Annotated in this window: 52 protein-coding genes (1 of these 52 running past the window's edge); 20 read left to right on the forward strand and 32 right to left on the reverse strand. The window is 67.2% G+C overall.

Annotated elements, in window-relative coordinates; all coding sequences use genetic code 11:
• Window positions 1-324: 324 nt before the first annotated feature.
• Both tyrS and AC4ELS_RS14325 read right to left on the reverse strand, forming a co-directional pair.
• The gene (gene tyrS, locus AC4ELS_RS14320; RefSeq protein ID WP_207549053.1) at window positions 325-1611 is read right to left on the reverse strand and encodes a tyrosine--tRNA ligase; all 1287 of its coding nucleotides are present in this window, start codon (window positions 1609-1611) and stop codon (window positions 325-327) included.
• A 27-nt stretch (window positions 1612-1638) separates the two neighbouring features.
• Window positions 1639-2250, reverse strand: coding sequence for a DNA-3-methyladenine glycosylase (locus AC4ELS_RS14325; protein ID WP_499047885.1), 612 nt, complete (start codon window positions 2248-2250; stop codon window positions 1639-1641).
• 80 nt (window positions 2251-2330) lie between these two features.
• Between AC4ELS_RS14325 and AC4ELS_RS14330 the strand changes: the two genes are divergently transcribed.
• The 3 genes from AC4ELS_RS14330 to AC4ELS_RS14340 are packed head-to-tail and all read left to right on the forward strand — an operon-like array spanning window position 2331 to window position 4501.
• Window positions 2331-3116, forward strand: coding sequence for an ABC transporter ATP-binding protein (locus tag AC4ELS_RS14330; protein WP_498887275.1), 786 nt, complete (start codon window positions 2331-2333; stop codon window positions 3114-3116).
• On the forward strand, window positions 3041-3868 hold the full coding sequence (locus AC4ELS_RS14335) for an ABC transporter permease (protein WP_082941613.1): 828 nt from the start codon (window positions 3041-3043) through the stop codon (window positions 3866-3868). Before AC4ELS_RS14330 ends, AC4ELS_RS14335 begins: the two co-directional genes overlap by 76 nt.
• A gap of 6 nt (window positions 3869-3874) precedes the next feature.
• Window positions 3875-4501 (forward strand): TetR/AcrR family transcriptional regulator, encoded by a 627-nt coding sequence (locus AC4ELS_RS14340; RefSeq protein ID WP_498887278.1) that lies wholly within the window; start codon window positions 3875-3877, stop codon window positions 4499-4501.
• On the opposite strand, the gene AC4ELS_RS14345 is transcribed toward AC4ELS_RS14340, so the two are convergent.
• The 3 genes from AC4ELS_RS14345 to AC4ELS_RS14355 form a co-directional block, all read right to left on the reverse strand.
• Window positions 4484-4702, reverse strand: coding sequence for a Trm112 family protein (locus AC4ELS_RS14345; protein ID WP_463795027.1), 219 nt, complete (start codon window positions 4700-4702; stop codon window positions 4484-4486). The genes AC4ELS_RS14340 and AC4ELS_RS14345 overlap by 18 nt on opposite strands.
• A 9-nt stretch (window positions 4703-4711) precedes the next feature.
• Entirely contained in the window at window positions 4712-5245 is a 534-nt protein-coding gene (locus tag AC4ELS_RS14350) for a hypothetical protein (protein WP_498887280.1), read from the reverse strand.
• A 76-nt stretch (window positions 5246-5321) separates the two neighbouring features.
• Window positions 5322-8333: an acyl-CoA synthetase gene (locus AC4ELS_RS14355; protein WP_448448952.1), complete on the reverse strand. Its 3012-nt coding sequence runs from the start codon at window positions 8331-8333 to the stop codon at window positions 5322-5324.
• Window positions 8334-8485: 152 nt separating this feature from the next.
• Here AC4ELS_RS14355 and AC4ELS_RS14360 point away from each other — a divergent pair, with 152 nt between their 5' ends.
• A complete protein-coding gene (locus AC4ELS_RS14360) occupies window positions 8486-10279 on the forward strand; it encodes an ABC-F family ATP-binding cassette domain-containing protein (protein ID WP_448448949.1) in 1794 nt (597 codons plus the stop codon).
• On the opposite strand, the gene argH is transcribed toward AC4ELS_RS14360, so the two are convergent.
• The 9 genes from argH to AC4ELS_RS14405 form a co-directional block, all read right to left on the reverse strand.
• Entirely contained in the window at window positions 10276-11703 is a 1428-nt protein-coding gene (argH, locus tag AC4ELS_RS14365; protein ID WP_463805021.1) for an argininosuccinate lyase, read from the reverse strand. The two genes, AC4ELS_RS14360 and argH, sit on opposite strands and share 4 nt — an antisense overlap.
• A gap of 75 nt (window positions 11704-11778) precedes the next feature.
• Complete coding sequence (locus AC4ELS_RS14370) at window positions 11779-12978, reverse strand: argininosuccinate synthase (protein WP_064881059.1); 1200 nt, start codon at window positions 12976-12978, stop codon at window positions 11779-11781.
• Window positions 12979-13001: 23 nt separating this feature from the next.
• The gene (locus AC4ELS_RS14375; protein ID WP_064881057.1) at window positions 13002-13478 is read right to left on the reverse strand and encodes an arginine repressor; all 477 of its coding nucleotides are present in this window, start codon (window positions 13476-13478) and stop codon (window positions 13002-13004) included.
• A gap of 4 nt (window positions 13479-13482) precedes the next feature.
• Window positions 13483-14418: an ornithine carbamoyltransferase gene (gene argF / locus AC4ELS_RS14380; protein ID WP_064881055.1), complete on the reverse strand. Its 936-nt coding sequence runs from the start codon at window positions 14416-14418 to the stop codon at window positions 13483-13485.
• Window positions 14415-15590: an acetylornithine transaminase gene (locus AC4ELS_RS14385; RefSeq protein ID WP_498887285.1), complete on the reverse strand. Its 1176-nt coding sequence runs from the start codon at window positions 15588-15590 to the stop codon at window positions 14415-14417. Before AC4ELS_RS14385 ends, argF begins: the two co-directional genes overlap by 4 nt.
• Complete coding sequence (gene argB, locus AC4ELS_RS14390) at window positions 15587-16465, reverse strand: acetylglutamate kinase (RefSeq protein WP_064881052.1); 879 nt, start codon at window positions 16463-16465, stop codon at window positions 15587-15589. The genes AC4ELS_RS14385 and argB overlap by 4 nt, the downstream gene beginning before the upstream one ends.
• Window positions 16462-17679 carry a bifunctional glutamate N-acetyltransferase/amino-acid acetyltransferase ArgJ gene (argJ, locus tag AC4ELS_RS14395; protein ID WP_110916792.1) on the reverse strand — a complete coding sequence of 406 codons (1218 nt, stop codon included), beginning with the start codon at window positions 17677-17679 and terminating at the stop codon, window positions 16462-16464. Before argJ ends, argB begins: the two co-directional genes overlap by 4 nt.
• A gap of 35 nt (window positions 17680-17714) precedes the next feature.
• On the reverse strand, window positions 17715-18749 hold the full coding sequence (argC, locus tag AC4ELS_RS14400) for an N-acetyl-gamma-glutamyl-phosphate reductase (protein WP_498887288.1): 1035 nt from the start codon (window positions 18747-18749) through the stop codon (window positions 17715-17717).
• Between the two features lie 48 nt (window positions 18750-18797).
• Window positions 18798-19655 carry a MerR family transcriptional regulator gene (locus AC4ELS_RS14405; RefSeq protein ID WP_498887290.1) on the reverse strand — a complete coding sequence of 286 codons (858 nt, stop codon included), beginning with the start codon at window positions 19653-19655 and terminating at the stop codon, window positions 18798-18800.
• A gap of 45 nt (window positions 19656-19700) precedes the next feature.
• Here AC4ELS_RS14405 and AC4ELS_RS14410 point away from each other — a divergent pair, with 45 nt between their 5' ends.
• The gene (locus AC4ELS_RS14410; protein WP_064881048.1) at window positions 19701-20330 is read left to right on the forward strand and encodes a maleylpyruvate isomerase family mycothiol-dependent enzyme; all 630 of its coding nucleotides are present in this window, start codon (window positions 19701-19703) and stop codon (window positions 20328-20330) included.
• Window positions 20331-20333: 3 nt separating this feature from the next.
• On the opposite strand, the gene pheT is transcribed toward AC4ELS_RS14410, so the two are convergent.
• Together pheT and pheS are read right to left on the reverse strand one after the other, a co-directional pair.
• Window positions 20334-22826 carry a phenylalanine--tRNA ligase subunit beta gene (gene pheT, locus AC4ELS_RS14415; protein WP_499047855.1) on the reverse strand — a complete coding sequence of 831 codons (2493 nt, stop codon included), beginning with the start codon at window positions 22824-22826 and terminating at the stop codon, window positions 20334-20336.
• On the reverse strand, window positions 22826-23869 hold the full coding sequence (pheS, locus tag AC4ELS_RS14420; protein WP_499047857.1) for a phenylalanine--tRNA ligase subunit alpha: 1044 nt from the start codon (window positions 23867-23869) through the stop codon (window positions 22826-22828). The genes pheT and pheS overlap by 1 nt, the downstream gene beginning before the upstream one ends.
• 347 nt (window positions 23870-24216) lie before the next feature.
• Between pheS and AC4ELS_RS14425 the strand changes: the two genes are divergently transcribed.
• The 3 genes from AC4ELS_RS14425 (at window position 24217) to AC4ELS_RS14435 (ending at window position 28624) form a co-directional block, all read left to right on the forward strand.
• Entirely contained in the window at window positions 24217-25194 is a 978-nt protein-coding gene (locus tag AC4ELS_RS14425) for a hypothetical protein (RefSeq protein ID WP_499047859.1), read from the forward strand.
• The gene (locus tag AC4ELS_RS14430) at window positions 25191-27740 is read left to right on the forward strand and encodes a hypothetical protein (protein WP_499047861.1); all 2550 of its coding nucleotides are present in this window, start codon (window positions 25191-25193) and stop codon (window positions 27738-27740) included. The genes AC4ELS_RS14425 and AC4ELS_RS14430 overlap by 4 nt, the downstream gene beginning before the upstream one ends.
• 263 nt (window positions 27741-28003) lie before the next feature.
• On the forward strand, window positions 28004-28624 hold the full coding sequence (locus AC4ELS_RS14435) for a hypothetical protein (RefSeq protein WP_499047863.1): 621 nt from the start codon (window positions 28004-28006) through the stop codon (window positions 28622-28624).
• Window positions 28625-28651: 27 nt separating this feature from the next.
• On the opposite strand, the gene AC4ELS_RS14440 is transcribed toward AC4ELS_RS14435, so the two are convergent.
• A complete protein-coding gene (locus AC4ELS_RS14440; protein ID WP_499047864.1) occupies window positions 28652-29569 on the reverse strand; it encodes an adenylate/guanylate cyclase domain-containing protein in 918 nt (305 codons plus the stop codon).
• Window positions 29570-29796: 227 nt separating this feature from the next.
• Here AC4ELS_RS14440 and AC4ELS_RS14445 point away from each other — a divergent pair, with 227 nt between their 5' ends.
• The 3 genes from AC4ELS_RS14445 (at window position 29797) to AC4ELS_RS14455 (ending at window position 32976) form a co-directional block, all read left to right on the forward strand.
• The gene (locus AC4ELS_RS14445) at window positions 29797-30816 is read left to right on the forward strand and encodes an oxygenase MpaB family protein (RefSeq protein WP_499047866.1); all 1020 of its coding nucleotides are present in this window, start codon (window positions 29797-29799) and stop codon (window positions 30814-30816) included.
• Window positions 30817-30843: 27 nt separating this feature from the next.
• On the forward strand, window positions 30844-32082 hold the full coding sequence (locus AC4ELS_RS14450) for an acyl-CoA dehydrogenase family protein (RefSeq protein WP_499047868.1): 1239 nt from the start codon (window positions 30844-30846) through the stop codon (window positions 32080-32082).
• Between the two features lie 114 nt (window positions 32083-32196).
• The gene (locus AC4ELS_RS14455; RefSeq protein ID WP_499047869.1) at window positions 32197-32976 is read left to right on the forward strand and encodes an alpha/beta hydrolase; all 780 of its coding nucleotides are present in this window, start codon (window positions 32197-32199) and stop codon (window positions 32974-32976) included.
• A 29-nt stretch (window positions 32977-33005) separates the two neighbouring features.
• Here AC4ELS_RS14455 and AC4ELS_RS14460 read toward each other — a convergent pair whose 3' ends face one another.
• Genes AC4ELS_RS14460 through AC4ELS_RS14470 form a run of 3 tightly spaced genes read right to left on the reverse strand, consistent with a single transcriptional unit; the run spans window position 33006 to window position 35253 of the window.
• Window positions 33006-33410: a RidA family protein gene (locus AC4ELS_RS14460; RefSeq protein ID WP_448448934.1), complete on the reverse strand. Its 405-nt coding sequence runs from the start codon at window positions 33408-33410 to the stop codon at window positions 33006-33008.
• Window positions 33411-33445: 35 nt separating this feature from the next.
• The gene (locus AC4ELS_RS14465) at window positions 33446-34195 is read right to left on the reverse strand and encodes an IclR family transcriptional regulator (protein ID WP_499047871.1); all 750 of its coding nucleotides are present in this window, start codon (window positions 34193-34195) and stop codon (window positions 33446-33448) included.
• Window positions 34192-35253 carry a sugar kinase gene (locus AC4ELS_RS14470; RefSeq protein WP_498887304.1) on the reverse strand — a complete coding sequence of 354 codons (1062 nt, stop codon included), beginning with the start codon at window positions 35251-35253 and terminating at the stop codon, window positions 34192-34194. The genes AC4ELS_RS14465 and AC4ELS_RS14470 overlap by 4 nt, the downstream gene beginning before the upstream one ends.
• A 162-nt stretch (window positions 35254-35415) precedes the next feature.
• Here AC4ELS_RS14470 and AC4ELS_RS14475 point away from each other — a divergent pair, with 162 nt between their 5' ends.
• Both AC4ELS_RS14475 and AC4ELS_RS14480 read left to right on the forward strand, forming a co-directional pair.
• Window positions 35416-36723 carry an amino acid deaminase gene (locus tag AC4ELS_RS14475; protein ID WP_498887307.1) on the forward strand — a complete coding sequence of 436 codons (1308 nt, stop codon included), beginning with the start codon at window positions 35416-35418 and terminating at the stop codon, window positions 36721-36723.
• A 98-nt stretch (window positions 36724-36821) separates the two neighbouring features.
• The gene (locus AC4ELS_RS14480; RefSeq protein WP_498887309.1) at window positions 36822-37451 is read left to right on the forward strand and encodes a bifunctional 4-hydroxy-2-oxoglutarate aldolase/2-dehydro-3-deoxy-phosphogluconate aldolase; all 630 of its coding nucleotides are present in this window, start codon (window positions 36822-36824) and stop codon (window positions 37449-37451) included.
• A gap of 36 nt (window positions 37452-37487) precedes the next feature.
• Here the strand turns inward: AC4ELS_RS14480 and AC4ELS_RS14485 are convergent, their stop codons facing one another.
• From AC4ELS_RS14485 to infC, 5 genes are all read right to left on the reverse strand, one after another.
• Window positions 37488-37928, reverse strand: a complete 441-nt coding sequence (locus AC4ELS_RS14485; protein ID WP_064957943.1) for a hemerythrin domain-containing protein — start codon at window positions 37926-37928, stop codon at window positions 37488-37490.
• A gap of 123 nt (window positions 37929-38051) precedes the next feature.
• Entirely contained in the window at window positions 38052-38795 is a 744-nt protein-coding gene (locus tag AC4ELS_RS14490) for a TrmH family RNA methyltransferase (RefSeq protein ID WP_448448931.1), read from the reverse strand.
• A gap of 23 nt (window positions 38796-38818) precedes the next feature.
• A complete protein-coding gene (gene rplT / locus AC4ELS_RS14495; RefSeq protein WP_003885175.1) occupies window positions 38819-39208 on the reverse strand; it encodes a 50S ribosomal protein L20 in 390 nt (129 codons plus the stop codon).
• Window positions 39209-39248: 40 nt separating this feature from the next.
• Window positions 39249-39443, reverse strand: a complete 195-nt coding sequence (gene rpmI, locus AC4ELS_RS14500) for a 50S ribosomal protein L35 (protein ID WP_036449598.1) — start codon at window positions 39441-39443, stop codon at window positions 39249-39251.
• 23 nt (window positions 39444-39466) lie between these two features.
• Window positions 39467-40066 (reverse strand): translation initiation factor IF-3, encoded by a 600-nt coding sequence (gene infC, locus AC4ELS_RS14505; RefSeq protein WP_171055167.1) that lies wholly within the window; start codon window positions 40064-40066, stop codon window positions 39467-39469.
• A gap of 263 nt (window positions 40067-40329) precedes the next feature.
• On the opposite strand from infC, the gene AC4ELS_RS14510 reads away from it, so the two are divergent.
• The 3 genes from AC4ELS_RS14510 to AC4ELS_RS14520 all read left to right on the forward strand — a co-directional run bounded on the left by AC4ELS_RS14510 (window position 40330) and on the right by AC4ELS_RS14520 (window position 45522).
• A complete protein-coding gene (locus tag AC4ELS_RS14510; RefSeq protein ID WP_499047874.1) occupies window positions 40330-40716 on the forward strand; it encodes a DUF1844 domain-containing protein in 387 nt (128 codons plus the stop codon).
• A 67-nt stretch (window positions 40717-40783) separates the two neighbouring features.
• Window positions 40784-44113, forward strand: a complete 3330-nt coding sequence (gene lysX, locus AC4ELS_RS14515) for a bifunctional lysylphosphatidylglycerol synthetase/lysine--tRNA ligase LysX (RefSeq protein ID WP_064881020.1) — start codon at window positions 40784-40786, stop codon at window positions 44111-44113.
• A gap of 47 nt (window positions 44114-44160) precedes the next feature.
• Window positions 44161-45522: an alpha/beta hydrolase gene (locus AC4ELS_RS14520; RefSeq protein WP_082941610.1), complete on the forward strand. Its 1362-nt coding sequence runs from the start codon at window positions 44161-44163 to the stop codon at window positions 45520-45522.
• 3 nt (window positions 45523-45525) lie between these two features.
• On the opposite strand, the gene AC4ELS_RS14525 is transcribed toward AC4ELS_RS14520, so the two are convergent.
• Together AC4ELS_RS14525 and AC4ELS_RS14530 are read right to left on the reverse strand one after the other, a co-directional pair.
• Window positions 45526-46617: a hypothetical protein gene (locus AC4ELS_RS14525; RefSeq protein WP_448448926.1), complete on the reverse strand. Its 1092-nt coding sequence runs from the start codon at window positions 46615-46617 to the stop codon at window positions 45526-45528.
• Entirely contained in the window at window positions 46614-47954 is a 1341-nt protein-coding gene (locus AC4ELS_RS14530) for a hypothetical protein (protein ID WP_498887318.1), read from the reverse strand. Before AC4ELS_RS14530 ends, AC4ELS_RS14525 begins: the two co-directional genes overlap by 4 nt.
• Before the next feature lie 63 nt (window positions 47955-48017).
• Here AC4ELS_RS14530 and AC4ELS_RS14535 point away from each other — a divergent pair, with 63 nt between their 5' ends.
• Window positions 48018-48461 carry a hypothetical protein gene (locus AC4ELS_RS14535; protein ID WP_064957938.1) on the forward strand — a complete coding sequence of 148 codons (444 nt, stop codon included), beginning with the start codon at window positions 48018-48020 and terminating at the stop codon, window positions 48459-48461.
• A 1-nt stretch (window position 48462) separates the two neighbouring features.
• Here AC4ELS_RS14535 and AC4ELS_RS14540 read toward each other — a convergent pair whose 3' ends face one another.
• The 3 genes from AC4ELS_RS14540 to AC4ELS_RS14550 form a co-directional block, all read right to left on the reverse strand.
• Window positions 48463-49659 carry a CHAT domain-containing protein gene (locus AC4ELS_RS14540; RefSeq protein ID WP_463805015.1) on the reverse strand — a complete coding sequence of 399 codons (1197 nt, stop codon included), beginning with the start codon at window positions 49657-49659 and terminating at the stop codon, window positions 48463-48465.
• Complete coding sequence (locus AC4ELS_RS14545; protein ID WP_499047876.1) at window positions 49656-51404, reverse strand: hypothetical protein; 1749 nt, start codon at window positions 51402-51404, stop codon at window positions 49656-49658. Before AC4ELS_RS14545 ends, AC4ELS_RS14540 begins: the two co-directional genes overlap by 4 nt.
• Before the next feature lie 71 nt (window positions 51405-51475).
• Window positions 51476-51970: a lipoprotein LpqH gene (locus AC4ELS_RS14550; RefSeq protein ID WP_499047887.1), complete on the reverse strand. Its 495-nt coding sequence runs from the start codon at window positions 51968-51970 to the stop codon at window positions 51476-51478.
• A gap of 93 nt (window positions 51971-52063) precedes the next feature.
• Here AC4ELS_RS14550 and AC4ELS_RS14555 point away from each other — a divergent pair, with 93 nt between their 5' ends.
• Genes AC4ELS_RS14555 through AC4ELS_RS14565 form a run of 3 tightly spaced genes read left to right on the forward strand, consistent with a single transcriptional unit; the run spans window position 52064 to window position 54162 of the window.
• Window positions 52064-52423, forward strand: a complete 360-nt coding sequence (locus AC4ELS_RS14555) for a hypothetical protein (RefSeq protein WP_367301460.1) — start codon at window positions 52064-52066, stop codon at window positions 52421-52423.
• Between the two features lie 3 nt (window positions 52424-52426).
• Window positions 52427-53590 carry a winged helix DNA-binding domain-containing protein gene (locus AC4ELS_RS14560; protein ID WP_448448918.1) on the forward strand — a complete coding sequence of 388 codons (1164 nt, stop codon included), beginning with the start codon at window positions 52427-52429 and terminating at the stop codon, window positions 53588-53590.
• Window positions 53587-54162, forward strand: a complete 576-nt coding sequence (locus AC4ELS_RS14565; protein WP_448448916.1) for a hypothetical protein — start codon at window positions 53587-53589, stop codon at window positions 54160-54162. Before AC4ELS_RS14560 ends, AC4ELS_RS14565 begins: the two co-directional genes overlap by 4 nt.
• Window positions 54163-54188: 26 nt before the next feature.
• On the opposite strand, the gene AC4ELS_RS14570 is transcribed toward AC4ELS_RS14565, so the two are convergent.
• Window positions 54189-55835 carry an ATP-binding cassette domain-containing protein gene (locus AC4ELS_RS14570; protein ID WP_499047879.1) on the reverse strand — a complete coding sequence of 549 codons (1647 nt, stop codon included), beginning with the start codon at window positions 55833-55835 and terminating at the stop codon, window positions 54189-54191.
• Window positions 55836-55899: 64 nt separating this feature from the next.
• Window positions 55900-57377, reverse strand: partial view of an excinuclease ABC subunit UvrA gene (uvrA, locus tag AC4ELS_RS14575; RefSeq protein ID WP_499047881.1) — the 3' portion only. The gene runs 1417 nt beyond the window's last position; only the last 1478 of its 2895 coding nucleotides appear in the window; its start codon lies beyond the right edge, outside the window; it ends in the stop codon at window positions 55900-55902.

The following is a 57377-nucleotide window of genomic DNA, read 5'->3' on the forward strand; positions in this document are numbered from 1 at the left end:
GGCATCAAAAAAACAAAGCCACACCCTAAACGGGAAAAAGAGCGTGGCCAAAAACAACAAACAAAAACCACCAAACACACTATTGAGTTCTCAAACAACACGCCCGAGTTTGTCGCGCAGAAATCCCGCGGCTAAAAGCCGCTGAGCTCCTGCGGGCAGTGAGAATACCCACCGTAATGGGTGTCTCTCTCGGATTTCGTCTTCGCTCTCCGGCGCTTGTCCGTGTCGCTCTGACCTGGAATAAGTTACGTGAGCGCTAACAGCGAGTCAAATCGCCAGGTCACTGCGACGTTTTCCCAGGTCAGAGCGTGACTACCGGACGCCCTAACCGCCGGTGCGCTCGACGCCGGCAATGTGCCGCTTGCCACGTCGCAACACGAGCCAACGCTCATGCAGAAAATCGGAATGCTGTGGTAGCCACTCGTCGCTTTCAATACGAATGTTGTTCACGTACACCCCGCCCTCGGCGACATTGCGGCGCGCGGCCCCCTTACTCGCCGCCAACCCGGTGCTCACCAACAAGTCCACGATCGAGTCCGGGCCGCCCGGCTTCAGCTCGGCAACCTGCCCACTACTGGCCTCGCGCAGCGCGGCGCCGAGCGTCGATCCGTCGAGGTCGGCCAACTCGCCACGACCGAACAACGCCTGGCTGGCGAGCTCGACCGCCTTCGTCGCCCCTTCTCCGTGCACCAACGTGGTGAGTTCACGCGCGAGCCGTTTCTGCGCGGCGCGTTCATGCGCACGGTTCTTGGTCGCGTCCTCGAGCTCGCCGATCTCCTCCGGCGTCAGAAAGGTGAACCACCGCAGGTAACCGATGACGTCGGCATCAGCGGCATTCACGAAGTACTGGTACCAGGCGTAGGGGCTGGTCATTTCGGGGTCGAGCCACACGTTGCCGCCGCCGGTCGACTTGCCGAACTTCTTACCTTCGGAGTCGGTGACCAGCGGAGTCGTCATCGCATGCACGGTGGCGCCCAGCTTCTGGCGCACCAATCGGGCGCCGGCGACGATGTTGCCCCACTGATCGGAGCCACCGATCTGCAATGCGCAACCATGCCGCTGGTGCAGTTCCACGAAGTCGTTGGCCTGCAGCAGCATGTAGCTGAACTCGGTGTAGGAGATGCCGTCGCCTTCGAGCCGGCGTCGGACCGTCTCCCGGTCCAGCATCACGTTCACCGAGAAGTATTTGCCCAGGTCGCGTAGAAACTCGATGGCCGAGAGCTGACCGGTCCAATTGAGGTTGTTCTCGACGATCGCACCGGTCGGGCTGTCGTCGAATTCGACGAACCGCTCCAACTGACCGCGGATGCGGCCGGCCCAGTCCGACACCGTGTCGGCGGTGTTCAGCGTGCGCTCCCCCGTGTCGCGAGGGTCACCGATCATCCCGGTCGCCCCGCCGGCCAGCACGATCGGCCGGTGTCCGGCACGTTGGAACCGCCGCAACGTGAGCAACGGAACCAGGTGGCCTGCGTGCAGGCTGGGCGCGGTCGGGTCGAAGCCCGAATAGACGGTCATGGGGCCTTTGGCCAGGTCGTTCGCCAACGCATCGCGGTCGGTCGACTGGGCGATCAGCCCACGCCAGTCCAGCTCATCCAGGATTCCCATGCTCATGACGACGATCATGCCGCATTGCGCAGGTCAATCACTGGTGCCGGGCGCAGGTGCACGCGGGCTGCGCCGATACGCCGACACCTCTCCCCGGCCGGCAATCCAGAACCGCCATCGCCGGTCGGCGGCCTTGCTCACTCCGACCCGCGGGCCGTCGACTCCCGGGACCGCATCGCCCAGCGTCAACCGCACCGGACTACCGGCATCGAAGAGGTCAATCCCGTTGTCCTCCATAGCAATTCCCAACGCAGAGCACAGGTTTCCCGGCCCTCTCGCCAACGCAACGGGGCGCACCGCAGGCCCCCGGCGCCGCGCGGCCACCTCGGTGCCGGCACTTACCGCCGCAGCGCGCAGCAGGACCGCGCCCGCCACACCGTCGTAACCGCAGACCACATTCGCGCAGACATGGATGCCGTGGCTGCGGTAGGTGTACAGGTGTCCGGGCGGGCCGAACATCACGAGATTCCGTCCGCCTGCACCGCGAAACGAATGCGAGGCTGCGTCGGGCCAGGGGCCGTCGGGCGGACCCCCGTACGCCTCGACCTCGACGATGACGGCGCGGACACCGCGTCCAGTCAGCTCGGCCCCCAACAGCCGACGGGCTGCGAACAGCGGATCTCCGGTCAGCAGTTCGGCGCCCATCTGCAAGCCCACCCGAGCGATTTTGCACTTCGCAACATCCACCGTTGACACCGGCCATACGCGAGCGCAGTATTCATCACATGATGACTTCATCGATCGATGAATTCTCGGCCGGATTCCCGTCCAATGCCGACGCCCCTGCCGTCGACATCACCGGACTGCAGGTCAACCGTGGTGGGCGCCCCGCGATTCGAGACCTCTCGGTGCGGATCTCCCGCGGTGCCATCACCGGCCTGCTCGGCCCCTCAGGCTGCGGCAAGACCACCCTGATACGCAGCATCGTCGGGACCCAGATCGTCGAGGCCGGCACCGTCATGGTCCTCGGACACCCCGCCGGTTCGGCACCGCTACGCCACCGCGTCGGATACGTCACGCAGGATCCGACGATCTACAACGACCTGCGGGTCATCGACAACGTCCGCTACTTCGCCGCGCTGTACGGCACGTCGGCGGACTCGGCCGCCGACGCCATCCGGACGGTCGGACTCGACGATCACCGCACCGCCTACTGCGGCAACCTCTCCGGCGGTCAACGGACCCGGGTCTCGCTCGCCTGCGCCCTGGTGGCCGAACCTGAACTCCTGGTGCTCGACGAGCCGACCGTCGGCCTCGACCCGGTCCTGCGCGTCGACCTGTGGGAACAGTTCAACGAACTGTCACGGCGCGGAACAACCCTGCTGGTCTCCAGTCACGTCATGGACGAGGCCGACCACTGCGGTGACCTGCTGCTCATGCGCGAAGGCAGGTTACTCGCCCACACCACCCCTGACCAGCTACGGAAGGACACGGAATGCACGTCCCTGGAGGAAGCGTTTCTCACCGTCATCCGGCGCAGCGCCACAGCCGGGCACAACCGAGCCGACTGAGCCCGGCGGCCTACCTGGCCACCACCGGACGGATCCTGCGACAGCTCGCCGCCGACCATCGCAGCGTGGCGATGATCCTGTTGGTCCCCAGCCTGATCATCACCCTGATGTATTTCATGTTCCAGAACGCACCGCACGCGCCGGGGCAACCGACACCGTTCAACAATGCCTGCCTGATCATGCTCGGCGTCTTCCCGCTCATCGTGATGTTCCTGATCACCTCGATCACCATGCAGCGGGAACGAGTCTCGGGAACTCTCGAACGCATTCTGACCACGCCACTGCGGCGGTTCGACCTGCTCGCCGCCTACGGCACCGCGTTCTCGATCGCAGCCGCGGCGCAGGCCACCCTCGCCTGCGTCGTCTCGTTCTGGTTCCTCGGACTCCACACCGAGGGCAGCCCAGTTCTGGTGTTCCTGATCGCGATCATCAACGCCGTACTCGGCGTCGGTCTAGGGCTGTTGTGCAGCGCGTTCGCCCGCACCGAGTTTCAGGCCGTGCAGTTCATGCCGGTGGTGATCGCGCCCCAACTGCTGTTGTGCGGCATCATCGTGCCTCGGGCCGCGCTGCCGGACTGGCTTCAGTGGATCAGTAACGTGCTACCGGCCAGCTACGCACTCGAAGCCCTGCAGCAGGTCGGCGCCCACGCTGAGCTGACCGCCGTCGCGGCACGCGACATCGCGATCGTGCTCGGCTTTGCGGTGCTGGCACTGTGTCTGGCCGCGGCCACCCTGCGCCGTCGAACCCCCTAGGAACCCGTGAGTACCGACGTCGACTCCAGCAGAGAACGCAAACGGCCCGGCCGCCCGGCCGGACCATCGGACAAACGCGAGCGCATTCTGACCAGTGCGCGGGAATTGTTCGCCCGCAACGGAATCGACAAGACATCGATTCGCTCCATCGCCTCCGATGCCGGAGTGGACGCGGCACTGGTGCACCACTACTTCGGCACCAAGACCCAACTGTTCGCCGCGGCGATCCACATTCCCATCGATCCGATGACGGTGATCAGCCGGCTGAAAGAGGTGCCGGTGGACCAGATCGGGCACACGCTGCCGTCAATCCTGTTGCCGCTGTGGGATTCCGAGATCGGCAAGAGCTTTGTCGCGACGCTGCGCTCGATCCTGGCCGGCAACGACGTATCGCTGGTCCGGTCGTTTCTCCAGGACATCATCATCGGCGAGATCGGGCCCCGGGTGGACAACCCGCCCGGCAGTTCCCGGATCCGCATCCAGTTCGTCGCCTCACAATTGGTCGGGGTCGCGATGGCGCGTTACATCCTGGAGCTCGAGCCCTTCGCCACGCTGCCGGCGGAACAGATCGCCGAGACGATCGCACCCACCCTGCAGCGCTACCTGACCGGTGACCTACCCGGACTCCTCTGACCCGGCCAGCTCCATCAATCGCCGGTGCTCGGCGTCATCTTCGATGGCCACGGCCTCGTCGACCAGAAGGACCGGGATGCCGTCCTCGATCCGGTAGGCGCGCCGCAACCGGGGGTTGTAGAGCCAGTCCGTTCCGGCCAGCAGCAGCGGCCCGCGGTCCTGCGGGCACACCAGGATGCTCAGAAGCTTGTCGTCGACCACCACGTGAAGTTAGCCCAGCGGGATCTGGATGCCGCCACTCGGGCCGGGCTGTCCCCCGCCCCCGCCCGGAATCGGAGCGATACCGCCCGGGAACTGACCGACCCCGGGATTGAGCCCACTCTGCTGCGGAATCTGAGCGTTGGTCTGGGCCTGCAACTTGCGCTGGTAGGCCAACGTGCTCTTGAGCGCGTTGATCAACGGGACCTGGTTGGGGCGCTTGTCGAGGGCCTTGGTGATGGCCTCACGGTTGGCATTCGACGGCTTGTAGCCCTGCTGACGCAGCTTCAGGATGTCGTGGATCAGCGTCGAGATCTGGCCGCCGCCCTCGCCGGTGTCGTAATCCCTGGCGATGATGGACAACGCCTCGTCGGCGGTCATCGGCGGGGCCGCCGGAGCGGCCGATCCGGGTGCATCGGCGACCGGAGTGGGCTGAGCGGGGTCGGCGGCAGCCGTCGGCGCACCCGCGCCCACCAGCAGGCCCAGGACCAGCGCACCGCCGGTCACGACCCGACACCAGCTGTTCGCACCCGATCCCGATGTCATCGATCCTCCAGTCGTTCTGCCGTCCGCCGGAGCGTAACAGCGCGTTCTGGCCCCGGCATCCCGTCGGGCGACGCGACTATTCGGCGTCCGCCTCGTCGTCGGCACCGCCGGCGACGAGTTCGGCCCGACTGGCCGCGGTCAACTTCTTGTACGTCCCTGTATCGGCGTCGAGGTACCAGCAGTTACGCCGGCCGGATTTCGGGATGCCCGCGGCCCGCAGCGGCGCGACGAGCGGGCGGTAGGACGCACCGAGTTCCATGTCGGCCACCACGTGCACCACGTCCGGCGGGTTGCCGGCGGCCAGATCCTCCAGAGCGAGCGACAGATCGGCCGTCGGGACGCTACCGCCGGGGCGCAGGGCCAGGGCCGTCACTGCCAACTGTCGGCCCGACTCCTCGATGCCGTAGGTCACCGACATGTCGACCGCGTCGAGCCGCCCGACCGCGTCGTTGACACTGGTCGCGAACACCGGGCCCCGTTCGGTCCGGATCACCGCACCTCGGTTGTCGACCAGCCAGTAGTCACCGTCCTCATCGCGACGGAACAGGAACTCGGTGGACACCCAGGTGTCGGCCGGTGCGAACACACCGCGCTTGACCACGGCGGTCGGATCGACCGGGCCACGCGGGTGGGCCAGGAGCACACCCACCTCGTTGGCCTCGGCCTTGCGCACGAACCCCTGCTCGTCTTCCAGGATCAGGTCGTCGTCGGCGTCGTAGGCGGCGAGTTCGACGGTGCCGCCACCGGGCAACGGCCGTCCCTTGCTGCCGATCTTGGCTCCGGACACATTGGCCAGCACGGCCTGTCCGTCTGTGGTGGCGAAGAACTCCACGACTTGGGCCGGCTCGAACACGTCGACCACGCGTTTCCACAGCCCGGCCGGCATCCCGGATCCGATGAACAGCCGGACCGGGTGACTTCCCGTGAGCGAGAACGACGGATCGTCGATGACCTCGCGCAGCATCGCCCAGGTATAGGACACGACGGTCACGCCGTACTGCCGGATCTCCTGCAGGAACCGGTCGGGCTGCAATCCGCGCGACAGCGCGATGCGTGAACCGCCGACCACGGCACCGCCAAGACTGACCAGCAGGCCGGACTGATGATGCAGCGGGGTCAGGCAGTAGACCGTGTCGCCGCGACCCAGATTCGCCGCCGACGCGGTGCCGAACGCGGACAGAGCCCACCGGAAGTTGGTGATCTGGCGGGCCACGAGCTCCCCACCGACCTCGCTGAAGGCGACGAACGCCAGGTCGCGCGCGAGACCCGGGTTGGGCCGGTACCAGCCGGGCAGTTCGACGACGTCGGGGTCGATCTTCTCCATATCGACGACATCGGCGTCCTCGGGGACATCGAGGTCGCGGCTCTCACCACCGGGTCCACCGAGCGGCCCGCCGCTGCCGAGAACCAGCACGCGCATGTCGAGCTTGCAGGCCACGTCGAGATGGCTCGGGTCGGCGATGATCTCGGCCACGCCACCGAGCCGGGCCGCCTCGGCCAGGTCCGCCTCCGGCAGCAGCACGGCCACCGCTCCCAGCCGGGACAGGGCCGCGATGGCCACCAGGGCACTGGGCCGGGTGTCCATCAGGACGCCGACCCGGGCGCCCTGTCGCACACCGACGTCGATCAGTCCGCGAACCACGTTGTTGATCCGGCGATCCACGGCCTCATAAGTGTGCACACGGCCGTCGAACAGCAGTGCCTCGCCGTTGGGGGCGCTGCGGGCCTGCTCGCTCATGATCCGGCCCAGCGAGATCCGGGTGTGGTCGTTGACCTGACCCAACCGGGCCAACCGGGGCAGCGTGCGGGCCGTCTCGATGACCAGGGTCCGGGCGTTCTTGTTCGCCGTCACCAGCGCGTCGGCGGCCGAGCGGGCCACGCCGAACGCCATCTCGGTGGCTGCGGTGGCGCCGTGGGTCACGCGGGCGGAGAACGACACCCCACCCTCGGGATGATCAGCCGGCTGCGATCCCATCGGCACCACGCCGTCGGGCATCTGTTCTCCGCCGAGCCATTTCACCCACTGCGCCACTGTCGGCCAGGTCTGGGTCGAGGCCTTGGACCCCACGACCAGGCCGAAATGTCCTGCCCTGATCAGGTATTCGTAGACGTCCGCATCCGGTGCGGCCCGTTTGATGCCGCGTACCGCGGCCGGTTGGCCGATGTCGTCGACCTCACCGATCACCGCCAGGATCGGGCAGTCGATGTCAGAAAGCGTGACCAGGTCCCCGTGGACGGAGAAGCCGCCGGTGATCATCCGGTTGTGCGCGATGAACTGCTTGAGCAGTTCGGAGATCGCCGGTCCGGACCAGGCGATCCAGCCCTCCGACGACAGGAAGCGGCGCTGCTGCTCACGCGGCAGCAGGGCCTCCCGGTCATGCAGTTGACGCAGGAAATCCAGGCGCGACTGCGCGGTCTTGATCGGGTCGAGCATCTGAAAGCCGGTGCGCGCCAACCACCCCGGGATGTCGATGCGGCTGAACACGTGGTCGGCCATGAAATCCGCGGCACCCGCGGCGACCCCCGCCGGAAGGTTCATCGGCAACGCGGCCAGGGTATCGACCGGCGAACCGAACGCGATGATGCTCGCCAGATCCTTGGACCGCCGGTAGGCCGCAGCCTGGTAGGCGAACATCCCGCCCTGCGAGTAGCCGGCAAGGTGCACGTCGCGGCCGGTGACCTCCTTGACGATGTCGATGGCCTCCGAGAGCGCGACCACGTGGTCTGCGAGGTTGCGCTGCATACCGCCCTCGACCTTGTCGGGCGAACCGAAGTCGATGACCCACGGGTCGACGCCCGCGGCGTGCAGGATGCCGACCGCACCGTCGTCGCGCGTCACGTCCCACATGTCGGCCGACATCATCATCGGATGCACCATCAGCACCGGAGGACGGAGATCCTGGGCACCGGGGCGGGCGTCGGGCGGGAAGTACCGCCGCAGCCGGTACATCGGCACACTCTGGATGATCTGGAACGGCGACGGGACCGCACCGGTCTCCAGGCCTCCGTAGCGCAGCACCTCCAGACCGTTCTGCGCGGTTGCCAGCAACCGCTCGACCGGTTTGGTCACTGCCGAGAAATCCACCAGTTAGCTCCCCACACCTGACAACTCACCCGACCCCCGATTGACGTCGTCATCATGGCATAACAGCAACCAATCGCCGATGTGATCAGCGCTATGCCGACGGTGGCCCCGTGCGATGCCGGATTCCCGGGCCCCGGACGATAGGGTCGGCGGCGATGGCACACCTGCTCGGGGGCGAAACCCTGCATCTGGAGTACCCCGCCGGGGTGGTGTTCGACTCGGTCACCGTCGGCGTCAGCGAAGGCGACCGGATCGGCATCGTCGGCCGCAACGGCGACGGCAAATCCAGCCTGCTGGCCATGCTGGCCGGCCGACTCGAACCCCATTCCGGACGGGTCACCGTGCGCGGCGGAGTGCGCATCGGCGTACTCGATCAGGCCGACACCCTCGACGACGCCGACACGGTCGGCCACGCCGTGGTCGGCGACGTGCCCGAACACGAGTGGGCCGGTGACCCCCGCGGGCGCGATGTCATCGCGGGACTGCTCGCCGACCTGCCGTGGGACGCACGACTCGGCACGCTGTCAGGCGGACAGCGGCGCCGGGTGGCTCTGGCCAGGCTGCTCGCCGGCGATCACGACGTGCTGGCGCTCGACGAGCCGACCAACCACCTCGACGTGGAGGCGATCACCTGGCTCGCCGCGCACCTCAAGAAGCGCTGGTCCGCGTCGTCCGGCGGGCTGCTGGTGGTGACGCACGACCGCTGGTTTCTCGACGAGGTCTGTACGACCACATGGGAAGTGCACGACCGCATCGTCGAACCGTTCGACGGCGGCTACGCCGCGTACATCCTGCAGCGGGTGGAGCGTGATCGCCAGGCCGCCTCGATCGAAGCGCGTCGGCAGAACCTGGCCCGCAAGGAACTGGCCTGGCTGCGCCGCGGCGCGCCGGCCCGCACCTCGAAGCCGAAGTTCCGTATCGACGCGGCCAACGCACTGATCGCCGACGTTCCCGAGATCCGCGACAAGGTCGCACTGCAGTCCCTGGCGGTGTCCCGGCTCGGGAAGCAGGTCGTCGACCTGCTGGACGTGTCGGTGAGCTACGGCGACCGTGAAGTGCTGCAGCAGGTCGAGTGGCGGATCGCCCCGGGTGAGCGCACCGGGATCCTCGGCGTCAACGGTGCCGGAAAATCGACCCTGCTGGGCCTGATCGACGGCTCGGTGCAACCGACCTCGGGACGAGTCAAACACGGTAAGACTCTGCAGGTCGCGACCCTCACCCAGACCGTCGACGAGCTTGAGCCACACCTCGGCGATCCGGTGCGGACAGTACTGGCCAACCTGCGCACGACGTATGTGTTCGGCAGCGGGTCGAAGGCCCAGGAGCTCACGCCCGGGCAGTTGCTGGAGCGTCTCGGGTTCTCGAACGCCCAGTTGTCGACACCGGTCAAGGACCTCTCCGGCGGACAACAACGTCGCCTGCAACTGCTGTTGATCCTGCTGGCACAGCCCAACGTGCTGATACTCGACGAGCCCACCAATGACCTGGACACCGACATGCTCTCCGCCATGGAGGATCTGCTCGACTCGTGGCCCGGCACGCTGATCGTGGTGAGCCACGATCGGTATTTTCTGGAGCGGGTCACCGATCAGCAGTACGGGATCCTCGGCGGGCATCTGCGGCATCTACCGGGCGGGGTGGACGAGTACCTGCGGCTGCGAGCTGCCCATGGGTCGGCGACCGGCGCGGCGCAGGCACCGGCCGCAGGCACTGCACCGGACGGGTTGTCCGGTGCCGAGCTGCGGGCAGCGCAGAAGGAGGTGTCCGCCCTGGAACGCCGGCTGGAGAAACTGCAGGAACAGATCAACCGGTCCCGGACGGCGATGGCGGACCATGACCAGTCGGATTTCGAGGGACTCGCGGTCAAGGTGGCAGCCATCCGCGCGCTGGAGGACGAAGTCACCGAGGTCGAGGAACGCTGGTTCGAACTCGGCGAGCAGATCGGCTAGCGGCGCAGCCGGATCCCTAACTCTTCGGCGGTCTCGCGAACCACGCCGAGCTGCCTGGCGACCTGGACCGGTGACGTACCGCCACGCGCACTGCGCGCGTTGACCGAGCCCTCCACGGTCAGCACCTCACGCACCTGCGCGGTGAGCGCGGGGTTGATCGCGGCGAATTCGTCGTCGGTGAGTTCGTCGAGCCCGACCCCACGCCCCTCGGCGACTCGCACGGCCTCCCCCGCGGCCTCATGGGCCACCCGGAACGGAACCCCTTCGCGGACCAGCCATTCGGCGATATCGGTGGCCAGCGTGTAACCGGCAGGTGCCAGCGCGGCCATCCGGTCCTCGTCGAACGTCAGCGTGCCGACCAGGCCGGCCATCGCCGGCAGCAACAGCTCCAGCTGGGCCACCGAGTCGAAGACCGGCTCCTTGTCCTCCTGCAGATCCCGGTTGTAGGCCAGGGGCTGCGCCTTGAGCGTGGCCAGCAGGCCCGTCAGGTTTCCGATCAGGCGTCCGGACTTGCCGCGGGCCAACTCGGCGATGTCCGGATTCTTCTTCTGCGGCATGATCGAACTGCCCGTCGACCAGGAGTCGTGCAAGGTCACGTAACCGAATTCGGTTGTGCTCCAAAGGATGATGTCTTCGGCGAGCCGGGACAGGTCCACCCCGATCTGGGCGAAGATGAAGGCCGCCTCGGCGGCGAAATCGCGGGCCGCGGTGGCGTCGACGGAATTGTCTGCCGCTGAGGCGAATCCGAGATCCGCGGCGATCGCATCGGGATCCAGGCCCAGCGACGATCCCGCCAGCGCCCCGGAACCGTAGGGCGAGACGGCAGTGCGGTCGTCGAAGTCGGCGAGCCGGTCGACATTGCGCAGCAGTGGATGAGCGTGCGCCAGTAGATGATGCGCGAGCAGGATCGGCTGAGCGGCCTGCAGGTGGGTCTTGCCCGGCATGATGGCCGTCGGATGCGCGGCAGCCTGCACCGCCAGGGCGTTGACCACCTCGAGCACGCCGTCGGCGACGCGACGGACGGCGTCGCGCAGCCACATCCGGAACAACGTGGCCACCTGGTCGTTTCGCGAACGTCCGGCCCGCAGCCGGCCACCGAGATCCGGCCCGACCCGGTCGATCAGGCCGCGCTCCAGCGCGCCGTGCACATCCTCGTCGGTGACCAGCGGCCGGAAACTGCCGTCGGCAACGTCGGAACCCAGGCTGTCCAGGCCCGCGAGCAGCCCGTCCCGCTGCTCATCGGTGAGCAGGCCGGCCCGGTGCAGAACTCGGGCGTGGGCCTTCGACGCGGTGACGTCGTACGGCGCCAGCACCCAGTCGAAATGGGTCGACTTGCTCAGCGCGGCAAGGGCTGCCGAAGGACCGTCGGCGAACCGGCCGCCCCACAGCGAGCCTTCGTTGGTGGTTCCGTCGTTGGTGCTCATCTCACTTCTTTCCGCGAGCAGACGCGTAGGTACCCCGCGCACGGCGATTTCGGGTACCTACGCGTCTGCTCGGCATCAGAGGCCCAGGTCGCGCTTGGCCGAGATCTTGGAGCTCAGACCGTGCAGCTGCACGAAGCCCTTGGCCGCGCTCTGGTCGAAGCTGTCGCCCTCGTCGTAGGTGGCCAGGTTGAAGTCGTACAGCGACTCACCGGAACGGCGGCCGTTGACGATGACGCTCCCGGCATGCAGAACCAGCCGGATGTCGCCGGAGACGTGCTCCTGCGTGTGCTCGACGAACGCCTCCAGCGACCGCTTCAGCGGGCTGAACCACAGGCCGTCGTAGGTGAGCTCGCCCCACTTCTGGTCCACGCCGCGCTTGTACCGACCCAGCTCACGCTCCAGCGTCACGTGCTCGAGCTCGGTGTGCGCGGTGATCAGCACCATCGCGCCCGGCGCCTCGTAGATCTCGCGGCTCTTGATGCCGACCAGCCGGTCCTCGACCACATCGAGCCGGCCCACACCCTGGGCACCGGCCCGGGTATTGAGCTCCTGGATGATCTCCAGCACGCTGAGCGGACGACCGTCGATCGCGATCGGGCGGCCCTTGTCGAAGCTGATGATCAGCTCGTCTGGGGCGTTGAAGTTGACCGTCGGGTCCTGGGTGTAGTCGTAGACGTCCTTGGTCGGCGCGTTCCACAGGTCCTCGAGGAACCCGGTCTCCACCGCGCGGCCCCACACGTTCTGGTCGATCGAGAACGGTGAGCGCTTGGTGACGTTGATCGGGATCGCGTTCTCCTCGGCGAACGCGATGGCCTTCTCACGGGTCCAGGCGTAGTCGCGGACCGGGGCGATGACGTCCAGTTCAGGTGCGAGGGAAGCGAAGCCGACCTCGAAGCGCACCTGGTCGTTGCCCTTGCCGGTGCAGCCGTGCGCGACGACAGTGCCGCCGTGGGCACGCGCGGCGTCGACCAGATGCTTGACGATCAGCGGGCGGCTGATGGCCGACACCAGCGGGTAACGGTCCATGTAGAGCGCATTGGCCTTGATGGTCGGCAGGCAGTATTCGTCGGCGAACTCGTCACGGGCGTCGACCACGACCGCCTCGACCGCACCGCAGTCCAGGGCACGCTGGCGCACGACATCCATGTCCTCGCCGCCCTGGCCGAGATCGATGGCGACGGCGACGACCTCTTTGCCGGTCTCCTTGCCGATCCAGCTGATCGCGACCGAGGTGTCCAGACCTCCGGAGTACGCCAGGATGACGCGTTCGGACATGAGCAATCTCCTTGTTTTGGGCTCTACTTCAAGTTCTCGATGGTGTTGGCAAGTTCGGCCCCGGTCATCGGGTCGCGCGCCACCATCAGGATGGTGTCGTCACCGGCGATGGTGCCGACCACATACGGCAGGGCGGCGCGGTCGATCGCGCTGGCCAGGTAATGCGCCGCCCCGGGCGGGGTGCGCAGCACGGCAAGGTTAGCGCTGGCATCGGTCGATACCAGCAAGTCCCCCAGCAAGCGGGTCAACCGTTCGGTGCCACCCGACACACCCCGCACCGGGCTGCCGTCCTCGGGCACCACATACACCCCGACTCCGCCATCGGCACCGCGCAGTTTCACCGCGCCGAGCTCCTCCAGGTCCCGCGACAGCGTGGCCTGGGTGACCTCGATGCCCTCCTGGCCCAGCAGGGCGGCCAGTTCGGTCTGGCTGCTCACCTGCCTGGCCGACAGGAGGGCGACGATGCGGGCCTGTCGGCCGGCGCGGGTCGGTGCGCTCATAGTCTCAGGCGCTTGTCTTTTTTTCGAGCAGCCACACCAGCATGGCCTTCTGCGCGTGCAGCCGGTTCTCGGCCTCGTCGAACACCGCGCTCTGCGGGCCGTCGATCACCTCGTCGGTGATCTCGTGACCGCGGTGCGCCGGAAGGCAGTGCAGCACAATGGCTTCCGGGTCGGCACGCTTGAGCAGATCGGCGTTGACCTGGAACGGACGGAACGGCCGCACCCGGTCGAGCCCGTCATTCTCCTGGCCCATCGACGTCCAGGTATCGGTGACGAGCACGTCGACCCCGTCGACCCCGGCCTGTGCGTCATCGGTAACGGACACGGTTGCTCCAGTTTCACTGGCGCGGCGCTTGGCGGCCTCGACGAAGTGCGGGTCTGGTTCGAATCCGGCCGGCGCGGCGATGGTGACGTGGATGCCTGCGGTGACACCACCCAGCATCAGCGAGTGCGCCATGTTGTTGGCGCCGTCACCCAAATACGTCATCCGCAAACCCTTGAGCTCGCCCCGGCGCTCGGCCAGGGTCTGCAGGTCGGCCAGCACCTGGCACGGGTGGAATTCGTCAGACAGTGCGTTCACGATCGGCACCGTCGATCCCGAGGCCATGGCCGTCAGCCGCTCCTGGGCGAACGTGCGCCACACGATGGCGTCGACGTAGCGGGACAGCACCGCGCCGGTGTCCTCGAGGGTTTCCTCGCGGCCCAGCTGGGTGCTGCGGCCGTCGACCACCACGGCATGGCCGCCGAGCTGGGCGATGCCCATCTCGAACGAGAACCGGGTGCGGGTGGAGTTCTTCTCGAAGATCACCGCGACGCCGCGCGGGCCCTCGAGTGGGCGCCGCGAGAACGGTGCCTTCTTGAGTTCGGCGGCCAGGGCGAGCACCTCGGCCTGCTCATCGGGTGACAGATCGTCGTCGCGCAGGAAATGCCGGATGGTCATGAAGCAGCCTCCACAGCGGTGTCGAGAACGGCAGGCAGAGCGGACAGGAACGTCTCGATCTGCGGTTCGGTGATGATCAGTGGCGGCGCCAACCGGATGACGTCCGCGGCAGCGGCATTGACCAGGAACCCGGCGTCGCGCGCGGCGGCCTCGACGGCCTTGGCGCTCGGTGCGGTCAACACCACGCCCTGCAGCAGACCCTTGCCGCGCACGTGGTCGACGAGCGGATGACCCAACTCCTCGATGCCGTGGCTCAGCGTCTTGCCGAGCACCCCGGCGCGCGCGATCAGATCCCCGTCGGCGAGCGCCTTGAGCACCGCCAGCGCGGCGGCGGTGCACACCGGGTTACCTCCGAACGTGCTGCCGTGCAGACCCGGGGTGAGCAGATCACCGGCCGCGCCGATGGCCAGGCAGGCGCCGATCGGCAGCCCGCCGCCCAGGCCCTTGGCCAGCGTGACGATGTCCGGGGTGATGCCGTCGTGCTGATGCGCATAGAACGCGCCGGTACGCCCGACGCCGGTCTGCACCTCGTCGAGGACCAGAAGTGCGCCGTTCCTGGTGGTGATGTCGCGGGCCTGCGCCAGATATCCGGCCGGCGGGACGACGACGCCACCCTCCCCCATGATCGGTTCGAGGAACAACGCGGCGGTATCCGAATCGACAGCAGCGGCAAGGGCTTCGGCATCCCCATAGGGCACATGGGTGACGTTGCCCGGCAGCGGCTCGAACGGTGCCTGCTTGGCGGGCTGGCCGGTCAGCGCCAGCGACCCCATCGTGCGGCCGTGAAAGGCCCCTTCGGCGGCAACGATATTCGTCTTGCCGGTGAGCCGGGTGATCTTGAAGGCGACCTCGTTGGCCTCGGTGCCCGAGTTGCAGAAAAAGGCCCGCGCCGGGGCGCCCAGATGCCCCACCAACGCTTCGGCCAGCGCGATGCCCGGTTCGGTGGCGTACAGGTTCGACGTGTGGCCCAGCGTGTTGAGCTGGGTGGTGACGGCCTCGATCACCCCGGGATGGCGGTGCCCCAGCAGGTTGACCGCGATTCCGCCGAGCAGGTCCAAGTAGGACTTGCCGTCGGTATCGGTCACCACGGCGCCGTCACCGCTGGCCAGTGCCAACGGCGGGGTGCCGTAGTTGTTCATCATCACCGCTTCCCAGCGGTCCTGGAGGGTCATGCGGCTACCACCTTGGTTCCAGTTCCTTCATCGGTGAAAAGCTCGACCAGCACACAGTGTTCGACGCGGCCGTCGATCACGTGGGCGCTCGGCACACCGCCCTCCACCGCCCGCAGGCAGGCCTCGATCTTGGGCACCATGCCCGATTCGAGCGTGGGCAGCAGCCCTGTCAGGGCCTCGGTGTCGATCTCGCTGACCAGCGAAGAGCGGTCGGGCCAGTCGGTGTAGAGCCCCTCCACGTCGGTGAGCATGATCAGCTTCTCGGCACCCAGCGCCTCGGCCAGGGCCGCAGCGGCGGTGTCGGCGTTGATGTTGTGGACCACACCGTCGATGTCCGGCCCGATGGTCGACACCACTGGAATACGCCCTGCGGCAATGAGATCCATGATGGATTCGGCGTTGACGTATTCGACGTCGCCGACCAGCCCGATGTCGGTGGCCACTCCGTCGACGGTGACGCTGCGACGCACGGCGGTGAACAGGTGCGCGTCCTCACCGGTGAGGCCGACCGCGTACGGGCCGTGGGCATTGATCAGATTGACCAGTTCCCGGCCCACTTGACCGAACAGCACCATGCGCGCCACGTCGAGCACCTCGGGTGTGGTCACCCGGAAACCGCCCTTGAAATCGCCTGCAATGCCCAGCTTCTTGAGCATCGCGCTGATCTGGGGCCCGCCGCCGTGCACCACCACCGGGTGGATGCCGCAGTTGCGCAGGAACACCATGTCAGCGGCGAAGGCCGCCTTGAGGGTGTCGTCGGTCATGGCGTTGCCGCCGTACTTGACGACGACGATCTTGCCGTGCAGTTGCTTGAGCCACGGCAGCGCCGAGGCGAGCACCTGGGCCTTGACGCCGCGCTCGATGGCCTGGTTCATGAGCTGTAGGCCGAGTTCTCTTCGACGTAGGCATGCGACAGGTCGGTGGTCCTGATGGAAGCACTGTGGCCTCCCACACCCAGGTTCACCACCACGGCGATGTCTTCGCCGGACAGGTCGACGTCGCGGGCTCCCGGAGCGCCGGCACCGTCGACGCACACCGGAGAACCGTTGAACGACACGCTGATCCGTTCCGGGTCCAACTTCACCGGCGCGATGCCGACCGCGGCCAGAACCCGGCCCCAGTTCGGGTCGGAACCGAACAGCGCGGTCTTGACCAGGCTGTCTCGAGCGATGACGCGGGCCGCGACCAGTGCATCGTCCTCGGTTTCGGCGCCGGTCACGGTGATGACGACCCGCTTGGTGACGCCTTCGGCGTCGGCCTGCAGCTGTGCGCACAGGTCGTCACAGACCCGCAGCACCGCCTCGTTGAGATCGTCCTGGCTCGGCGCGATCTCGCTGGCGCCGGACGCGAGCAACAGCACGGTGTCGTTGGTCGAGCAGCTGCCGTCGACGTCGAGCCGGTCGAAGGTGAGCGCCGTGGCCCGCCTCAGCGCGGCATCGAGTGCCGCGCTGTCAGCGACCGCATCGGTGGTCAGGACCACCAGCATGGTGGCCAGTGACGGCGCCAGCATCCCGGCGCCCTTGGCCATCCCGCCCAGGGTCCAGTTGTCCCCCGACTCCACCGAATGGTGCAGCGCAACCTGTTTCGGCACGGTGTCGGTGGTCATGATGGCCCGGGCGGCGTCGTCACCCCCGGTCAGACCGCCCGCGATCTCGTGCACGATCTCGGTGACGCCGGCCAGTACCTTGTCCATCGGCAACCGGTCACCGATCAGGCCCGTCGAGCACACCGCGACCTCGATGGCACCGGTCTCGGTACCCCAGTCGCTCAGTGCAGAGGCCACTGCCTCGGCGGTGGCATGGGTGTCCTGGAATCCCAGCGGCCCGGTGCAGGCGTTGGCGCCGCCCGAGTTCAGAACCACGGCACGCAACCGGCCGGTGGTCAGCACCTGCTGCGACCACTGCACGGGCGCAGCCTTGATCTTGTTGCGGGTGAACACGCCCGCCGCGGCGTAATCCGGCCCCTCGTTGAACACCAGCGCCAGGTCCGGTGCGCCGGATGCCTTGATACCGGCGGCGATGCCGGCCGCCCGGAAGCCTGCGGGTGCGGTGACGCCCTGGGTGCGGACCAGCTTGGTACCTGTTGTCACTCCCTCAGGCGATATTGTCGCCTCCGGTTCCGGTGTCACGGTGCTACTCCCACGATCGACAGTCCTTCGGTTTCGGGCCAGCCCAGCGCCAGGTTCATCGACTGCACCGCGGCGCCGCCGGTGCCCTTGGTGAGGTTGTCGATGGCAGCGATGGCCACCAGGGTCTGAGCCGCTTCATCCACGGCGACCGCGATCTGCGCGGCGTTGCTACCGATCACCGAACCGGTCTTGGGCAGCTGCCCCTCGGGCAGCAGGTGGATGAACGGCTCTGCGTCGTAAGCCTTTTCGTAGGCTGCCCGGATCTCGGCCTCCGAAGCCGCGGTGTGGGCGGTGCAGGTGGCCAGGATGCCGCGGGAGGTTGGGATCAGCACCGGAGTGAAGGAGACGGTGACGTCTTTGTCGGTCACCGAACGCAGGCCCTGGGCGATCTCCGGGGTGTGCCGGTGCTTACCGGCGATGTTGTAGGCACGTGCCGAGCCGATCACCTCGGCGCCCAGCAGGTCGACCTTGGCAGACTTGCCCGCGCCCGAGGTGCCGCTCACGGCGACGACCGTGACGGCCGGTTCGACGAGGTCGCCGGCGACGGCAGGCAGCAGCGCCAGCAGTGCCGCGGTCGGATAGCAGCCCGGCACCGCGATGCGTTTGGTGCCCTTCAGCCGGTCCCGGGCCCCGGGCAGTTCCGGCAGACCGTAGGGCCAGCTGCCCGCGTGTGCCGAACCGTAGAACTTCTCCCAGTCGGCGGCGTTGGTGAGCCGGAAGTCGGCACCGCAATCGATGATCAGGGTGTCGGGACCGAGCTGCTCGGCCAGCGCTGCGGAGTGTCCGTGCGGCAGGCCCAGGAACACCACGTCGTGGCCGGCCAGCACCTCTGCGTCGGTGGGCTCCAGAACACGCGAGGCCAGCGGCAGCAGGTGTGGATGATGCTCGGCCATCGTGGTGCCGGCGCTGGAGGCGGCGGTCAGCGCCCCGATGGTCAACCGGCCGTCAGCGTAGGCCGGGTGCCCGAGCAGCAATCGCAGGATCTCTCCGCCGGCGTAGCCGCTGGCGCCGGCCACCGCTATCGAAGTCATGCAGCAATTCTGCATTGTTATGCATGCAGATGCAAATTCATTAATCAGCTATGCGCAGCCACGCAGCCCTTCGTAGAGCCAGCGCTGAATGGCACCTACCGTAGTCGTCTCACCTGCTATCTCACCGAAGAGGTCCCAATACCGGCGGACATGCGGATCGGTGTCGGCGCCGGCGTTGACGACGAGCGCACGCCGGAAACTCTGCGTGTTCGTGTCCTTGCGAGCCTTGGCGTGGGCATCGACGAATCGGTCGACCGCAGCGCAGGATGACGGCGATTGACCGGCACGCACGAGCGGCGACGCCATGTCACACGCCTCGGCAACACCGGTGACCAGACCCCGACGATCGCTGATACGGGTGGGTTCGAACCGCCACAGCTGCCGGGCCATCACCCTCCCGAATACCGGTTGCCGGGCAAGGGCCACAAGCTCGGCGTAGGCGACAACGCTGCCCGGACGTGCCTGGTCCGGTGATTGCGGCACGGTCATCTCCACGAGACCGTCGAATATTTCCCCCTGCGCCGCCCCAGCGAACAATCGCCGCCAGAAGTCGATCAGTACGTCGTGTCCGCGACGTCCGTCCTGCGCGGTCGACAATGCCTCCAACGACGCCCGCCGCCTCGCCAGGTCAGCCAAATCCGCATCGAGGGCGCGCTGTTCGGCGTTCACAGCATCGCCGATGGAGATCCGACCTACCAGGATGGCACCAATCGCATCCAAGCCGAGACCGGCAGCGCGCAAGCGCCGAACCAGGATGAGCGATTCGGCCGCTGTGTCGTCGAAAACGCGATGCCCACCCGAACTCCGGCGAGCTTCGAGAAGGCCCTCATCGCAGTAGTACCGGATCGTCCGAACGGATACGCCAGTGAGCCGCGACAACTCACCGATGCTTGTGCCGTACGTCACAGTGCCTTGAACCTCCACCTGACTGGAGTTCCTAGCGTAGGCCGCATGAACACCGAGGACATCTGGCGCGCCGTCGACACCGAACGCCGCGGGCTCCTGCACCTACTCGAACCACTCACCGCGTCGCAATGGCGCCACGCCAGCCTGTGTGAGAGGTGGCAGGTTCGAGACGTCGTGGCCCACCTGACGCTTTCCACACAGGCCAATGTCGGTCGAATACTGGTCAATCTGTTGCGAGCGCGCGGCAGCTTCGACCGAATGGTCTGCGATACCGCGACCCGCCACGCAGCGGAGAGTGCGGATCATCAGTTGCTCGAAGAGTTGCGCGGCACGATCGGCTCGCGCTTCGCCGCGGTCGGCACCACACCGGCTGATCGGCTGATGGACTTGCTCGTACACGGCCAGGACATCGCGGTGCCGCTGCAACTCCAGCACGAAATGCCCACCGCGGCTGCACAGTTGGCACTGGAGCGGATTTGGAATCCGCGATTCCCGTTCCGGGCCAGCCAGAGGCTGGCCCCCTACCGGCTATGTGCTGTCGACACCGGCTGGGCAGCCGGGGCCGGACCCCTCATCGAGGGGCCCGTCTCGGCATTGCTCCTGCTGGCGACGGGACGTCAGGCAGCTGCTCTCCCCCACCTGCGCGGTGACGGCGTCGAGCTACTTGTCGCCTGAGATTCAGCCGCGCAGGACAGCGCCGACGCGCTCCGTGGCCACCGCGACCGCGGCATCGCGCGCGGCGCTGGCCTCGTCCTCGGTCAGGGTGCGGTCGGCAGCCCGGAACCGCAGTGCCAGGGTCAGCGATTTACGCCCCTCCCCGATCTGCGGGCCGGTGTAGACGTCGAACAGTCGGACGTCCTCGAGCAGCTCACCCGCCCCGTCGCGCACCGCGTCGACGACGGCAGCCGCGGCCACATCGTCGGCCACGATCACGCTGATGTCCTGGAACACGGCGGGGAACGGCGACACTTTCGGTGCGGGCAGCGTCTCGACGATCGGCACTGCATCGAGATCGAGTTCGACGGCACAGGTGCCCTTCGGCAGCCCCGTCCGCTCGACGACCGCCGGATGCAGCTGGCCGGCGTAGCCGACGACGGCATCGCCGACGAGCACCTCGGCGCAGCGCCCCGGGTGCCACGGCAACTCCTGGGCGGCGCGGAACGTGAACTCCACTCCGGCGGCCCGGCCGATCACCCGCACCGCCTCGAACGCGTCGGCGGCCTCCACCGGACGTCCCGGACCCCAGGGCCCCGCAGGCTCCCGCAGTCCGGTCAGCACCGCCGCGACATGCTGCGGCTGATGGGGCAACGACGCGTCGAGCCCGGCGATCTCGTCATCGGTCGGCCGACGGTCATTCGGGATGCGCTCGACGGATCGGGTCTGCTCGGTCGGGTGCACCACCTGCTGAATCCCGAACAGCGCCAAATCGGCGGAGCCACGGGACACGTTGCGGCCCAACGCTTCAAGCAATCCGGGCAGCAACGTGGTGGCCAACGCGGGCCGATCGGCTTCGAGCGGGTTCAGCACCTTGGTGGTGTTGCGGCGGGCGTCGTCGGCGGCCAGGCCCCAGGCGTCGAACACTCCGGCCGGAAGGAACGGCGTGGGCAGGACCTCGACGAACCCGGCCAGCGCGAGTGACTTGCCGATGGCACGGCGACGCTTCTGGACCGGGGTCAGACCACGACCGGCCGGCGCGGTCGGAAGCACCGACGGGATGGACTCCAGGCCCTCCAGTCGCAGTACCTCCTCGACGAGGTCGGCACGCTGACGCATGTCGGGCCGCCAACTCGGCGGGGTGACGGTGAGCAGGTCGGAACCGGTGACTTCAGCACCGATCTGGATCAGCCGCCGCGCCGTGGTGCCTGCGGCGTAGTCGACGCCGGCGGTGCGGTCGGGCAGATCGGCGGGGATCTCGACGGCCGGTTGGGACCAGTCGGTGCGTCCGTCCACCCGCCAGTCGGTGAGCTTCGGTTCGACCGTTCCGCCGGCGATCTCGGCCAGCAGGGTCGCGCAACGGTCCAGTGCGGCAACCGAAATGGCCGGGTCCACGGACCGCTCGTACCGGCGGCCGGCCTCGCTGGCCAGGTGCAGTCGACGCTGGGTGCGCGACACCGCGGCCGGATCCCACACCGCGGCTTCCAGCAGCACATCGGTGGTGGAATCGCGCACCTCGGTGGTGCCCGCGCCCATCACGCCGCCGATCGCCGCCGTCGCGACATCGTCGACGATCAACACGTCGGCCGAGTTCAAGGTGCGCTCGACATCGTCGAGGGTGACAACCTTCTCGCCGTCGCGGGCGAACCGCACGTCGAAGCCGCCGGTGATCAAGCTGCTGTCATGCGCGTGCATCGGATGACCGAGTTCGAGCATGACGTAGTTCGTCACGTCGACCGCCGGGGAGATGGCGCGGATACCGCTGAGCATCAATCGACGCTGCATCCACCACGGCGACACCGCCGCCGGGTCGATGCCCGTGACCGGGCGCAGTCCGAAACGCTTTACCCCGGTGCCAGGCTGGACGGTCAGCGGCCAGGCCTCGCCCTCGGCGGGCAACGGTGTCACATCGGCCAGGTCGACGAACTCGAGGTCGTTGGCGCAGGCGATCTCGCGGGCCAGTCCACGGACGGACAGGCAATAGCCGCGGTCCGGCGTGATCGCCAGATGGAACACCACGTCGTCGAGGCCGAGGATGTCGGCGGCCGGGGTGCCCGGTTCAGCCGTGCCCTCGGGCAGGACCAGAATGCCCGCGCCCTCGACGCCCAGGTTCATCTCCGACGCCGAGCAGATCATTCCGTCGGAAACCCGGCCATAGGTCTTGCGCGTGGCGATTTTGAAGTCACCGGGCAGCACGGTGTCGGGCAGTGCCACCACAACCAGATCGCCGACTGCGAAATTCGTTGCACCACAAACGATATCGCGGAACTCGCCGTCGAGATTCTGGACGCCGACATCGACCTTGCAGGCCCGGATGGGCTTCTTGAACTCGGTCAGTTCCTCGATCTCGGCGACTCGGCCTACGGTCAGCGGACCACTCACCGGGCCGATCGGGATGATCTCCTCGACCTCGTGCCCGATCCGGATGAACGTCTCTTCGAGCTCCTCGACGGACGCATCCCAATCCGGGGCACCAGCGCGGACGGCCTCCCGCAGCCAACTGAAGGGAATCCGCATCAGGCACCGACCCCGAACGGCAGCGAGAAGCGGACGTCACCCTCGACCATGTCACGCATGTCAGGAATTCCGTTGCGGAACTGCAGGGTTCGCTCCAATCCCATACCGAAGGCAAAGCCGGAGTAGACGTCGGGGTCGATACCGCAGGCGCGCAACACATTCGGATTGACCATGCCGCAGCCGCCCCACTCGACCCAGCCGGGGCCGCCCTTCTTGCCGGGGAACCAGATGTCCACCTCGGCCGAGGGCTCGGTGAACGGGAAGAAGTGCGGACGGAACCGGGTGCGCCCCTCCGGGCCGAACTGGGACCGCGCGAACGCGTCCAGGGTGCCGCGCAGATTCGCCATGGTCAGACCCTTGTCCACGGCGAGCCCCTCCACCTGGTGGAAGACAGGCGTGTGGGTGGAGTCGAGTTCGTCGGTACGGAAGGTCCGCCCGATCGAGACGACATAGACGGGCAGATCGCGTTCCAGCAATGCGCGGATCTGGACGGGCGACGTGTGGGTACGCAGCACCTGCCGCGACCCGTCCGGGGCGATCTGGAAGGTGTCCTGCTCGCTGCGTGCCGGATGATCCGGAGGAAAGTTGAGCGCGTCGAAGTTGAACTGCTCGGTTTCGACCTCTGGTCCCTCGGCCAGTTCCCAGCCCATGGCCACGAAGGTGTCCGCGACGTTCTCGGCCAGGATGGTGATCGGATGGCGGCCGCCCACCGGCTGCCGCGTCGAGGGCAGCGTCACGTCGATGCGTTCGGCGACCAGCACCGCGGCGTCGCGCTCAGCCCGCAGCGCGGCCAGCCGCTCGTCGTACGCGCGCTGGGCCTCGCCGCGGGCGACGTTGACCCGCTTGCCGGCGTCGGCGCGGTCGGCCTTCGGCAGCGTCGCCAGCGCCTGGCGCGCCAGGGCGATCGGGGCACGATCGCCGAGGTGCTCGGTCTTGGCGCGCGCGAGCGCGTCGAGGTCACCGGCCAGCTCAAAGGCATGACGGGCCGCGCTGACGGCTTTGGTCAGGGCTTCTTCTGAGAGATCACTGGGCTGCTCAGCCACCCGGCGATCATAGGCGATGGCCTGATCAGGCTTCGAATCCGTTTGCCCGTACGAAGGGCAGAGCCACCACGACAACTCTGCGTCGAGCCGTTCCGCCTCGTCCGCCTCGGCATCTCCAAAGCCCACGCTCGCTACGACCGTTGGGCAGCCAAATCAAATTAGCGCGCGAGGTGCCCGATGAATGCCGTTACGCTTGTGAACGGATCGATCTCGCCACCTCAGGACAGTTTGCCGAAGTAGCCTTTTCGAATTTTCCGGTGCCCCGGCCAACTGCTCTACGGTGCGCAGTCTTGACCGGCGGAAAGCTCGTGCCCGCCACTATGACAATTGCTATAGAAGGTGGTCAGGTGGATCGTCAGAAGTTGGCTGATGAGTGGGACGACGGGATCTCGCCCGCGGTGGCGGGACTTACCGGGCTGGCCGAACCTTACGGAGTCGCCCTGGACTACTCGGCCCAATCACTGCGCGCACTCGAACACGTCATCACCAACCTGTTCCACCAACCCGACGACCTCTTCACCGACGACGACCGCCCCGTCGTCCGCGCACTGATCGCCTACATCGGCCTGACCCTGACCCACCTCACCACCGGACACTGGGACTGGGACAACCAACCCGGCTTCGCCGAACAGGCACAACCCACCCTCACCGACACCGCATTACTCGACCGCATCACGACCACCTACTGGGGCTGGGACGACAACCCCGCCGGCACCCCCGCCGGTCTCCCCATCGCCGTACCCGGTGACGGACTCGGACTCCACCCCGTCTCACCTCTGCACGTTCTTTTCGCCACGGTCATCGACCGGCCCACCGACGCAGGTCCACTGGTCCAGGCCTTCACCGCCTGGAGCGAAAAGGTCACCACCCCACCACCGCCCGGCGTCGTCGGCATCGACCTGCTGCCCAGCCCAGAACCCTCACCCGTCCTCGACGACTGGCTGGCCGCCCGCCAACGCGACTTCCCACAATGGGCCACCCGCTACCCCGGAAACTGGGACTTCACCCCCGAATCCATCGACCGCCTCACCGACCTCATCCACCACCACACCCCCACCGTCGAAGCCATCAACGACCCCGCCAACACCGACCTACTCGCAGGCGCCTGCTGGTATCTCGGCGAAATGCTGCGCCGCAGCCGACCCTCCCGCTGGGTCTACGTCGACTACACGAGGGAGCCCGGCGACCCCGCCCTCGTCGCGTACGAAGTGCAGAGCAATGACGACAGGGACGTCACGGGCCCGTTCCGGCTGTTCCGCCTCGGCATCACCAAAGGCCAACCCAAAGCCCGCGGCTACTACGACCGCTGGGCAGCCAAATCATGACCGGGCACAAGCTCACCACTTACGCCATGGTGATCGTTTTGGTCATCGCCGGCTCGACGTGGCTGGGGGGTGCTACCGCCCACGCCGAGTACGGGGCCTACGGCGAGTGCACCACCGGGTTTGCCCTGCCGGGGTTCGATGCCACCGAGGTGGCACCCGAAAACAGCACCGTCGAGTACCGGTATCCGGGTCTGGATCCGGGCCTGGAAGCGATCGATGAACCGTCGAGCGACGAACTGAGGATCCTCGACGACGAAGGCCTGTCCGGCGGCACCGAGAATCACATGCTCATCACCTGGCGCAACTACACCCGGGCCAAAGCTGCCGCCGGAGCCAAGCCCATGGCCTTCGGGCGGTGGAAGTCGAACTACATCACCGTCATCAAGAACCGGCGCGTCGGACCCGCCTTCGAAGACTTTCTGTGGAACGAACTGTGGAAGCTGTCCGACAGCGGATCGGCGGGCTGGATCAAGGGCTCGAAGATCAACCCCGGGATCCTCCCGAACGGACCGGTTTTCGATATCACCAACGTCGATAACAAGATTCCGAAACGGCTGTGGACCATCGTCGAAGCCAAGTCCGGGGACTCGCTTGCTTCGCATGCAAGAAAACAGTTCATCGAACACGTCAAGATGGCCGGCCAAACCGGGTCCTCGTTGGTGATGATGTTCGGCAAGCTACCCAGCCCCGCCACGCAGCGCTGGATCAAGCGCACCCTGGATCAGCTGAGGAATGACGGCGCAGCCATGCCGACGGCGGTGTGCGTCAAGTACTGGCCGACGAAGGCTGTACCCGAAGGACCGGGCGGTCCCGGCGGCCCGGGTGGTGCAGCTTCGTTGCCGCTTCCGTTGGGAGACGCTCCGGACAACCCCGAGGATCAGGCGGTCAGAGACGAAATCGAGGTCGCACTCGATCAACCCGCCAGTCCGACGCTACAGCCGGCACCACCGGCTCCCGCACAGCAGCCGAAACCGGCGCCCATCCAGGTTCAGGCCGGCCCGGCACCGGCACCACAACAACCGGCACAACCGCCGATGCCACGGCAACAGCCGGCACCACAGCAACGGCCGGCGCCCGCGCCTGCGGTTCCAGCTGTCCCGGCCCCGCAAGCGCCTGCCGCACCGCCACCGCCGATCGTCATTCCAGTGCCGGTCCCCGTGCCCGCGCCGATACCGGCGGCGCCGATTCCCGTACCGGTACCGGTACCGGCGCCTGTGGCACCAGCACCTGCAGCTCCCGCCCCGGCGGCACCCGCACCAGCAGCTCCCGCCCCAGTGGCACCAGCACCTGTAGCCCCCGCCCCGGCAGCACCAGCACCCCAGCAGGCACCTTTGGCGCCCGCCGCGCCCGCGATCGGCTACGGCGGGATCGATTTCTCGACCCTCGAATTGCGCTATGTCACCGACACAGTCGCAGGTAAACCGGCAATGCAGTACGCGTTCCGGGCCAGCACCACATCCGACGATGTGCCGTCCTACGGCGGGAAGCGCAATGCCCAGATGGCCATGGACGCCTTCTACGTCTGGATGGCGCTGTCCCCCGACAAGTTCTGGGTCAACCTGAACCCCACCGAGCCGGACCGAGTCATCGACCGGGAGTTCGGCAAGACACAAGCGGGTCAGGTGCTGCTTGAGGCGGACTTGGAGATGAAAGAGGTGTCGGGCCGGCTGCAGCGAGACGACACGCCGCTGGGCAAACGATTCGAAGACGCGCTGCGCGGCACGGACAAATGCTTCCTGGGCCGCAGACAATGGATAGAGCCCACGCCGGCCACCGTTCGGGAGGACGGCGACCAGCTGTACATCATCGACGCACCACTGACTGTCAAGGTCGGGCTCGAGGAGGGCGATATCAGCCCGAACCAATCATGCGACGGCCAGGATCCGGCGATCACCGCGCAAAACGGTCAGCTGTACCAGGACATGATCATGCCCGCGGTGGTCGAGGCGATCAATCATGATCCCGAGTTCGCCGACCTGCGCCGGGTGTACGCCAGCCGGATCGCTGCCGAGTGGTACCGGAAGCGCAACGCGGACAAGCCAACTCAGTATGCGGATGTCATCGATTCGGGCAATGTCGCCGCCTGGACCGTACCGTGGAATTCGCGTGAGGTCTTCGACCGCTACGTCTACTCGTACACCCACGCCAAACCGACCTTCAGCTGGAAAACCCAGGAGGGTGACCGAACGTGGACTCGGGGCCGCTCGTGGGGAGGCGTCGACTTCAGCAAGATCGAACTGAAGGACGTCGGCGAACAGGAGTTCAAGACGAAGTACGCGTCCATCGCCACTGCGGCGGGACCGTCGATCGTCGGCCCGGTCGAGCAGCAGACCGGTGATCAAATCTGGATAGGCGACATCAACACTTCTGTTCCGCTGAACCAGATTTGGCCGCAGCAACCGACGTCGTGGACGCCATACGAAATCCCGAACCCCGCGACCTCGAAGCCGTACTTCTACCTGCTGGTGACCCTGCCCGTGGCCGCCTGGCTCGTAACCGGTGGCGCGCTGTGGTGGCGCCGCCGCAAAGCCGGAAACGGAGGCTGACCGTGTCACTGGATCCCTTCGGTAACTACGACCCGTTCGCCGACCCGGCCCCACCGCAGTCCACGGTGCCGCCGCGGCCGACTCCGTCACCTCAGCCACCTCCGTCACCTCAGCCAGCTCAGCCACCGCGGCCGACTCCACCACCTCGGCCGGCTCCACCACCTCGGCCGGCGGCGGCACCAACTGCGCCGGCCTGGACCGGCGTGCTCCAGACCGCCACACCGGGGCCTCCCGCGCCGCTCCCGCACACCGGGTCGTCTACGGTGCCGCCGTGGGAGGCAGGCGGCCCGCCGTGGACGGTTTTCCTGGCTGGTTACCTGGTGGGTGGGATCGCCACACTGCTCGTGGTCGGCGCCATCGGCACGCTGCTGGCCCTACCGGAACTCGAATTCGTATACGGCGGCACCACATTTCCCGGGGTGACATTGGCGGCAGTTTCGGTCGGCGTCGCCGGGGCACTGGTGTGGCTGGCCGTTCGCTACGCCGGCCGACATCGAACCGCCCGTACACCAATACTCGTCGGCATCGCGGTCATCGCAGCGGTCGCCGTCGTGATCATCGTGCTGGCTCCGGGCGCCCAGGTCTCGTGGTTCAGGACGCTGACGCTGATCCTCAGCGCCGCAGTACTTCTCCTCGCGATCGCGATCGTGGCGCTGATCCTCCAGCCGAAGTCCAAGTCCTATTTCGTCACGCCGTCAACCGCAGACCAGCTGTCGATGCTCGGGCTGCCACCCGTCGCGCCTGCGCCGACCAGCGCGAGGCCTGCAGAACCCGACACCGTCACCACCAGGCCGGTCGCTCCGCCACCCACGTACGCGCCACCTCCCCGACAGGCACCCGCACGTCCGGCGCCGCCCGGGCAGGACTACGACCCATTCCGGTAGTGCCGGGCGCGCCCCGGTGAGTGCGGCCTATGCGCCCGGCGCCCCTTCACCCTCATGTTCGCCGGCCGGTAACCGCCTGGGAATTTTCACCCGGTACATGATCAGATCATCGGGCACGCCCTCCGGCTTCGCCGAAAAGACCTGCCGCCGTTCACGTTTGACGGTCACACCCAGAAGGGCGAGCTCCTCTTCCGAGATGCCCTCCAACGTGGTGTGCGAGATCATCAAGCCGCCCCTGGCGGCCCGCTCCATCACGCGAGCGGTGATGTTGACGTCGATGCCGAGCCAGTCCGACCCGATGCGCTGCGGACGCCCGGTGTGGATACCGATGCGCATCCGCGGTGCGTAGCCGTCCAGGTCGATGTTCTTGACCCCCTCGCGCGCCACGAGCATCGCGCGCAGGGCGGTTTCCGGATCGGAGAACACCGCCATCATGCCGTCGCCCATACGCTTGACGATGTGACCGCGGGCCTCGAGGACCGGGGGTTCGATGACCTGAGCCACCCGTCGCAGCAGCCGCAACGTGGCGTCATCGCCGGCGCGGAGCGACCACGACGAGAAACCGACCAGGTCGGTGAACGCCAGCGTCACTTCGGGATTGGCCGGGGTTCCCGAGACACGTTCGGTCAGCGCCTGCCAGACTTGCAGCGCGCCCAGGCTCACCTCCCGAGAGGCGGCATCACGGTCCAGCAGGCGGTCGGCCACGCGCGCGGCCGCGCGGGGTCCGCCCTCTCCGGCTGCCGAGAGCCGGTCACCGAAATCAGGATCGCCCGGCAATGCCCGCCGCGCCCGCCGGACCAGGTCTACGACAGCCGGGCTGCGATTGGTGCGTTGCAGCCAGCCCAACGGACCCGGCAACCCGGGTGCCTTCGCAGGGCGCTGCTGTGGCGCCTGCCCGATATCCCCGGCCTCGCCGGACGGGTCATCGAACGGCTCGCCATCCACAGCGCAAGAGTAAGTGGCGCGCAGACCGGGCGGCAATCGCGCCACGAGCGACGGTGCTCACCCTCCCCCGGCGGCGCCAAACCGGCCTGGTCACGGCCCTATGGCGCCACGGTAGCCGACGAATAACAGTGCACAGCGACGCGCCGTGGCGTCGTAGACAACACACGTTGTCACTACTATCGTGAGCTGAGCTGTGATTCACGTCATGACGAGTCAACGAGGACGCAATGACCACACGAGCCACCACCAGCGAGCACGATCCACTCGGACCGGATTCGCTGACCTGGAAGTACTTCGGCGACCTGCGCACGGGGATGCTCGGCGTCTGGATCGGAGCGATCCAGAACATGTATCCCGAACTCGGCGCCGGGGTCGAGGAGCATTCGATACTGCTGCGCGAACCCCTGCAGCGGGTGGCCCGGTCGGTCTACCCGATCATGGGCGTCGTCTATGACGGCGACCGGGCGGCCGACACCGGCGCGCAGATCAAGGGTTTTCACCACACCATCAAGGGCGTCGACGGCCAGGGCCGGCGCTATCACGCGCTGAACCCTGAGACGTTCTATTGGGCGCACGCCACGTTCTTCATGCTCATCATCAAGACCGCGGAGTATTTCTGCGGCGGGCTCACCGAAGCCGAGAAGTGTCAACTCTTCGACGAGCATGTGCAGTGGTACCGCATGTACGGCATGAGCATGCGGCCCGTTCCGAATACTTGGGACGAGTTTCAGGAGTATTGGGACGCCAAGTGCCGAGACGAGCTCGAGATCAACCGGGCCACCCTCGACATCTTCACCATCCGGATCCCCAAACCGTGGTTCGTGTTGATGCCGACACCGGTGTGGGACCAACTGTTCAAACCCCTTGTCGGCGCACAGCGCTGGATCGCGGCCGGCCTGTTCGACCCGGCGGTGCGGGAGAAGGCCGGCATGCGCTGGACGCCCGGCGACGAGGTGCTGCTGCGAATCTTCGGCAAGATGGTCGAGTTGGCATTCGTCGCGGTACCCGACGAGATCAGGCTGCACCCGCGCGCCCTGTCGGCCTACCGCCGTGCCGCCGGGAAACTACCGGTCGACGGCCCCCTGGTCGAAGCACCTGGCTTCATGGCCCCGCCCCGCGACCGCCGCGGGATGCCGATGCACTACCTGCCACGTCACAAGACCCTGCTGGACCGGGCCGGCGCGCTGGTGCACACCACCTTCTCACTCCCGGCGCTCCGACGGCCGGTCAGGCGCAGTGCAGCCTGACTTTTGACACCTGTCTAAGCTGGCGAGATGCTTGATTGGTCTGACGTTGACATTGCTGTCCGGGACGCAGTACGCGAGTTCGTGGACAAGGAGATCCGGCCGCACCTCGACGAGCTGGAAAGCGGCGACATGGAGCCGTACCCGATCGTGCGAAAGCTTTTCGCCACGTTCGGTATTGATGCCCTCTCCAAGGAATCGCTGGACAAGCGGCTGGAGAAGCTGCGCAGCGGTGACAGCAAGCCGTCGGGCGCCCGCGGTGGAATGTTCGGCGGCAGCGGTTCGCCGGGCATGGGGTTCGTCCTGATCAGCGAACTGTGCCGGGTGTCGATGGGCCTGGTCACGGGCCTCGGGGTCAGCTTGGGCCTGACGGTGTCGACGATCCAGAGTCGCGGCACCCTGGCCCAGCAGGAACGCTGGCTGCCCGGCCTGGTGACCTACGAGAAGATCGGCGCATGGGCGATCACCGAGCCCGATTCGGGTTCGGATGCCTTCGGCGGCATGAAGTCCTATGTCACCCGTGACGGCGACGACTACATCCTCAACGGCCAGAAGACTTTCATCACCAATGGCCCGGACGCCGATGTGGTGGTGGTCTACGCCAAGCTCGACGAGGGTGATGGTGCGGACAAGCGCAACCGCAAGGTGCTGACCTTCGTCCTCGACCGTGGCATGGAAGGCTTTGTGCAGTCGAAGCCGTTCCGCAAGATGGGTATTCACTCATCGCGTACCGGCGAGCTGTTCTTCAACAACGTCCGGCTGGGACGCGACCGGCTGCTCGGCGAGACCGAAGGGTCCGACGAAGGCACCGACGAGGGTAGGGCCAGCGCCCGGTCGAACTTCTCGGCCGAACGCATCGGGGTGGCCGCGATGGCGCTGGGCGTGATCGAGGAATGCCTGCGGTTGAGCGTCGACTACGCCAAGACCCGCACCCTGTGGGGCCAGGAGATCAGCCAGTTCCAGCTGATCCAGCTCAAGCTGGCCAATATGGAAGTGGCCCGGATGAACGTGCGCAACATGCTGTTCCGCGTCATCGAATCCGCTGAGAAGGGCGTCTCGATCTCCCTCGCCGAGGCCTCCGCAATCAAGTGGTACTGCTCTCAGGCCGCCACCGATGTCGCGATGGAGGCGGTGCAACTGTTCGGCGGCAACGGCTACATGACCGAGTACCGGGTGGAGCAGTTGGCCCGCGACGCGAAGTCGCTGATGATCTACGCCGGCAGCAACGAGGTGCAGATCACCCATGTGGCACGGGGTCTGCTCAGCTAAACCTGCCCCTGGATCATTTCACCTTCGCCGGGTCTGACGAGAAGCTACTCTCAGCGACAACGCAGTACCGCGCACGCCGATGCCGACGGCTGCAGAGCGCAAGGAGCGAGGCTCATGCTCGAGGTCATCGACAAGGGGTTTTGCACCGAATCCCACCCGATACCGCTTGTGTTCGTGCATGGAGGGTTCCACGGCGCCTGGTGCTGGGACGAGCATTTCCTGGATTTCTTCGCCGACAAAGGTTATCGGGCGCTGGCGCTGAGCCTCCGCGGGCACGGCGCCAGCTCCGAGACCAAACCGCTCAACGACTGTTCGATCGCCGACTACGTCGACGATGTCGCCTCAATTGCCGACCGCCTTCCGGCCCCACCCGTGGTAATCGGCCATTCCATGGGCGGTTTCATCGTTCAGAAGTACCTGGAGTCTCACGAGGCACCTGCGGCGGTGTTGATGGGTTCCGTGCCCCCGTCGGGATCAAGCAGGCAGATCCGGCGGTTCACCGTGCGGCATCCGTGGCTTCAGGCCCGGGCGCTGGTCACTCACAGGTCGTCGCATTGCTTCAAGACCCCCAAACGGGCCCGCTACTGGCTGTTCTCGCCGGGCACCCCGGAGCCAGACGTCACACGATTCGCCGCCCGGATACAGGAAGAAAGCGCACGGGCGATATCGGGCATGCTCCGTAACCTGCCCCAGCCACAACACATCACGACGCCAGTGCTCGTTATGGGTGGCGAACATGACGGCTCGGTCACCCGAGACGAGATGCGCGCGACGGCACTTGCGTATCGGACCGAAGAAGAAGTATTCCCCGGCATGGGACACAACATGATGCTCGAGCCCGGATGGGCTGCGGTCGCCGAACGAATTCACTCGTGGCTCGAAAACAACACGTAGCCCGCGGCCCGCTCAGCGAGCCTGCCCGATTATCCGACGACGGCGAGCGCGTCGATCTCCACCAGCATGACCTCGTGCGGGAGGTCGACGAATACCGTTGTCCGGCAGGGAAGCTGGTCGGATTTGACGTTCTCCGCGATGAACTCGCCGTACACGTCGTTCATGGCCGTGAAATCCTCGCGCTTGGTGAGGTAGACCCGGAACATCAGGACGTCGTCGACGCCGGCGCCACCGGCCGCCAGGATCGCCTTCACGTTTTCCAGTGTCCGGCGGGTCTGCGCTTTGACGTCGCCTTCGCCGATGTAGGTGTTGGTCGCAGGGTCCATCGGACCCTGCCCCGACACCTGCAGGAATCCGCCCTTTCGGACGCCCTGGCTGAAGGTGTGAGCGGGGGCCGGGGCGTCGTCGGTACGGATGACCCGCGAATCAGACACGGTGAATCTCCTCTGGTTTCGGTGCTATCGCTGAATCAGGAGGGTGGACGGTAACCGCACTCGGCCGAGATGCGTCGGGTTGCCGCCTGCAGCGGAGGCAGGAGTTCAAGGACGCGCTCAAAGGGCAGCACCACATCGGGCACCGACACCGAAACCGCAGCGACCACACGCCCATTCGCACCGCGGATCGGTGCTCCCACGCAGTTGATCGACGGCTCGTTCTCTTCACGGTCCTGCGCCCAGCCCTGCGCGCGCACGGTCTCGATTTCCCGCAGGTATGCCTCCGGGGTGGTGATGGTGTTGGCGGCGCGCTGGGTGAAGTCCATCGTGGCGACGATCGGCCGCAGTTCGGCATCGGACAGGTCAGCGAGAATCACCTTGGCCACGGCGGTGGAATTCAGGTTGGCGGTCAAGCCGATTCGCGAGTACATGCGGATCTGATCGTGCGATTCGAGCTTGTCGATATACACGATGTCGCCGCCTTCCATCGCGGCGAGGTGAGTGGTGCGGCCGTACTCGCGATTGAACTCGACGAGGTACCGCGAAGCGATCTGGCGGATCTCCCGCTGGTCGGTGCCGTGGGCAGCCAGATCGAATATCCGTGATCCGAGGTGATACCGGTTGTTGTTGTCGCGGTAGGTGAACCGCTCCTCGGACAGAGTGCGCAGCAGCCTCATCACGGTGGTCTTGTGCACATCGGTGGCGGCCGCCAGCTCGTCCAGGCCGGCCGGACCTTTGCCGAGCTGAATCAACAACTGCAGTGCGCGCGCGACGCTCTGACTCACCGCCTGCTCCCGCACACTGTGAACCCGACCTCGCTCACCCTCGTGGCAGCCCACTCGCCGTCGGTGCAGATGAGCAGATGCTCGATCAGCTCGTCGGGCGGGGGTGGCGCGGAGTCCGCCGCGACAGTCAGGGTGACGGCAGCTCCGATGTGACCGCGCCGCAAGCATGATTCGGGGTCTTCATCGAGGACGACGCCGCTGAGGAATCCGGCGGCGAATGCGTCCCCTGCACCCACCGGTTCCACCACGTCGACGCGTAGTGCAGGGACGACGAACTCCTCGCCGGAGCGGTCGACAGCCAGCGCCTGATCCGCTCCGTCCTTGATGACCAGCGTCGCGGGATCCGGCAAGATGCGGCGCAATGCAATTGGGTCGTCGGTCCCCATGACGCGGAGCGCCTCGTCGGCGCCCACCAACACCACGTCGGCCAGGTTGGCCAGCGCAATCACCTCGGCGGTGTCGCCGTTCGGCCACAGCTGTTCACGCCAGTTCACATCAAAACTCACCGGCCCGTCGATGCCTGGTCGGTCGGTGAGCAACCGGCGCATCATGGCCCGACAGGTCGGCGACAGGGCAGGCGTGATGCCGCTGCAGTGCACCACCGATGCATGCGCGAACGCGGTCACAACCGCCGGCGCATCGAGGAATTCGGGTGACATCGCCGACGCCGCCGACCCCGTCCGGCTATACCGGCTGACGCTGCGCGGCTCCCCGTTGGTATCCGGCGCGGCCACCTTCGAGTAGTACCCGGTGGGCAGCTCGGGATCGATCTCGACCGCGGAGATGTCGACGCCGCGCGCGGTCAACTCGGATGTGATCAATGCCCCGTAGGCGTCGTCACCGAGCCGGCCGATGAACGACGCGGGGATGCCCCAGGCGACGAGGCCGGCCGCCACGTTGGCTTCCGCACCGGCCAGGTGCAGTTCAGCTTGAGTACCGGCCAGGTGCAGTTCAGCTTGAGTACCGGCCAGGTGCAGTTCGGCTTCCGCACCGGCCAGCACCAGCGGTTCACCGAGGCAGGCGACGCCGCCGGCAGTAGGTGCGGGCAATTCGGGCACTGCGGTCCTTGGGGTCAGACGATTGACGCGGTGTCGCCACTCATGTTAGACAGATCACATACGAAATTGCAACTGTGATTGCACTATATGCAACAGAGCAGCTCACGCCGATTGCCACCGCAATCGCCACCAAGGAAATCACCACGGAGGACAAGGATCGGCATGACGACGCGAGGTGAGCCACTGCTGGACAGTCGAGCATTGGGCGACCTCCGCTCCGAACGGCTGTCCGTATTGGACAAGGCCCTCCCCGCCGCGGCCGATGGGCTCACCACCGAGGAGTTCCTCGCCACTCGCCCCCGCCTCTCGGAATTCACCACACCGGTGATGACACTGGACAATTCGGCGATCGAGGACAACGTGGCCGCCATGTCCGCCTGGTGCAGTGCGCACGGGGTCGAACTGGCACCCCATGGCAAGACCACCATGTCGCCGGTGTTGTGGGACCGCCAGATACGCAGCGGCGCATGGGGTATCACCCTTGCCACGCCCAGCCAGGTGCGGGTCGCGGTGAGTTTCGGGGTGCGCCGGATCCAGCTCGCCAATGCCCTTGTCGACCCGACCGCGCTGCGCTGGCTCGCCGGGGAGATGTCTGCCCATTCCGACCTTGAGGTGATCACCTGGGCGGACTCGCCGGCCACCGTCGATGCGATGAACGCGGCCCTCGCCGAAACCGAGGTGGCGCGGCCGATCCCGGTGCTCGTCGAACTCGGGGCGGCCGGCGGTCGCACCGGCGCGCGTTCGGTGGACGAGGCCGCGGCGGTGGCCGAGCACATCGCGGCGAGCGCAGTGCTGCGCGTCGCCGGGGTGTCCGGCTACGAGGGATCGCTGGCGCACGACGCGTCGGTCACGTCACTGGCGCGGGTCCGGCATTACCTGGAGGACATGGCCCGGCTGCACCGGCGCATCGACGCCGCAGGCCTCTACCTCGCCGGGTCCGACCGATACGTGACCGCCGGCGGCAGTGCCTATTTCGATGCCGTGGCGGATGTGCTGGCCCCACTGGCCGGCGGTCACACACATGTCGTGGTCCGCGCGGGGGCCTACATCATCCACGACGACGGTTTCTACACCGGGATCACGCCGTTCCGCCGCAGTGACGAGCCGTACCGGCTGCGCTCGGCGATGCACACCTGGGCCCGGGTGGTGTCGCGCCCGGAACCGGGGCTGGCCCTGCTGGACGCAGGCAAGCGCGACGTCCCGTTCGACGAGGGTCTCCCAACGCCGCAACTGATCGCTTCGCAACTCGGCGCACCCGCCCGTCGCCTCACGGGAGCCGAGATCGTGGCCCTCAACGACCAGCACGCGTTCCTGACCATCCAGCCCGGCTCGGACATTCGCGTGGGTGACGTTGTACGACTGGGGCTTTCCCACCCGTGCACGGCCTTCGACAAGTGGCGATGGATCCCGGTCGTGGCCCCCGACGAGACGGATCCCGTCGTCATCGACCTCATCCGCACCTACTTCTGACCCGGATACGCGATGCCCGCCCTGATCCGCTCAGCCACTGTCGTCGACGGCGCGACAGCCGGACGGTCGCTGCGACGCGGCGTGAGTGGAGGTGTGCAATGACAGAACTCGACGTCCTCCGGGCGGATCGTGTGCTCAGCGTCGTCCGGGCCGAGACGATTCCGGACGCGGCCGATCTGTGCCACGCGCTCGCGGCGGGTGGTATCCGCACGGTCGAGCTGACATTCACCACCCCCGGCATTCTCGAGCACCTGCGCTCGTGCGCCGAATCGGTGGCCGGGGCTGGGATCACGCTCGGCGTCGGCACCGTGATGACTGCCGGCCAAGCCCGCGACGCCATCGACGCGGGTGCGCGCTTCCTGGTCACCCCCGGCCTTCGACCCGAGGTCGCCGAGGTCGCGACGGCCGGCTCGATACCGGTGTTCCTGGGTGCACTCACCCCGACCGAGGTGGCACAGGCGGTCGATCTCGGATCCGCTGCGGTGAAGATCTTCCCAGCCGGCAGCATGGGTCCGAAATACCTGTCCGATCTGCACGGGCCATACCCGGACGTCGAGCTGCTGCCGTCCGGCGGAATCAACGACGGAAACGCCCGGGCTTACCTCGATGCGGGCGCGCTCGCCGTGTGCGCAGGTACCGGCGTCGTTTCACCGGCGCATGTCGCGACCGCGAACTGGGATGAAATCACCAACCGGGCAAAGAGTTTCGTCGCCGCCATTTCCCGCTGAGCCTGATCCAACCATCACTGGTCCACGCCGCGAGGGTCAGGAAATCATGTGCCGGCCGGGGTGTGCCTGTTGCCAGCCTGCCATCGCGGCGTCCCAGTCGGGCCCGTCGAGCGCGGTGAGCGCGGCCGGAAACAACCCGTCCTCTTCTTTTGCGATGTGGACGTAGAGCTCTTCGATCTCCTTGCGGACCCGTTTCTGATCGTCAGGGTCGGACAGGTCGACCACCTCGAGAAACGCGGCCAGCTCACGATGTTCGGCCACCAGCGGGTCGATGTGCTCGGCGTAGAGCTCGTCAGTGTGCATCACCGCGAACAGCCCGTTCTCCTCACCCTGCCAGTGGGAGCGCAACTCCTCGAACATCTCCCCCAGCCGCCGGCGGGCCACGTCCAGCTCACCGCGGTCCAGGGCGCGCACCGCTTCACGGCCGTGGTCGACAGCCCGCTCGTGCTCGGCGATGTAATCCCGCAGCAGTGGCATGTCCCGGCATCCGCAGTATTGGCACACGACGCACCTCCCCACAGCATCGTGTCACATCACCCGAGTGGCCACTTGTGATACTCGAATCGCGAAAAACCGTGCGATAAGTGGCCATTCGGCGCACTATCTGCGGTGGGCGCGGGCGCTCTGATACAGGCAGATCGATGCCGCCGAGGCGATGTTGAGACTTTCGGAGTGCCCGGGCATCGGAATGTGCACCCGGTGATCGGCCGCCACCGCCAGTTCGGTTGGCAGGCCGTGGGCTTCGGGCCCGAACAGCCAGGCTGTGGGCCCGGCCAGGTGCACATCATCGAGGCTGACCTCGCCGTCGATCGTGGTGGCGAGCACTTGCATTCCGGCGGCCTGCAGCTGCGCAACGGTTGCCGCCTCATCGGGCTCGCCGATCACCGGCAGAGAGAAGATGCTGCCTGCCGACGCCCGCAGACACTTGCTGTTGTAGGGGTCGACGCTGTTGCCGGCCAGCACCACCGCGTCGGCACCCATCGCGTCGGCGGCCCGGATCAACGTGCCGGCGTTGCCCGGCTCCGAGATCTGCACCGGTACCGCGATCAGCCGGGGCTCAGCGGCCAGAACGTCATCGAGGGACACTTCCGGCAGCCGGCACACCGCCACCAGGCCGACCGGTGTCACGGTGTCCGACAAGGCTTTCGCCGCACGCTCGGTGACCAGCTGCACCGGCACGGCGGCCAGCAGATCGCCGAAACGGTCCATGGCGGCCTCGGTCGCGAACACCTCGGAAACAAGTCCGCGCCGCAACGCGGCCTCGACGAGGTTGGGTCCCTCGGCAAGGAAGCGTGCGGCGCGGCGGCGCCCGACGTGGCGCTGCAGTTTGACCGCAGCAGCCACCCGGGCAGAACGCTCGGTGAGCGTCAGGCGGCCTCTCCGGAGGGCGCATTGACATCTTCGGGAAGAGCGGCCTTGGCGACCTCGACCAGCGCGGTGAACGCGGCGGCGTCGCTGACCGCGATCTCGGCCAGGTTCTTGCGGTCCACCTCGACGCCGGCGGCCTTGAGGCCCTGGATCAGGCGGTTGTAGGTGATGTCGTTGGCGCGGGCCGCAGCGTTGATACGCGAGATCCACAGCTTGCGGAACTCACCCTTGCGGGCGCGACGGTCGCGGTAGGCGTAGGTCAGCGAATGCAGCTGCTGTTCCTTGGCCTTGCGGTACAGACGGGACCGCTGGCCCCGGTAGCCCTTCGAGGCCTTGAGTACGGTACGCCGCTTCTTCTGGGCGTTGAGTGCGCGCTTCACGCGTGCCATGGGATGTTCCTATTCTCGTTCGGTACGGGGAGCGGCAGGTCTAGCCGTTGAGCAACTTGTTGACACGCTTGGTGTCGTTGGCTGCAACCACGGTGCGGCCGTCAAGCCGGCGGGTGCGCTTGGTGGCCTTGTGCTCCAGCAGGTGGCGGCGGCCGGCCTTCTGGCGCACGATCTTGCCGGTCCCGGTCTTGCGGAAGCGCTTCGATGCTCCGCTGTGGGTCTTCGCCTTGGGCATGAATCCTCAGTTCTGTGTTGAAACTAGTTCTGCGTAACGTCTGGTTCTTCTGATGCGGCCTGCTGCCCGCCTGGGCGCTCGGCCTGCTCCGCCGCCTTGGCGCGAGTCTTCGCGCCGCGGTGCGGTGCCAGCACCATCGTCATGTTGCGGCCGTCCTGCTTGGCTGAGGTCTCGACGAAGCCGTACTCGGCCACGTCTGCACCCAACCGCTGCAACAACCGGTACCCGAGTTCGGGCCGGGACTGCTCGCGTCCGCGGAACATGATGGTCACCTTGACCTTGGATCCGGCTTCGAGGAAGCGGACCACGTGGCCCTTCTTCGTCTCGTAGTCGTGATCGTCGATCTTGGGACGCAGCTTCTGTTCCTTGACGACGGTCTGCTGCTGGTTCTTGCGAGACTCGCGCTCCTTGAGTGCCGTCTCGTACTTGAACTTGCCGTAATCCATGATCTTGCAGACCGGGGGTTTTGCGGCTGGTGCAACTTCGACGAGGTCGAGATCGGCATCCGCGGCGACGCGGAGAGCATCTTCGATGCGGACAATGCCTACCTGCTCGCCGTTCGGTCCGATCAGGCGGACTTCAGGTACGCGGATGCGCTCGTTGATGCGGGTCTCAGTGCTGATGGGGCCTCCTATGTTGGGTCTGCTGAGGAGACCCACCCATCCGCATCTCTGCCCCGAAGAACAGAAAAGCCCTGCTCAAAGCAGGGCCCAATGCCGACCGATCACGGCTTGCGCCGCCTGCAGCTCCAAAGCCGGAGCACAGAACCGGTGTCCGAGAACACCGGCGACCGGACCGTTGTACCTTGTGGCCAACGGTGGGAGTGGGACTCCACTTGCTGTCCCTGACATGAGCCGGGACGGTCGCGCATGACAGTCTAGCAGGCATGACGGATCCGACCGAAATGCCCGACGAGGCGACGCCGCAGGACTCAGGCAATCTGGACGGCCCAGCCGTTCGCGAACTCGCCGACATCCCCGCGGTGGAAGTCATCACCCGGGCGGCCCTCATGTTGATGAGCGCCGCGGCCGAGAAGATCGGACTCTCTGCCGAGGATCCCGACGATAGCCCGCACCGTGATCTTGATGAAGCCCGCCGGATCATCACCGCACTGGCCGGACTCGTGACGGCATCGGCCGAATACCTGGGACCGCACGCAGGCCCGGTGCGCGACGGCCTCAAGAGCCTGCAGCTGGCGTTCCGCGAAGCCAGTGCGCATCCCGACGAACCCGGCAAAGGCCCAGGCGAGAAGTACACCGGCCCAGTCTGGTAATCACCTGCGCGGTGTCTGTGCGCGTGGTGGACCCAATTGACGGTTTGACCGCCTATTCTCCGGGCGTATGACCGTTATCAGCCGCGGCAGCCGCACCGGGGTCCAGCCCGCGTCGAGGTTCTCCTGGGTTCCCGCAGCAGCCGGCTGGATCGTCGGGGTGATCGCCACTCTCTCGCTGATCGCCAGTGTGTCTCCTGCGGTGCGTTGGTTGATCCAGGTGCCCCGAGAGTTCGTCAACGACTACATCTTCAACTTCCCCGACACCAGCTTCGCGTGGGCGTTCGTACTGGCGCTGCTGGCGGCCGCGCTGGCCGCCCGCAAGCGGATCGCCTGGTGGATTCTCGTTCTCTACATGGTGGGCGCGATCGGCTGGAACCTCGGCGATCTCGCCACCGGCGGCGACCCCGTCGCCGACGACGTGGGCGAGGTCATCGGCGTGGTGTTCCACGTGGTGGCCATCGTCGCGCTGGTGTTGGCGCGTAATCAGTTCTGGGCCAAGGTGCGCCGCGGCGCCCTGCTCAAATCCGCCGTGGTCCTGGTCGCGGGCATGGCGATCGGCATCTTGGCCGCCTGGGCACTACTGGAGCTGTTCCCCGGCACCCTGCCCCCGGAATGGCGATTGCTGTACGCGGTCAACCGGGTGAGCGGTTTCGCGACCGTCCCGACCGAGGTTTTCGAGGGCTATTCGCACACGTTCCTCAACGCGATCTTCGGGTTGTTCGGCGCGATGGCGTTGATGGCCGCCGCGATCGTGCTGTTCCAGTCACAACGCGCCTCCAATGCGTTGACGGGTGAGGACGAATCGGCGATCCGCGGCCTGTTGGAGGTCTACGGCAAGAACGATTCGCTGGGATACTTCGCCACTCGCCGCGACAAGTCGGTGGTGTTCGCGCCCAACGGCCGGGCCGCCATCGCCTACCGCGTCGAGGTGGGCGTGTGCCTGGCCGGCGGCGATCCGGTCGGTGATCCCAAATCGTGGCCACAGGCGATCGCGGCCTGGCTGCAGTTGTGCCAGACCTACGGCTGGGCCCCGGGCGTGATGGGCGCCAGTTCGGCGGCGGCCGAGGCGTTTCGGGCAGCCGGCCTGAACGCGCTGCAGCTCGGCGATGAAGCCATTCTGCATCCGGACAACTTCCGGCTGTCCGGGCCCGACATGCGTGCGGTGCGCCAGGCCGTCACCCGGGCCCGGCGCGCCGGCACCACGGTGCGCATGCGGCGCCACCGTGAGCTGGACCGGGCCGAGATGGACGAGGTGATCCGCCGCGCCGACGCGTGGCGAGACACCGAGACCGAACGCGGCTTCTCGATGGCGCTGGGCCGGCTCGGCGACCCGGCCGACGGTGACTGCCTGCTCGTCGAGGCGGTCCAGCAGCGCGACGGCAACCCCGAGCCGGAGGTGGTCGCGCTGCTGTCATTGGTGCCGTGGGGCACCAACGGCGTCTCGCTCGACGTGATGCGCCGCTCCCCGCAATCCCCCAACGGCACCATCGAGCTGATGGTCAGCGAACTGTGCATGCAGTCCGAAAGCATTGGGGTCAGCCGGATCTCACTGAACTTCGCAATGTTCCGGTCGGCGTTCCAGCAGGGCGCACAGCTGGGCGCCGGTCCGGTGGCCCGGCTGTGGCGGGCCCTGCTGGTGTTCTTCTCCCGGTGGTGGCAACTGGAGACGCTGTACCGCTCCAACATGAAGTACCAGCCCGAGTGGGTGCCCCGGTACGCCTGCTACGAGGACGCACGGCTGATCCCCCGGGTCGGGGTGGCCTCGGTGATCGCCGAGGGATTCCTGGTGTTGCCGTTCTCCCGACGCAACAAGCAGCACACCGGCGAGCACGTCGCGGCCCCGGCGGATCTGGTGGGTTCGGGCCGGTTGCATCACGACGGCAGCGCACCTGACATGTCCGGGCTGCCGATCGACCCGGCCGACGGCGACGAGCAGCAGCGGCTTCCCGAGCAGGTGCGGGTCAGGATGGCGAAGTTGCGGCAGTTGCAGGCCGCCGGCGTGGACGCCTATCCGGTGGGCCAGGCCCCCAGCCACACCATTGCCGCCGCACTGGAATCGGTCGACGGGAACACGCTCACCGTCGCCGGCCGGATCCTGCGGATCCGGGATTACGGCGGTGTGCTGTTCGCCCAGTTGCGCGACTGGTCCGGCGAAGTCCAGTTGCTGCTCGACAACGCCCGCCTGACCGAGGCCACGACCGCAGACTTCACCGCAACCATCGATCTCGGCGATCTGATCGAGGTGAGCGGTTCGATGGGCCACAGCCGCAACGGCACCCCCTCACTGCTCGTCGATAGCTGGCGTTTGACCGGCAAATGTCTCCGCCCGCTGCCGGACAAGTGGAAGGGCCTGACCGACCAAGAGGCTCGCGTACGGGCGCGCTACGTGGATCTGGCCGTCAACACCGAGGCGCGGGACTTGATCCGTGCCCGCAGCGGCGCTCTGCATGCCATCCGGGAAACGTTGTACGCCAAGGGTTTCCTCGAAGTCGAAACCCCGATCCTGCAACAGATCCACGGCGGAGCGAACGCCCGGCCGTTCCTGACCCACATCAACGCCTACGACCTGGACCTGTATCTGCGGATCGCACCCGAGCTCTACCTCAAGCGGCTGTGCGTCGGCGGCGTCGAGCGGGTCTTCGAACTGGGCCGCGCATTCCGCAACGAAGGCGTGGATTTCAGCCACAACCCGGAGTTCACCCTGCTGGAGGCCTACCAGGCGCATGCCGACTACAACGTGTGGATCGACGGCTGCCGTGAGCTGATCCAAAATGCCGCTCAGGCCGCCAACGGGGCCCAGGTCTTCCAGCGGCCGCGCGCCGACGGAGTCCTCGAGCCGGTCGACATCTCGGGTCGGTGGGCGGTAAAGACCGTGCACGACGCGGTGTCGGAAGCCCTCGGCGAGCACGTCACCGTCGAGACCGACCTGGCCACCCTGCGCAGGCTCTGCGATGCGGCGCACATCCCCTATCTGACCCACTGGGACGCCGGCGCGGTGGTGTTGGAGATGTACGAGCACCTCGTCGAGGACCGCACGGAAGAGCCGACGTTCTACAAGGACTTCCCCACCTCGGTGTCGCCGTTGACCCGGCCGCACCGCAGCATCCCCGGGGTTGCCGAACGCTGGGATCTGGTGGCCTGGGGCGTCGAACTGGGTACCGCCTACAGTGAGCTCACCGACCCCGTCGAACAGCGCCGCCGACTGCAGGAGCAATCGTTGCTGGCCGCGGGCGGTGACCCCGAGGCGATGGAGCTCGACGAGGACTTCCTGCAGGCCATGGAGTACGCGATGCCGCCGACCGGTGGTCTCGGTATGGGCGTGGACCGCGTGGTCATGTTGATAACTGGACGTAGCATCCGCGAAACGCTGCCGTTTCCCCTGGCCAAACCTCGTTAGCAGGCTCCTCACAGCCGATCCCAAGATTGGGCGGCGACGATATTGCTGTGACCTTCACTCACCACCTGTCCTTGATGCACGGCTGGGTTCCGACCAGCATCCAAGTCATCACCGCCGTGGTGTTGATCGCCGCAATCGGCTGGCGTACCCGTCGCTGGGCACTCATCTGGCTGCCGTTCGCCGCCGCGGTCGGCGGCGTCCTGGTCGCGGGCACCAACTGGTACATCGAGTCCGAGGGGTTGGCGGGGAATCCGGCGCCGCGGTCGCTGTGGGTGTGGATCGCGCTGACCGGCGTGGCGGTCGTGGTTCTGGCTGCCGGCTGGCGCGGCAGCCAGTGGTGGCGGCGCGGTTCCGCCGTCATGGCAATCCCGCTGACGCTGCTGTGCACCGCGCTGGCGCTGAACCTGTGGGTCGGCTACTTCCCGTGGGTGCAGACCGCGTGGAACCAGCTGACCGCCGGCCCACTACCCGACCAGACCGATCAGGTCACGGTGACCGCCATGCAACGCCAGGGCACCATCCCCGCCAAGGGCAGCGTGGTCCCCGTCGAAATCCCCAACACGGCCTCGGGTTTCCGGCATCGCGGCGAGTACGTGTACCTGCCGCCGGCGTGGTTCGCCGCCAATCCCGCGCCGAAGTTGCCTACCGTGATGATGATCGGCGGTGAGTTCAACACCCCGGCCGACTGGATGCGGGCGGGCAATGTGATCAAGTCGATGGACGATTTCGCCGCCGCCCACCACGGTTACGCGCCCGTGCTCGCGTTCGTCGACCCGGGCGGCACCTTCAACAACGACACCGAATGCGTCAACGGCAAGCGCGGAAACTCCGCCGACCATCTCACCAAAGACGTTGTCCCATATATGAACAGCCATTACGGCGTCAATCCGGCGGCCGCCGGATGGGGCATCGTCGGTTGGTCGATGGGCGGCACCTGCGCCGTGGACCTGGCGGTCATGCACCCCGAGCTGTTCAGCGCGTTCGTCGACATCGCCGGTGACCTGGGCCCGAACTCGGGAACCAAGGCGCAGACCATCGACCGGTTGTTCGGCGGCAGCACCGCCGCATGGGACGCATTCGACCCGAGCACCGTGATCAACCGGCACGGGCCGTACGACCAGATGGCCGGCTGGTTCGACGTCAACGACACGTCCACGCCGGGCAAGCCCGCAGCCCGCGCCAACGACCAGGCCAAGGCCGCCAACGCCCTGTGTGCGCTCGGGTCGAAACACGGCATCGAGTGCGCGGTGGTGACGCATCAAGGCACCCATGACTGGCCGTTCGCCAGCCACGCGTTCACCGCTGCCCTCCCCTGGCTGGCCGGCGCGATCGGCACCCCGCAGGCGCCCGCAGTCGGACTGCCGCAGTCGTCACCCTCGGCGGCGTTCATCCAGACGGCCGCCAAATAGCGGTCAGTAGTCGGATTCGGCCGCGCGGAGCTCGGCGAGGAAGGCATCTGTACCGGGAACGGCCAGCCGGGCCCGCGCGACTGCCCGCACCCGGTCGCGGTCGAAGACCGACTCGCCGGCGCCGGCGGCCCCGACCCGCACCGAGGTGTGGGGCCAGTCCAGGTTCCAGGCCTGGGTTTCGCTGAGCGGCTGTCCCTCCGGATCGTGCAACTCCAGTACCGCACGACCCGTGGCATCGAGGAAACCGGAAGCGGCGCAACCGTTACCGCGTATCTCCACCTCGATACCCAGCGGCGAATCCAGCCCCGAAAGAGCCACCTGCACCTCTGCGGCAACGCCCGCGCCGGCCGCCGTCACCGACCATTCGACGGTGCCCTCGGCGGCGTCGAACACACCGGGCGGCACCGCCGACCACGCGACGGTGCCGGTGCCGCGGGCGATCAGTCCTGCCGCAATCGCACCCTCGCCGGCGCCCGCCGCCAGGGCGTAGTCGTCGCGCCGGGGTGCGGCACCGACGGGGTCCGGCCAGTCGAGCCCGATCTCACCGGCCAGCTCCCGGCATTCCTCGACCAGCGCCGCAATCCTCGGATCACCCTGGCCGGCAAAGGAACTCAACACGCCGAGATGTGGCGCCAGCAGGCCGGCAACGTCGGAGTCGAGGGTGTCGTCGGTGAAGAAATCCTCGGCACGCACCGTCAGCAGTGCCAGTTCCGCGTCGAGCACCGGTCGTTCCAGTGCCGCGATGCCGTCCCGGTCACTCGCCGGCCACCACCGCCGCAACCAGTGTCCGATTGCCAAGCGCCGCAAGGGGTCCGTCGTACCGGGCAGCATCTCGACCCCGGCCAGGTCGACCGGCTCTCCGGTCTCCCGGTGGCGCAGTGCGTCCAGGAGCGCGACGTGGCCTGACTCCCCGACCACCCGCCACAGCCAGTCCGCGCGCTCGGGGTCGGTGAAGGTGATGGAAGGCGGTTCGCCGACACCCTCATCCACAACCCAGGACAGAACGGCGCCGCTGACCTCGAGAACCGCGACCACAGGCACGGCGCCGGTGCGCCGACCGGTACTCCACAGCCCGCCGACAGCAGCCAATCTCACTCTGCCACCTGCACTTCCAGCATCGCCTTGATTCGCTGGCGGTGGTCGAGGCTGACCGATCTGGCCACACCTTCCAGCAGGGACCGCAGGTCGTCGACATCCGCGCAGGACTCCTGCCAGACATCTCGGCCGTGCAACCGCGCCCACAGCCGGCTCAGATAGGGACGGCAGAAGGCGGCAAGATCATCGATGACCTGCCGCTGACGCGGGTGCACCGCGGCACCGTCCGCCAGATAGCGGCGGGCGTGCAGCACGTAGGCCTCCTTGGCCAGCCGGGCCTGGATGCGTGCCGACAGCTGGTAGCGGCCCGCGGCCGACGCGTCGAGCGGATGTAGGTCGGTAGCCACCTCGATGCCCGCGAGCAACCCGGCCTGTTTGTCCTCGGCCAGCAGCCCCCACGGGGCGCAGGCCCGGTCCACCTCCTCGGCGCACAGCAACGGGATGTCGGGTAGTTCGTCGCGGTCGAGTGCCCGGCGCAATGTCGCGCGCACCCGGTCCACCACCGTGCGGTCCAGTGGACGGTCCCCCTCGGCAGGACCATCGATCGTCGGGTGCTGTTGCGGCAGCGTTGAACTCAGCCCGATATCAACGATCGACCACGGCAGCCCGGCGTCCGCGTGGCGAGTCCCGGCACCAAGGTTGTACGGCGTGGCGTCGGCCACCAGCGCCGACCACACCCGCCGGCGGGCCGCCTCGGCACGGTGGCTGTCGGCCGGGCCGAGCACGGTCACCAGACCGGCGAAGAACGGACCGGTGATCGCGTCGGATGCCACGACGTCTTGCCAGCTGCGGTCGAGTTGGCGACGCAACCGGTCGATGACGTGCGGATCGGCCACGTGCTGATTGAGGGCCTCGGTGGCGGTGCGGTCACGGCCCTGGTGGAGATCGGCCAGCACCTCTGCGGCCACGACCGCGCGATCCGAGGACGGGACACCTCGGGTCACCGCAAGTTCGAAACACACCGGGAAATAGAGCTCCTGGGCGTTGCCGGTGGTGATGCGCAGGCGTCGGCGCTGCTGTTTGAGCTCGGTGAACCAGGCTGCGGCGGCCCGCAGCTGCGGGCCGTTGCGGATCATCTGCGCGTGCAGTTCGGCCGCCACCTCGGGAGCCAGCACCGGCGCCGAGTAGTGGGTGTTGCTGCGCAGCCTGAGCACCAGCGGGTCGATGATCCGTTTGACCGTGCGGCGTAGCGGCCCGCCGTCGTCGCCGCTGAACACCTCGACCCCGGGGCCCAGAGCGCGCCAGGCGCGATCGATCACCGCACGGCGTGGTTGGGCAGCATCCACACCCGAAACGGGGCCGGTCTGCGCCCCAGACGTTTCGGACCCGATGCTCACCGGCACCAGGATAGAGGCCGAAGTTGGGTTCGGTAGCGCCCGCTCGGCCGGACCCTTGGGGACATGACCGACACCGTGCTGCTCGCCGTCCTGTGCCTGTTCTGCGCCGGCGCCGCGCTGAGCGCCACCCGCCGGGTGCGGGGTGTCCGCCGCAACGACGAGGCCGACGAGCGTCTGGTCACCCTCGGCGAGCTGGTGGCCGAGTTCGACCACATGCTGATCCGCAAGGGACTCATCACCCGGGTGCAGCTCGAGTTGATCCGTACCGGCACCCGGTCACGCGGGATCATCACCGGAATGCGGGCCACCGGGACCATCCGCGAGGACTACCGCGAGGTCGAACTCGACCTGATGGTCAGCCGGCGCGACGGCGGCCAGTTCCCGGTGCATCAACGCGCGCTGATCCCCGCGTCGGCGCTGGCGAAGGTGTCACCGGGCAACGTGATCGATGCGTACTACCGGCCGGGCGATGAGAACACGGTGGCCGTCTGCGTCACCCCGTCCTGACTCAGCGGGCGCCGTCGACGGTGAAGGTGGCCAGTGCGGCCCAGTGCAAGGGGCTGGCGGTCCGGTCACCGTCACGCCACCGGCGCATCATCGCCCGCTGCCAGCGGTTCACCGCCAGACCCGCGTCGTTCTCGCGATGAGCCAGATCCACGCCGACGATGGTGTCGGTCATCGGATCGGCCTCGGCGCCGGCCGAACCGAACTGACGGAACCCGGCCGTGGTCGGCAGCGACCACAAGGTCGCCGTCACCAGTTGCGCACCACCCAGGATCATCGCGGCCACCAATCCGGCGGCCTCGTCGAACCGGTAGTCACCGCCGGATGCGCACGCCAGCAACGCCACTCGGGGTGGAATCGGCAGTTGTGTCGCAATCATCTCCCCCGCGGTCAGCGGCCGGGCCTCGGCCAGGTGCAGGGCTGCACGATCGGCGTGCCCGGCGGCACCGTCTGCAGCACTGGCATGCCCGACGTAGAGCAGCCGGCTCGGGTCCTGCGCACAGGCGTCGGCCAACCAGCCCCGGTCGGTGTCCGTGCGCCGGAACAGCTCGACGGCCGCGTCGACCTTCGGCAGGACCGTGTCGCGCACCAGTTCATCGAAATGCTGCGACAGTGGCGTCTGCGGCGATGGACGGCCCAGCACCGAGCCCAGCGCCGAATCCGGTCGCTGCCCGGGAATCCGGGGATCCAGTACCAGCACCGGCGGGTGGTCCTGGCGTTCGGGCCAGCCGGCGGGGCTACGCGGCGCATGAACGATGTTGGGCGGTACCGCCATCAGCACGTCCACCAACTCCATCAGCCGGAAGCCGTGGGGGCCCGGCATCGCCAGCTGGCCCCAGGGCACCCGACCCAACCGCGGACTCGGCGTCACGAACAGCACCGGACGGACGTCGGCGACGCGGTCGGCCAGCAGCTGCCAGGCGTCGATGCCGATCAGATTCGAGCCGAGCACGCGAGCCAGTTCGAATTCGGACTCCGGGGTCGCGAACGCGCCGGTGACCACGGCCCGTTCCACTGCCTCGGTGGGCGTTTCGGTACCGATCGGATCCGGCAGCGCCGGGTTGAACAACGCCTCCACCGCCTCCATGTGCGGTTCCTCGATCACCCAGGTCACCGAACGTTGCGGCTCTCCCACCACGCGCAGGCTGACATAGGTCGCGATGCCGACGTCGGCGAAACGCATCACCAGTGTGTCGGTCATGGCCAGGTCGTCCAATCCGCGCCAGGTGCGGTGACGTCCCGCCCATACCGCTGCAGCGCCAGCTCCCGGTAGTGGCTCAGGATCGGGCCAGAACTCGGGTCGATCCGCAATGGCGGCAACGGTCCGAGCCGCGTCAACGAGCCTTCGGCGTCGACCGGTGCAGCCGCGGCCGCGACGGCGAGTTGCGGGGCGAGTTCGGCCTCGACCGGAACGACGGCCGTGGCCGTCTCCGCCCATTCGGCGGACTGCTCTGCATCGACCGCTTTGTCGGCGGTGAAAGTTCCTCGTGCACTGTGGTATTCGATCAGCTCACAAGTGAGCTCGGTATTGTCCGATTCCCAGGCCACCGCGAATGCCCCCGCCAGCAAGGGCGCCGAGACACTGCCGGCCCACCGGGCCCTGGCCCCGGCGTCGGTGATCGTGTAACGCACCGAATCAACCGCGAGGGCGGCAGGCACCTTCAGGTCGGCGGCCCGGCCCAGCTTGACCATCCCCCGGCGGTACTTGCGGCTGCCCGGGCGGCAGTTGAACGTGCCGGTCCCCGCGGCGTGCCGAGTCTCCACCTGTTCCCAGCTCTGCCCCGGTTTACCCAAACCGTCGAAGCCCATCTCCGCCAGCGCGTCGGCCCGCCAGATGTTGCCCAGGTGCGCATCCAGCCGCGCGTACTGCAACCAGCTGCGCCGCGGCGATGCGTCGAGCAGCGCCCTGGCCTCCTCCACCATCGCGATCGCCTCGTCGAAGGCGCCGCGGAACAAGGCGATCCAACTGCGCTGCAGCAGAATTCGGTGAATATGTAAGGGCCGCTCGATCTCGCGCCAATGCCGCTCGGCATGGTCCCAACATTCGTCGGCCTCCCGCAACCTGCCCAGGCCCACCCGGATCAGACCGAAGTACAACCAGCTCCGGGACACATCATGGGCGCGGGCATGCTCGGCGATCACCGGGTAGGCCTCAGTCACCAGGTCTTGGGTCTCGGCGTACCGACCGGCTGTCCAGGCGGCAGCCCCCCGCTCGAGCTGGGCGCGGGCGGTGGCGAGTCTCCAGCCCCGGGCCTGCGCACGGGCTCCGGCCCGGCGCAACCATGGCTCGGCCTCGTCCAGACGACCGGACTCGATGCAGAACCGACCGTAGCCGAGCGCTCCGGTGACGAACAGATGATCAGCCTCGGCATCCTCACCTCGAGGCGCTTCGCCGTCCTCCAGGACCTCGAGCACCTCGGCCCACACCGGGACCGATGCGGCATACAGATCGTCGTCGCACAGGCTGCTCGCGATCAGAATTCTGGTGTGGCAGATCAGGTTACGATGTTCGCGCCGTAAATCCTCGAAGTCTCCGGCGGTTTCGATCAGGGTCTCCAGATGCGCGGCGGCACCGTCATGATCGCCGCGGGCCGCAGCCAGCCCGGCCTCGAGGAACTCCAGCCGGCGGGCGTAGCGGCAGGTCATGTGATCGATCTCGGCATCGGACATGGTGGTCTGTGCGGCAAGATCGGGCCGCTGCCCCGAGCGGACCGAGGCGTAGATCGCCAGGGTGTCGCGGATCCGGGAAATGCTCTCCACCACACCGTCATACGCGGTTCGTACCAGGAAGATCTCGCCGAGCTGGGCGAACACCTCGAAGGCATAGTCGTCGCGGTCGGCCTGCTCGATCCGAGGTAGCAACGACAGCAGGAGGTCGTGGGCAGCACCCTCGTCGGCGGCCAGCGCCAGGTGACGTGCGCGGTCTAGATCGCCGACGATGGTCACCTCTGCACCATATAAAAGGTGCGGGCGTGCCCGGCAGGTGGTCCGCCGGGCACGCCCGCCATGTCGGGAGATCAGCTGCAGGACACCGTGATGGTGAACGGCTTGCTGATCATCCCGGCCATCGGGTTCTTCATGTCGGCGCCCGACGCCTCACCGGTGATGGTGTAGGTGTCCCCGTCGACCTTCACATCCGCCGACCCCACCTTCACGCCCATCGCCTCACTGACCGCCAGTGCGCTTCCGTCGAAGACCAGGCCGAGCGACTCGACCTTCGGGGTGGCCTCGTCGGTCATCACCACACCCAGGCCCTGCTGGCCGCCGATCGCGGCGCTGGCCACGTTGATCTTGCCGCCCTGCTTCACACAGCTGACAGAGTTCAGGTCGAGGCCCGCCAGGTCCGACCCGTCGACCTTGACCTGGGTGTTGCCCCCGGTGCTGACCTTGGCCTCACCGGCCGGCTGATCCGCCGATGCGGCGGGCTTGTCGGCGGGCTTGTCGTCCGAGCAGCCCACCAGCACCGCACCGGTCGCGAGCAGTCCCATGGCGCCTGCGATAACTCGATTCATGCTCATTCCGTCTTCCCCTTCGTCTCACGTTGCCCCGATGGCTCCGTCCTGCGCTCAAGTGAAGGCGGGCCCAAGTGCTACCGATCCCAAGAAATGTCGGTTGCCGCAGGTAACGTGGATTTCGTGACGAAGGACCCAGAGCACCGGGATCAGCCCGAAGAAACCGAGGAGGCCGCTGCGGTGGAGGGTGAGATCGTTCCTGCTGCTACGGCCACGGGTCCGGCTGCACCCGTCGAGGTGCCCGACACCGGCTACACCGCCGCCGGGGTGCCGACGTTCGACGCGGTCCGGGAGAAGATCGAGACCCGGTACGGCACCGCGATCGGGTCGGCGGAGCTGGCGGCCGAGACTCCGGAGGGCCGCTCCATCGAGGAGCAGTACGAGAAGCGCCAGCAGGCGGCGGCCGAGCGCTTGCAGCAGATCCGTGAGTCCATGCACAAGGACGACACCTGATCCGTGCGCACGTTCACTATTGCCGAGCGGCGGGCGCGGCTGGCCCGGCGCCATTTCCTGAGCCAACCGGCGTCCTCCGTCGACGACGCCGCACGCGCTTTCGTCGGCCTCCACGCGACTGATCCCTCGACCCCTTACCTGTCCCTGTTTGCACGGCTGCCCGGCTTCACCGTCGACGACCTCGACAGCGAGCTGTACCGGCAGCGCACGCTGCTCAAACACCTCGCGATGCGCCGCACGCTGTGGATCGTGCGCACCGAGGACCTGCCGCTGGTGCAGGCCGGAGCCAGTGACCGAGTCGCGGGCAATGAACAGCGCAAGCTCGTCGGCGACGTGGAGAAAGCCGGGGTGGCCGCCGACGGCACCCGGTGGCTGCACACCGCGTGCCAGGCAGTCCTGGCCCATCTGGGTGAGCACGGGCCGACCCCCGCATCCCAACTTCGCATCGCACTACCCGAACTCGCCGGCAGTTTCGACCCGGCACCGGGCAAGCGCTGGGGCGGTGAGACTCCGCTGTCCCCAAGGGTTCTGACGGTGCTCGGGGTGCGCGGCGAGATCGTCCGCGGCCCCAACGACAGCGGCTGGACCAACTCGCGGCCGCGGTGGGCGGTCACCTCCGACTGGCTCGGGACAACGGTGCCGACAGCCGACCCCGACCATGCCCGCGCCGAGCTGGTGCGCACCTGGTTGCGCACGTTCGGCCCCGCCACGGTCACCGACATCAAGTGGTGGTTCGGCAACACCCTGACCTGGGCCCGCCACGCCCTGCGCGATATCGGCGCGGTCGAGGTCGATCTGGAGGGCACCGCGGGCTACGTGCTGCCCGACGACCTCGATGTCGAACCCGAGGCTGAGCCCTGGGCCGCTCTGCTCCCGGGCCTGGACGTCACCACGATGGGGTGGTTCGACCGCGACTGGTACCTCGGCGATCATCGTCCAGAGGTGTTCGACACCAACGGCAACGGCGGGCCCACGGCCTGGTGGAACGGCCGGATCGTGGGCGGCTGGGGCCAGGACTCCGACGGCCGCGTCCAACTGCACCTGCTGGAGACGATCGGCCGCGACGGCACCCGCGCGCTGCAACAACGCGCCGATGCGCTCACGGACTGGCTGGCCGGGGCACGTGCCAATCCCCGGTTCCCCTCCCCGTTGTCCAAGCGCTCATGACGCGGTTCGCCGGTTGGGTGCTGCCGATCGTCGTCGGCTTCGTGTTGATCGGCGTGATGGTCGGGGCCTCCGCCCCGGGAGACCCGGGCATTCTCTTCTACATCTCGGCACTGCTGCTTTTCGCGCTGGCGTTCGCCTGGCTGGTGGCCGTGGTCCGTCTACTGAGCGGCTCCGGCAGACGACCGCGGCAGTGGATTGCCGTGGTGGCGCCGCCCATCCTGACTCTGGTGGCCTTTCTACTGATCCACGCCGGCGTGCCGATTCAGATTCGTTGGTATACAGCACAACCGGCGTTCGAGCGGGCGCTGCAGGCGTTCAACGAAAATGCCACCTTCGGTGAACACCCCGGACATATCGCCGGCTACCCCATCGAGTACATCTCGGGCCGGGCCGACAACTTCGTCGACTTCACCTACCGTGACGACCAGAACGGGTGGAATGGCTTCGCCTACAGCGCCGACGGCAACCCGCCTCAGACCGAACACAAGTCATCGGGCGACTACGTCATCGGGTGGGCGAAACGGCTCGGCCCGCACTGGTTCGCGTTCCAGAGCTATCACACGATGCACTGACCGATTCAGTCGCCGCTCACGAAAAGCTAACGCCGCGTTCGCACGACCCGCGACTCGTCCCACACCGGGTCGGTCGATTCATAGACGGAGCCATCGGACCCGAACACCAGGAAGCGGTCGAACGACCGCGCGAACCAACGGTCATGGGTGACCGCGACCACCGTACCCGCATAGGCGGCAAGTCCGTCCTGTAGCGCTTCAGCGCTGGCAAGATCGAGGTTGTCTGTGGGTTCGTCGAGCAGCAGTAGTGTCGCGCCGCCCAGTTCGAGTAGCAGAATCTGCAACCGGGCCTGCTGGCCTCCTGAAAGTGTTTCGAAAGGCTGTTCCGCGCAGACTTGCAGCTCATAGCGAGCCAACGCGCTCATCGCTTCGGTGCGCAGCCTGGCGTGCTCGACCATCACGATCTCGCATGGTGTTCGGCCGGCGAGATCCGGGCGTGCATGGGTTTGAGCGAACAGTCCCGGCGATACCCTGGCACCAAGTCGCGCAAGACCACTGTGTGCCACAGGCTCGGCGGCGACTGCCCCACAAGGCAACTCGTCGGCCACCGCGGTCAACAGTCGCAGGAAGTGCGACTTGCCAGAACCGTTGGAACCCAGCACCGCAACGCGCTCACCGTAGAAAATCTCCAGGTCAAACGGCTGCATCAGACCAGCGAGTTCGAGGTCATTGCAGATCACCGTGCGTCTGCCGGTGCGGCCGCCTCGCAATCGCATCTTGATGTCCTGGTCACGCGGCGGCACCTCGGGAGGACCGGCCTCTTCGAACTTGTGCAGCCTGGTCAACGCGGCCTGATACCGCGACGCCATACCGTCGTTGTACGCGGCCTTCTGACGCAGCTCGACGACGAGCGTCTTCAGCTTGGCGTGCTCCTCATCCCATCGTCGTCGGAGTTCTTCGAGACGTTCGTTACGGTCCCGGCGGGCCTGCGCATAACTGGCGAACCCGCCGCCGTGGATCCAGACATGCCGCGATTCGACCGTGACGATCCGTTCCGCGGTGCGGCTGAGCAGCTCCCGGTCGTGGGTGACCATGAGGATCGTCTTGGTGGTCTCCCCCAGTCGCTGCTCCAGCCACTGCTTGCCCGGCACGTCGAGATAGTTGTCCGGCTCGTCCAGCAGTAATACCTCGTCGGGTCCACGGAGCAGCGCCTCGAGCACCAGTCGTTTCTGTTCGCCACCCGACAGCGTGTTCACCAGACGCCAGCGACAGGAGTCGTAGGGCATTCCCAACGCGGCGATGCAGCAGGCGTCCCAAAGGATTTCGGCGTCGTATCCGCCGGCGTCGCCCCAGCCGGCGAGCGCGTTGGCGTAGCGCATCTGGCTGGATTCGTCGTCACGCTCCATCAGGACGAGCTCGGCCGCATCCACGTCGACCGCGGCGGCACGCAGGCGAGGCGGCGCCACCGACAACAGCAGTTCGTGGACCGACGTGGAGTCCCGGATACCCCCGATGAATTGGCGCATCACCCCCAGGCCACCGCTGTGGGCGACCGTGCCCTGCTGGGGTACCAGATCGTTGGAGATCAGCCGCAGCAGTGTGGTTTTGCCTGCGCCGTTGGGACCGACAAGTGCCGCCGCCGTGCCGTCGGCGATCCGGAACGAGACATCATCGAGCAGCTGCCGTCCATCCGGCAGCGTATGGCTGATGTGTGCGACCTCGACGTGGCCCATGAGTGCCAGTCTCCAAAACCGCAGAGCCCCGGGGCAACCGAATTATCGGCCGCACCCAGGTCGGTCAGGCGCTGACCTTGCGGCGCTTGGGTTTCGGTGCGGGCGCGTCGACCAGCTCGGCGAGGAACTGACCGGTGTAGCTGTCGGGGTTGGCCGCCACGTCCTCGGGCGTGCCCTGCGCGACGACGGTGCCGCCCCCGGCCCCGCCCTCGGGCCCCATGTCGACGATCCAGTCCGAAGTCTTGATCACGTCGAGGTTGTGCTCGATGACGATCACCGTGTTGCCTTTGTCGACAAGGCCGTTGATCACCTTGAGCAGCTTGCGAATGTCCTCGAAGTGCAGGCCGGTGGTGGGCTCGTCGAGGATGTAGACGGTGCGCCCGGTGGACCGCTTCTGCAATTCGGCCGCGAGCTTGACGCGTTGCGCCTCGCCGCCGGACAACGTCGGCGCGGGCTGCCCCAACCGCACGTAACCCAGACCCACGTCGACGAGCGTCTTGAGGTAACGGTGGATCGAGCTGATCGGCTCGAAGAACTCGGCCGCCTCCTCGATCGACATGTCCAGCACCTCGGCGATGGTCTTGCCCTTGTAGTGCACCTCAAGGGTTTCCCGGTTGTAGCGGGCGCCCTGGCACACCTCGCACGGCACATAGACGTCGGGCAGGAAGTTCATCTCGATCTTGATGGTGCCGTCACCCGAGCAGGCCTCACACCGGCCGCCCTTGACGTTGAACGAGAACCGGCCCGGCTGATAGCCGCGGACCTTGGCCTCGGTGGTGGCGGCGAACAGGGACCGGATCTTGTCGAACACCCCGGTGTAGGTGGCCGGGTTGGACCGCGGCGTGCGGCCGATCGGCGACTGGTCGACGCGCACCAGCTTGTCGAGCTGGTCGAGTCCGTTGACGCGGGTATGCCGGCCGGGCACCTGCCGCGCACCGTTGAGCTTGTTGGCCATCACCGAGGCCAGGATGTCGTTGACCAGCGTCGACTTGCCAGAACCCGACACCCCGGTGACCGAGGTGAGCACGCCGAGCGGGAACGCGACGTCGATCTCTTTGAGGTTGTTCTCCCGCGCCCCGACGACCGTGACCTGACGACGCTTGTCGGTGGGCCGCCGGATGGCCGGAAGCTCGATGCTCTCCTTACCGGAAAGGTAAGCGCCCGTGATGGATTCGGGATTGGTCAGCAGATCCTGGTAGGTGCCGCTGTGCACGATCCGGCCACCGTGCTCGCCGGCTGCCGGGCCGATGTCGACCACCCAGTCGGCATGCGCGATGGTGTCCAGGTCGTGTTCGACGACGATCAGCGTGTTACCCAGGTCCCGCAATCGGACCAGGGTGTCGATCAGCCTGCGGTTGTCGCGCTGGTGCAGGCCGATGGAGGGCTCGTCGAGGACGTACAGCACGCCGACCAGACCGGAGCCGATCTGGGTGGCCAACCGGATACGTTGTGCCTCACCGCCGGACAGCGTCGCGGCGGCCCGCGACAGCGACAAGTAGTCCAGCCCGACGTCGAGCAGGAACCCGAGCCGCGACTGGATCT

The organism is Mycobacterium shunyiense (assembly GCF_058270035.1).

What these genes read in the sequence shown, in the direction of transcription:
- pheT (WP_499047855.1), bottom strand. Translation starts at nt 22,826, where the DNA reads ATGCGGATTCCCTTCAGTTGGCTGCGGGAGGCCGTCCGCGCTGGTGCC.
- argH (WP_463805021.1), bottom strand. Translation starts at nt 11,703, where the DNA reads ATGAGCACCAACGACGGAACCACCAACGAAGGCTCGCTGTGGGGCGGC.
- lysX (WP_064881020.1), top strand. Translation starts at nt 40,784, where the DNA reads ATGACCGTTATCAGCCGCGGCAGCCGCACCGGGGTCCAGCCCGCGTCG.
- AC4ELS_RS14410 (WP_064881048.1), top strand. Translation starts at nt 19,701, where the DNA reads ATGAACACCGAGGACATCTGGCGCGCCGTCGACACCGAACGCCGCGGG.
- AC4ELS_RS14535 (WP_064957938.1), top strand. Translation starts at nt 48,018, where the DNA reads ATGACCGACACCGTGCTGCTCGCCGTCCTGTGCCTGTTCTGCGCCGGC.
- argC (WP_498887288.1), bottom strand. Translation starts at nt 18,749, where the DNA reads ATGACTTCGATAGCGGTGGCCGGCGCCAGCGGCTACGCCGGCGGAGAG.
- argB (WP_064881052.1), bottom strand. Translation starts at nt 16,465, where the DNA reads ATGAACCAGGCCATCGAGCGCGGCGTCAAGGCCCAGGTGCTCGCCTCG.
- AC4ELS_RS14480 (WP_498887309.1), top strand. Translation starts at nt 36,822, where the DNA reads ATGACAGAACTCGACGTCCTCCGGGCGGATCGTGTGCTCAGCGTCGTC.
- AC4ELS_RS14565 (WP_448448916.1), top strand. Translation starts at nt 53,587, where the DNA reads ATGACGCGGTTCGCCGGTTGGGTGCTGCCGATCGTCGTCGGCTTCGTG.
- AC4ELS_RS14570 (WP_499047879.1), bottom strand. Translation starts at nt 55,835, where the DNA reads ATGGGCCACGTCGAGGTCGCACACATCAGCCATACGCTGCCGGATGGA.
- AC4ELS_RS14325 (WP_499047885.1), bottom strand. Translation starts at nt 2,250, where the DNA reads ATGGGCGCCGAACTGCTGACCGGAGATCCGCTGTTCGCAGCCCGTCGG.
- AC4ELS_RS14550 (WP_499047887.1), bottom strand. Translation starts at nt 51,970, where the DNA reads ATGAATCGAGTTATCGCAGGCGCCATGGGACTGCTCGCGACCGGTGCG.
- AC4ELS_RS14540 (WP_463805015.1), bottom strand. Translation starts at nt 49,659, where the DNA reads ATGACCGACACACTGGTGATGCGTTTCGCCGACGTCGGCATCGCGACC.
- argF (WP_064881055.1), bottom strand. Translation starts at nt 14,418, where the DNA reads ATGACCATCCGGCATTTCCTGCGCGACGACGATCTGTCACCCGATGAG.
- AC4ELS_RS14360 (WP_448448949.1), top strand. Translation starts at nt 8,486, where the DNA reads ATGGCACACCTGCTCGGGGGCGAAACCCTGCATCTGGAGTACCCCGCC.
- AC4ELS_RS14510 (WP_499047874.1), top strand. Translation starts at nt 40,330, where the DNA reads ATGACGGATCCGACCGAAATGCCCGACGAGGCGACGCCGCAGGACTCA.
- AC4ELS_RS14370 (WP_064881059.1), bottom strand. Translation starts at nt 12,978, where the DNA reads ATGTCCGAACGCGTCATCCTGGCGTACTCCGGAGGTCTGGACACCTCG.
- AC4ELS_RS14475 (WP_498887307.1), top strand. Translation starts at nt 35,416, where the DNA reads ATGACGACGCGAGGTGAGCCACTGCTGGACAGTCGAGCATTGGGCGAC.
- AC4ELS_RS14485 (WP_064957943.1), bottom strand. Translation starts at nt 37,928, where the DNA reads ATGCCACTGCTGCGGGATTACATCGCCGAGCACGAGCGGGCTGTCGAC.
- AC4ELS_RS14350 (WP_498887280.1), bottom strand. Translation starts at nt 5,245, where the DNA reads ATGACATCGGGATCGGGTGCGAACAGCTGGTGTCGGGTCGTGACCGGC.
- rplT (WP_003885175.1), bottom strand. Translation starts at nt 39,208, where the DNA reads ATGGCACGCGTGAAGCGCGCACTCAACGCCCAGAAGAAGCGGCGTACC.
- AC4ELS_RS14375 (WP_064881057.1), bottom strand. Translation starts at nt 13,478, where the DNA reads ATGAGCGCACCGACCCGCGCCGGCCGACAGGCCCGCATCGTCGCCCTC.
- rpmI (WP_036449598.1), bottom strand. Translation starts at nt 39,443, where the DNA reads ATGCCCAAGGCGAAGACCCACAGCGGAGCATCGAAGCGCTTCCGCAAG.
- tyrS (WP_207549053.1), bottom strand. Translation starts at nt 1,611, where the DNA reads ATGAGCATGGGAATCCTGGATGAGCTGGACTGGCGTGGGCTGATCGCC.
- AC4ELS_RS14445 (WP_499047866.1), top strand. Translation starts at nt 29,797, where the DNA reads ATGACCACACGAGCCACCACCAGCGAGCACGATCCACTCGGACCGGAT.
- AC4ELS_RS14330 (WP_498887275.1), top strand. Translation starts at nt 2,331, where the DNA reads ATGATGACTTCATCGATCGATGAATTCTCGGCCGGATTCCCGTCCAAT.
- AC4ELS_RS14555 (WP_367301460.1), top strand. Translation starts at nt 52,064, where the DNA reads ATGTCGGTTGCCGCAGGTAACGTGGATTTCGTGACGAAGGACCCAGAG.
- AC4ELS_RS14455 (WP_499047869.1), top strand. Translation starts at nt 32,197, where the DNA reads ATGCTCGAGGTCATCGACAAGGGGTTTTGCACCGAATCCCACCCGATA.
- AC4ELS_RS14385 (WP_498887285.1), bottom strand. Translation starts at nt 15,590, where the DNA reads ATGACCCTCCAGGACCGCTGGGAAGCGGTGATGATGAACAACTACGGC.
- AC4ELS_RS14430 (WP_499047861.1), top strand. Translation starts at nt 25,191, where the DNA reads ATGACCGGGCACAAGCTCACCACTTACGCCATGGTGATCGTTTTGGTC.
- AC4ELS_RS14450 (WP_499047868.1), top strand. Translation starts at nt 30,844, where the DNA reads ATGCTTGATTGGTCTGACGTTGACATTGCTGTCCGGGACGCAGTACGC.
- AC4ELS_RS14335 (WP_082941613.1), top strand. Translation starts at nt 3,041, where the DNA reads ATGCACGTCCCTGGAGGAAGCGTTTCTCACCGTCATCCGGCGCAGCGC.